We start from the raw sequence: 57,671 nt of genomic DNA on the forward strand, positions 1-57,671 counted from the left end.
ATTGAAAATCAGAAGAAGTAAATTATCACAAGCTGTTTTTTAGAATCTTTGATAATCAATTAATTACAGAGATACTCTAAAAAACAGCTTTTCATAATAATATACTAAGCTAGTCCCTTTAAGAACGATTTCAGTTCTTTGTCATCATTCCAGGAAGCTTCTTTTATATCCATATTAAAAAAGTTTTCCGAAGCTTTTTCTAAAGCCTCCCTTTTAAATCTTGAATCTGCCTTTGCATATATTTCCGTCGTTTGGATGGAAACATGTCCCAATAAATCACGGATATAGACTAAGTTCACACCCGCTTGAAGTAGATGCATGGCTCTTGAGTGTCGAAGACAGTGTGGACTAATTTTCTCATGTATCAGTTCTGGTTCTGTTGTACGCGCCATTACTACATAGGTTCTTAGTATATATGTGATACCCGATCCTGTGAGTTTATGCCCACTACTGTTGAAGAACAAGGGATGTTCTTTCTTTGAAGGAATAAGCAAGTGGTTTTCTTCAATGTAAGTTCTGAGAATTTCAACCATCTGATCTCTTAGTGGTACAATTCGAGATTTGTTCCCTTTACCATGTAACCGGACTATTGCCGGTTTTTCAAGTCTAATGCTGGCAGGTGTAAGATCAATTAGTTCCTGAACCCTAGCTCCTGTTTCGTAAAGTAACGTAAGGATTGTTAGATTGCGACGTCCATGTCTATTCTTTAGTGAAACCTGATCCAAGATGCATCTGATTTCCTCAACGGTTAAATAATTCACTGAAGGTTTCTTTTTCTTTTTTATCCTGATGGAGCGCATTGATTGCCAGGTTGCCAATCTTGTCGGGTCTTTTCTTTCCAAGAATTGACAAAACGAACGTATTGCGGCATAGCGTTGATTTCGTGTGGCAATACTATTGTTTCTTTTTTCTTCCAGCCAATTCAAAAAGGCTAATATAATGTCACGATCAAAATCCTTCATCATAAGCTTATTGACTGATATTCCTTGCACATTGTCCATATAATCGATCAAATGGACAAAAGTATCTCTATAGGAGCGAACAGTATGTTTACTTACATTTATTTCTGCTCCCAGATATTCAATGAAGAATGCCTCCAAATATTCAGCAAAATCAGTTGACCTCTTTTTCATAGTTCTTTTGAAGTTTTAAGTTAAGGTCTGCGAAAATTTGATCCGTAGTGTGCATATCCAGTTTAAGGACTTCGGGATACATTTCCTGAGTCAGTCTAACATAGGATTCTGTACCGATAACGCTCTTGTGTCCCAAAAAGACTGAAAGTAAAGGCAGGGAGCAATATAAATCCTTTCCTGCACCAGTTAACTTAACAAGCGAATGTACCGCTGTTGTATGCCGGATCGAATGCAGTGAAGGGTTATTAGTTCCAAAACTGCCATAGATTTCACATTTTTCAAGAATGCTGACAAAATATTTATATACAGGAATATGGCTGCAAGACTTTCCTAAGGTTGAAACAAACAGATAAGAATCAGGATGATCAATGTCACATATAGGAAGCTTATCCCTATATTCAATATATTGTTTTAGAACTTTTTCCAGAGACTCATTAATTGGTGCAATTCTGCACCTGTTGTTCTTGGTATCATTAATTACAAGAGCGTTCCGTTTAAAATCAATATCCTTATTCATTATAGCAAGGGCTTCACCTATTCTTATTCCAGTACTGTACAACGTTCTGATTAATGCAGGTATGACAAATAGCATACTCTTTGGGCAACGGGTTTTTGTTACCATATTATCACACGCATCGAAAATATTGTGTATTTGACTGTGAGTAAACACTGTAGTGATTGTACTTTCAAAAGATCTTCTGGGGTGAAGAGGAACATAACATTCGTGACCAAGACTACCCATATACCGACAGAAGTTCGATATGATACAGAACCTCGCATAAAGGGTTGTCTTTTTATCATTTATACGTGTATCTGCCCATCTCTTTATATCTTCAGAATTAATTAGAAGATCATTTTTTGCAGTTTTCGACAAAAATCTATCAAAATCCAATAAGAAACTTCTGTATCTTTCTATTTTTAAATCTTGGAGTTCTTTCTCCTTAATATAACTCCTAATATAAGGAGCAAAGATGCTGCTAAATTTATCTGAACTATTCATAAAATCCTCCTTCTTTTTGAATATAAAATTTTTCCTGAACCAAGGGAACCTCAAGTGAACAAGCCAATAATCCTTTAACGTCTATGCCCAGATAGAACATGGTTGATTCACTACTACTATGTCCGAGAGAATCTGATATTACTGCAAGTGTCGTACCTTGTTCCAATAACTGAGAGGCTAAACTATGCCGTAAACTATGCGATCCGTGATGCCTGCTGTTTGTTTCCACTTTGGACTTGCTTATTATTTCATTGATTATGGCAAATATATTGGCAGCCGATACTGGGCCGAAAGGAGCAATGCCACTGAGAAAAATAGTTTTGATTTGTGATTTTGGACGGCCATAACATATGTAATCAATAATCGCCTCGCCAACCACGGGAAGTAATGGCAACTCAATATCTTGCCCTGTTTTGTACTGTTCAAAACGAATGGTGTTGCGATTCCAATCTAAATTGCCAAATTGTAAGGAACAGATATCACTTGCCCGTAATCCTAGACGCGAAGCAAGAAGAAATATTGCATAATTTCTTTTGCCAATGGTCTTTGATCTATTGATAGCATTATCCATTTGACGAATTTCTTCCAAACTATATACTGAAGGGAGTTTTTCTACTGATGATTTCCGTTTTATTTGATTAAGTGGAATGCGCAGATCTATATCTGTTAGTTTTCTTTCATACAGATAATTAAGAAAATGTCGCAAAGAAACACACACATAAAGTTTAGAGTTTTTTAGGGACGAAGTAAATTCTTTAATCGCGATACCATTCAAATTATGCAGATCGATCTGATCGTGGTACATTCTAACAGCAAAATAGCTTAGATTCCGGCTGTGTTTGAAGAAGGTCTTATCTGCAATACGTTCCTTTTCCTTAAATACTTTTAAGAATGAAAGGATTTGTTCTCCTATTTCACCTGGGAATTGATATACTTTCCGATTAATACGCTTCCTTCTCATTGGAATATTATTGAGAACATCGTTTAATAAGTTTACAGAAGATTTAATACTCTTAAACTTATAACCGGATAAAGAATTTGTTTCAAGAAAGGACAACTTGAAACTTTCTCCAATGACCTCTGAATAAAGGTCTTTTGAGTGTATAACCATGAAGCTTTTAAGCAAGGTAAAACGCCTTTTATGCGCCATGGTAACTTCTCTGTTGTAACTAGTCTCATTTAAAGACTGCAAGCATGATTGGATCAGCTCATCGATTGGTTTTGAATTCATATCTAATTGATTTAGTGGCTACAACATTGTAACCACTAATCAATATATGAAGATTATCAAAACAAGATTATCAACAGTTATCCTGTATAGTCAGGATGTTTTGAAATAAAATGTTTATCTACTTGTGATAATCTATTTCTTCTGATTTTCAATAGAAACTTTTCTAAACTCTTTTAAAAGTTTTTCAATTTCTAATGTAGATTTACGAGCTCTGGCTCCGGCTGCTTTAACACCTTTTTCAATAAGAGAATCTGATTCTGTTTTAAAAGTTTCGATTTCTGCATTAATTTTTGCTACTAAATCTTTCATGTTTAAATGTTTGTTAAATTTAGCAAGCAAAAATAAAAGTTTAGTTTTATAATGCAAGTAATTCTAAATATGTTTTATTGCTTAATTTAAAATTCTAAATTTGGATGAAGCAGTTTTTATTGTTTGCAATGTATATCGTAAATAAGTAGGAATTGATTAACTTTGCCTCAGATTATAATATTGTCTAAAATCAATAGAATAAGTTGCTTTAAAAAGGTAATAAAATTGTGGCGGAATCGTGGCAAACGGTTTTTGAAATCATTGAAAATATAGAGTTGGTGCGGGTTTAAACTATAAAGTTCGAATCCTTCTGCGTTCACAGAAGACCCACTCATACCGAGTGGGTCTTTTTGTTTTCTACAATTTTGCAGTTTTTAAAATCGATGAAAAAAGCGTGGCAAAACCGTGGCAAACGGTTTTTGAAATCATGAAAACATAGAATTGATGCGGGTTTGCAGTCTATAGTTGCAATCCTTCTGGGATCACAACTAGCCACTCAATTTGAGTGGCTTTTTTGTTTTGTGTCATTTCCTGGATATAAAATTCTTCCCGTTATCTTTTATAATTCATCTAAATTGAGAGTTACTAAGTTTTGATTTTTTAACAAAGTAACAAAACAGGTATATATACTTAATCATTTTTAAGTTGTGAATGATATTTTTGATATAATTTTTGTGATTATGGTTTTCCGTAATGATTATAAAATCTAAAGCTACATATTTACATTTTACAAAAAAAGGTTCAATAGTATAATAAAATTAAATTTAGGATGTATGGATAATTCTATTATAGACATTACAGGTGAATCTTACAGTCTTTCAAATATTTCAAAACCTTCAAATGTTCCTTATTGGGGACATCAATATGTATATTCGTATTCAGAAATAAATTCGGCGACAAACCAGCAGCGTGTTTTTTATAAAACTTTCAAGTTTAACTTTTTAAACGGTATTTATACAGATCTTGATGGCAATAATAATTATGCATTTGTTTTGCTTTTCGATCTTTTAAAAGAATTTGATACTCATAAAAATATTGCTCTTTTAGAGAAAGAATTAAATGAATTAAAAAGAAACTATCCTAAAACAAAAACGTATAGTGTTTCTCATTTTATTAAAAAATTAGAACAACATGATTTAAAGAAAGATTCAGAGAGAATTCGCCGACAGGAAAATTATTATGATGATTATTCGGGATATGATCAGTTAAAATTGGGATTTCAGTTTAGAGTCAAATTAAATCTAACAGATGAAGATGCTGCGCTTTTAAACAACATTTGGAATCCGGCAAATAATTTCTTTAATATTGAGTTTTGCGCTATCGAAATCATGAAGTTTTATTTGTCTGTCATTAAAAGATTAGATGAAAGATGTGTAAAAGATTCCTCTTCATTACATAAAGAACTTACTGCAGTAGCTGATATTATTGCACAAAAACATTATAACTATAAACCAGAAAGTAATAATTATAAATACTCTATAGAAACTGTTATAAATGAACTTCATTCTAATATTTTCAAATACTGTGAAAATACTGTTCGCGAAATTTTTGGACACAAAAGAAAACTGAATGTAGATCTAACCTATATATCGAATGCTGTAAAAGAAGAATACAACGATCGAATACTAATACGATTAAATAAAATATTACAGATTTATGCGCCAACAATTAATGAGCCAGATGAAAAAACGGATTATGAATTAAATATTCAAAATTCAACTCGTTGGAAAATTAAATTTGATGAATTGACTAGTAATTTTAATAAAGATTCAGACACATTCATAAATCAGATTATCAATCTTGGAAATTTAAATAGAGATAATCCATCGGTTGAAAATATTTTTTATGATGCATCAAAGTTTATCGCAGTTCATAGTAAAGAAGCAGCACTTGCATTGTATGTTTATTATATTCACTATGATTTAAAATCGGTAAAATTTGATCATAAACCGCTAGGTGTAACAGTGCAAAAAACTTTGTTTAAAAGTGGAGATCAATTTGATGATTTTCAAGCTATAATCAATGAGTTTATTCAGGATAAAGATTTAGAAAAGGCACTAAAAGCTGTAAAAAATGTTTACACAGCTAAACGAAAAAAAATTCAATTGGATAGAAATGCCATTCAGCAGGTTCATGAAAAACATTCGGGAACGGTTGAGCTGCTTAATGAATATCTTAGAGATGAAGAGGAACAGGAAGATTTAAAAACAGTGTTGGTAATTAATTCAGAACCAGAGAATCAGACTGTTTCTGAATACAGCACAATAAATACATCTCTTTATGAGAGCTTACTCAATTTTACAAAAATACAGCAAGATGTTCTTGATTCTTTTTCAAAAGCAAATTTTTCTGTTCTTCAGGCTGATTTTGAAACTTTTGCAAAATCAAAAGGAATGTTTAAAAACCAGTTGATAGAAAGTATTAATGAATTATGTTACGAGACATTAGATGATGTTTTAATTGAGGAAGAAGATGATTTTTATATTATTAACGAAAACTACTATAACCGAATTTTAGCAAAATGACAGAAAACATAAAACCTAAAGAAGCTACAGCAATTATTAATTCATTAATTGGAGGTGTAGTCCCTAAAATTGGTGTTCAGCATATTACGGTTGGACGGTCCGAGGAAATTGATGCAGTTGTAAGCGCATTAGAAGATGTGAAAAATGGACATAGTATGGTTAAATTTTGGATCGGAGATTTCGGTTCTGGAAAATCATTCATGTTACACTTACTAAATACTGTAGCATTAAAACAAAAGTTTGTGGTAGCAAATGCAGATTTTACGCCAGATAACAGACTTTACTCAAATGATGGAAAAGGCGTAGCGTTATATGCCGCTATTATGGATAATGTCGCAATTCAGACTAAACCAGAAGGCGGAGCATTGCCAACTTTAATGGAAAAATGGATAGAGCAGGTGGTTATGAAAACGGCAGAATCGAATAATATTCCATTAGAAAATATTAGAGAAGAACAATATTTGAGTCTTATTCAGAATAACATAATGAAAACCATCAACGAAATTACCGAAGTTGGAGGTTTTGATTTTGGAACAGTTGTGATGAAATATTACGAAGGTTATATCAAAGATGATGAGCAATTAAGGAGAAATGCCTTAAAGTGGTTAAAAGGAGAATATAATACCAAAACAGAAGCCAAACAAGATTTAGGAGTTAGAGAAATCATCAACGACTTAAATTATTATGATATGCTTAAAAACTTTACCAAATTGTTTGTTAGCATGGGCTATAGTGGTTTTATGATCAATCTTGATGAGGCTATAAATCTTTACAAAATATCAGTTTCTGCAACCAGAGAAAAAAATTATGAAAAGATTCTGTCAATATATAATGATTGTTTTCAGGGAAAAGTAAGCAATCTTTTTTTCAATTTTGCAGGAACTAAAGAAGTGCTTGAAAATGAAAGAAGAGGTTTGTTTAGCTATCATGCTTTAAAATCACGTTTAGAAACAAACAAGTTTGAAACTGCGGAAATTAGGGATTTTGCCCAGCCTGTAATTAAATTATTACCACTCGATCATAACGAAATTTTTGTGCTTTTAATAAAGCTTAAAGCAATCTTTGATTATAATTATAAAATAGCAACAAATGTTTCTGATGAAGATATACAAAACTTCATGGAGGAAATGTTTAATAAACCAGGAGCTTCAGAGTTTTTAACGCCAAGAGAAGTTATTAGGGATTTTTTAAATATTTTAAACATACTAAGGCAAAATCCTGATTTGGATAAAACGAAACTATTTGGAGAGATTGAAATTTCTGACGAAAGACCAGATGCTGTTTTAATGGATAGTATAGAAGAATTGTAATGTCATTTGAATTATTATCAGAACCCATCCGAAAATATATTCGTGATAAAAGATGGGAACAATTACGTCCTATTCAAAATGCAGCAATTTCAAGAGTTTTAACAACAGATAATCATTATATTTTGGTATCCAGAACTGCTTCGGGAAAAACTGAAGCAGCTTTTCTGCCTATTTTATCTCAAGTAAATTTCAACGAAAAAGGAGTTCAGGTCTTATACATTTCGCCTCTTATTGCATTAATTAATGATCAGTTCTACAGAGTTGAAGAATTGTGCAAAAATTTAGAAGTTAATGTTGTAAAATGGCACGGAGAAGCAAATGCAACTTTAAAAGAGAAATTAATAAAAGATCCATCTGGAGTGGTTTTAATAACGCCCGAATCTTTGGAAGCTATGCTTTCAAACAAACCTTTTAACGTAAAGCATCTTTTTTCGAACCTTAAATTTGTAGTTATTGATGAAATTCATTCTTTTATAGGGTCGGGAAGAGGCGTACAATTAAAGTCTATTTTATCCAGATTACAGGATTTAAATGAAAATCAATTTAGGCTAATTGGACTTTCAGCAACGTTGGGGGATTATGATGAGGTCAAGAAATTTGCCGGTACTACCGTTCCAACAATAGTTTTAAGGGATAGTGCATCAAAAGAAATTGAAGCTAAATTTAAATATTTTAAAAAAGACGGTGATGACTTACCCTTGAGTCTTATTAAAGATTTGTATTTAGAAACTAAGGATAGTAAGGTTTTAATTTTTCCAAATAGCAGAGGACTTGCAGAAGTTGTAGCTGTTAAATTAAAAAAACTTTCTGAAAGACTAAATGGTCATGTAAATTATTTTTCGCATCATTCATCAGTTGATAAAGAAGTGAGGGAATATGTAGAATATTTTGCAAAAAGCAACAACAGACAAAATTTTTGCATTTCCTGTACTTCAACTTTAGAACTCGGAATTGATATTGGTTCTGTTGATCAAGTGGTGCAAATAGATGCAACATACAGTATTGCATCATTAATACAGCGTATAGGTAGAAGCGGAAGAAGAGATAGTGCAAAAAGTTTTCTCCATTTGTATGCAACAGATAAATGGAGCTTGTTGCAGTCAATAGCTTGCTGGGAATTGTATAAAGAAGGTTTTATTGAGCCAAAAGATGCAATGACTTTAGCGTATGATCTTTTACTGCATCAGGCGTTATCAATAACAAAAGGAAATTCAGGCATTAATTTTAATGAATTAGTTAAATCAGTAAAGCAAAATTTCGCATTCAATGATATTGATAGTATTGATATTGAAGAAATTTTAAACCATTTAATTGCTATCGATTTATTCGAAAAATTAAGAGATGAAGTTATTATAGGAATTGAAGGAGAAAAAATCGTCAATAACAGAGATTTTTATAGTGCCTTTACCATTGAAGATAATTTTAAGGTTGTGAGTGCAGGAATAAAAATAGGTGAAATTCCATTAACGCCACAAATTAGAGAAGATGAAAATATTTTATTAGCGGCTAAAATCTGGAAAATTATTGTTATCGATTTCAAAGCAAAAAAAATAGAAGTTAAACCTGCAAATGATGGTAAAAAACCTCTTTTTTTTGGTGGAAGCGGAATGGTACATTCCAGAATTAGAAATAAGATGTTTGAGATACTGTATCAGGATCAAAAAATTAATGAGCTAAATAAAGAAGCTTTAGACGAGTTAGATGAGATGCGAAGTGATTTTTCTGTTTTTGATATCAAGGATATAGAGTTAGAAAGACCATTGTTGGTTTCAGAAAAAAAACTCATATTGTACACTTTTGCAGGTACTAAAATAAATGCAACATTACAATTTCTTTTTAAGTTTTCTGAAATAAAGCACTCATTAGATGATAGTAAAAGTTCATTCGATATTTATGAATCTAAAGATGATTTTCTGGATAAATTCAATTACATAACTTCAAATGTGGATGTTATTGAAGAAATTATAACAGAAGAATTAGAAAAAAATCCAGATTCCTTAATTACATCAAAATGGGGGATTTATTTACCAGTGAAATATCAAATAGAATGGATGAAGAAAAATTATTTTGATATAAAACAGACTCAGGAATTTTTACTTGGAGTTACTGAAATTGTAGATAATATTTAGTGTTTTATTTTATAAATTAGCAGCAAATTTTAATGGTTTTTATATTTATCATAAAGTAAAAAGGTATTTAATTGTAGAATTTTAGCCCAAATCTTTTATAAAAGATATAGTAATTATAAAATTAGTATTACATCACAAAATACGATTAAAAGAGTCGGCTAAAATTTTTAGATCTTCGAGTAAAATGTTAGAATTTACTCCTTCTAAGTTCACTTTTAAGGATGATCATTCTGATCATCCTTTTTTTGTTTTGCGCCTATTTTGTTTATTTTTAGTTTTCATGATAAAAAACTTAGTAATATGAGAATAGCAATACTAGGAACTCATTTGGTTGGAAAAACAACATTGGCAGAAAAACTCCATGAATCTTTTCCTGATTATGAGTTTTATCCGGAACCCTATTTTGAATTGCAGGAAATGGGTTTTGATTTTTCTGAAATACCTACAGCAGATGATTATATGGTGCAGCTGGAACATTCTTTAAAACAGATTGTGAGAAGTAACAGAAATGCTATTTTTGACCGCTGTCCAATTGATATTTTGGGATATGCTTTAGCGGTTGACAATGCATTAAACTTTTCCTCCGTATTTAATAAAATTCAAAATGCGATTAAAGAGATCGATCTCTTTGTATTTGTTCCTATTGAAGAGCCCGATCGGATTTCATGCTCAGAATCTAATTTGCCTGAATTGAGATATCAAGTAAACGATAGTATTAGCGAATTAATTGATGATTTTGATTTGGAAGTAATTCAAGTAAAAGGAAGTTTATCTGAAAGACTAAATCAAATTAAAAATAGGATAGAGCAATTAAAACTTTAAAAGAAATCCAATAAAAACAAATTAGATACTTTTCTAAAATCTCAACAATTCCGGCCTAGTGGAATGGTTTTTCTTAATTATTTTGTGGTAAATTGCATCTTTATTTTTAATTCTAATAACAAATAAAAAAATTACTGCAATCCATGAATGAAGAAATTAAATTATACCGAAACGCTAAGAAAACCAGAAAATTACTTTTGTATGCTAGCGCAATCAGTATTTTAGTAGCGATTATGCTTTTATACGGCATAGGAACTTTTGATGGAATATTTAAAATAAAACTATCAGTTGCTTCTGGTGCGATCCTTTTAATAATGCTTGCTTTAATATTTAAAATGCTAGCAAGTATAAGAGATAAATCTCCATTAATTCATATAGATACCAATGGTTTCTCTGGAAGAACAACCCCAGTAGCCAAAGCGTTTGGAAGACTAGATTGGCAAGATGTTACCGATGCGCAGTTACAAAAAGTGGGAGGAGATACTTTGGTTGCCATTACAATTGACAATGCAGCTAAGTATGAAGGTCGCGCTTCTAAGTTTCTTTGGAAAATGGCTTATGATGAGCAAAATTCGAAATTGAATATTATGTACTCTGCTTCAGAGATTGAAATTAATGCAGAAGAATTATATAAACTGTTTTTAAAATACTGGAAAAAATAGAAAAGTGCCTCTCAAGTGAGAGGCACTTTTATTATACTTTAGATAAAAGAATATCTTTAGTTTCTTTTAGCCGCCCAGAAAATTGAATTTCTCAAAAGAGTAGTGTAAGCTTCATTTTCAAATAATTCTGGCGCATGTCCCATAAAAATATAGATATTTCTTGATTTGAAGTGATTATTTGTCCAAACTACAGGGTGATCTCCCATTTTTATTTTTGAATATGGTTCGTATGAAGATTCATCAACGGAAGCGAGAACATGAACATTTGGTCTCGGGCTTTTGTCATAGGTGTACCATTCTTCTTTTGGGATTATAAAATTAGAAGGAATCCCTTTGGTTACAGGATGTGATTTATCTTCAATAGATACTTTTCCACTTGCAAAATCTTGGATATAATTGGCAAATTGAATGCCACCCATAAAATCTGAAAACCATTTCCACATAGGATATCCATCAAATTCGCCAAGTAAAGTAGCATGATGCAGGCCAACCCATCCGCCTTTTCCGCTATTGATGTATTTCTGAAATGCCAGCATCGATTCTTCGCTCCAAGAATAAGGAGGATAATCTAATTGAATAAAAACTTGATATTGTTTTAAAAGTGCCTCATTGATTGTTTTGGTGCTTTCGATATAATCAATGGTGAAACTGCTATCAATGGCAAGTTTATTGAGCCACGGTTTAGCCGCTTTGGTAAATGGGAGATGATGTCCGCCATTTTCATATAAAACTAAAGCTTTAAAACGTGATTTCTTTTGTTTTCTTTCTAAGCAGCTAACTTGATTTGCAAAGATGATAGTTTTGCTATATGCCGAAATAGTAATGAGTAAAACTATTAGAACACCTCTTAATTGTTTTCTGAGTTTTAGCATGTTTTTTAGTTTTTAGCTAGAAGACAAATTACAAAAAAGATGAAATTTACATGATTTAAATAGTTTTACATTAAAAACAAGAATTTACGACTCAGGCTGATTTTACTGGTGTTGATGCTAAAATTAATATATTAATGATGTGTATTTGATGGGATTTTAATCGGCATGATAATTCTAATTCATTATTTTCTTAATTTTTTCCAATTGATTAAAGCAATGTATATGGATTTCAAGACCTTCTTTGTATTGTTCAATAGTCATTCCGTACAAAAAAGGGGTATTCTCTAAATTGATTTTATTGGAAGATGAAGTTTCAAATTGATTTTGAATTGAATCTGACTGGCTGTTTTCTTTTTTATTGGTGCGGTTAGTCATAAAATTAAAATTTTGATTGAAAAAGGTTTATATGATTTTCTAGGCTTCTGAGGTTAAAAGTTTTATTTTTTCAATTGCTTGTTTGTTTTCGTATGCTACTTCTACTAATGCTAATAAAATGTCATTCCTAAATATTGTTTTGTTTCTCACGTTTCTAATTAATGCTTTGGTTGGAGCGCGCTGTCCTTTTTTAATAATATGAGCAATGGTAAGATCAACATAGGTTACAGGTAAATGCCTATCTATAAATTCGTAAGCTTTTTTATTGTGAGAATTATCTTCTTTAAAATTGCTATTATTGATTAATTTTGACATATATTTGCTAATTATTATTTACATGCTTTTAGGTTATATAAATGTAGGAATATTATTATATTTATTATTCTTTTTAATGTTAAAAAATATATTTAAGCTATATTTTGTTTGAATTTTAATGATGATGTATCACGAGAAACTAAGCAAATTCTTTAAGGATAAAGGATTAAAGCAAAAGGAAGTTGGGGCAATTTTAGGATTTAGCCCAGCAATGATTGGAAGGTATTTACATGGAACGGCTAGTATAGGTTCTGAATTTATTCTTAGCTTAAGTAAAAATTTTCCGGATGTAGATTTGAATGACCTTTTTGCTCCCAATGAGCAAAATATGGTTAATGAAGTTGGAGCAGTTTATGAAAAACAGACTATTTTGAATGATTTGCAAGAAATAGAAGTTAGGATTCATGATATTAGACTGCGTTTGGCCAACAAAAAGTTTGAGGAATAATAAAAAATTTTCCAAAAAAATCTAACAATTCTAATTTTAACAGCACCATTTAACCACTCTTTTAAGAGTGGTTTTTTTGTTATAAAATACTTGATTTTTAATTGAATCTATGCTAATACGTTAAGTTTTTTTTTATTAAATTTGGTTAACAATTTCTAGCAGTAACCAATATGGAAAAATTAAAACGACCGGTTTATGTTAAACCAGGAGCAGATGATTTTTTTAAAAAGATGCGTTTAGAAGTGAATGAAACGGTCTTAAAAAACTCGTCTTTGTATGTATTAAATGTTGTGAAGTCTTTAGGGCTTCTGGCAGTATTTTTTTTATTCTACGCCTGTATTTTACTTTTCGGGAACCAGACCCCGTTGTTATTTCTTTTTTACATTTTGTCTGGTATTACAATGATCGTTTTATTTATAAATGCTTTTCATGATGCTGCACATGGAGCTTTGTTCAAAAAGCCAAAGCATAATGAATGGTTTTTATATGTTTTAGAACTCTTCGGGAGTAATCATTGGCTTTGGATGCGACGCCATATAAGTTTGCATCATGCTTATCCAAACGTGCCAGATTGGGACGTAGATATCAAGCAGAGTGATATTATTAGAATATTCCCAAACAGCCCACTGTTTAATTATCACAAGTATCAACACATTTACATGTGGTTTATTTATCCTCTTTATAGCCTAAACTGGCTTTATATTAGAGATTTTAAAGACTTCTTTGGCAAAAAGGATAATTATGTAAAGAAAGTTGTAGATAAAATCCCGAGGCAGGAAGTTTATAGACTGTTTGCGGCTAAGATTATCAATCTTATTTATTTGCTTTTTATCCCGATGATGCTTTTAAATCAGCCATGGCATATGGTGTTTTTTGCTTGGCTATCTATGCATTTATGCGGTAGTGCAATTGGTGTGGTAGCATTGGTTTCGACACATGTTGATGAAGATGCCCACTTTCCGCATACCGATGAAGATGGAAATCTTTCCGACACCTGGGTAATGCACCAAATGATTGTCACTAAAGATTTTAGTACAGAAAGCAAATTGGCTAATTTTCTTTACGGCGGATTTACACATCACGTAGCACATCATCTTTTTCCTGCCGTTGGTCATACGTATTATCCATATATTACACCAATAATAAAACGTTATGCAGAAGAGTACAATCTGCCATATACTTCATATCCATTTTATCACGCTGTTCGCTCTCATTTTAGAATGCTCAGAGACAAAGGAGTAAAAGAGAATATTTTAGTTACAGGAGAAATATAACTCTAAAAATATTTAATAAAAAAAGCGGTTTTTTAAACCGCTTTTTTTATGATCGCATTATTTTTTAATTTGGGTATTTTCCTTTTTAATATTTAAATCTTTTAAGAGATTGCCTTTAATCTCAATGTCAAAATTATCTTCTTTAAAAATCGTTAGTTTCGATTCTGAAAATTTGTAGACATTAATTTTATTGTTTTTAACATCAATATACAAATCATAAGAATAAGTACTGCAGTCATGCTGTTTGCAGCCCCAAGCGTGAAGTATATTATCTTGTTTTTCAAAAGGAGTTTCGGTGTTCCAATTTTTCACCATTTGATCGTAATCTGCACCTAATAATTTTTTTAATCTTGGAGCTAGGCTGCTTTTGGTTAAAAACTGTGTTCCAATGACGCTTTTATCTACCAAGGCATACAAAGAATCATTTGGGTTTAAAACAATGCTATCTGCCTGTAAAGCTTCAGTTTTTATAGAAGTGGAATCTGTTTTAGGAACTTCTTTTATAATTTCTTTTTTACAAGAAAATAAAAGTAAACTAGTTACAAGTGCTGTTGAAATGTATTTGGCTCTGTAATTCATAAGATAAATGGTTTTTAGAATTAATAGTTTAATTTACAAAGTCGTAAAGAGCTAATTTTCATAAAGATATTAAAAATAATGTTTGGTTTGAAAGGAATTTATGACAAATTAAAGATTTGCAAAAAGTAAATTTTTACTCTAAAAGAGAAATCGTAGAATCGGTTTTTAAGTTTTTTTTGTTTAATTTCAATTTTTAAATCCTTTTACAATGAATCAGATCTTCAAAATATTAGTTTTTTTTCTTTTTGGAATCAGCTGTTTGCATGCGCAAAATGAAGCTTATGCAGCGCCAGCAGAGGCAAAGATTTCTGACACTACATTTGTGAATCTGCGAGATTACAGCAATGATTTTGTTTATGATATGAAATATGCAACAGAAGATAATTTTTTAAAAACTAAAGTTTACGACTGTGCCGAATGCATGCTTCGTTTAAAGACTGTAAAAGCATTAATTGCAGCCAATAAAGATTTTTTAAAGAAAGGATATAGAATTAAATTATATGATTGTTATAGGCCTTTGGACATTCAAAAGAAAATGTGGGAGATTGTATCGAATCCTATTTATGTGGCAGATCCAAAAAAAGGCTCCATCCACAATAGAGGAGGAGCCGTTGATATTTCTTTGGTTGATATAACAGGAAAAGAAGTTGATATGGGAACTTCTTTTGATTTTTTTGGAATTATGGCCAGTCATAATTTTAAACAGCTCTCAAAAGAAATCCTTTCAAAAAGAGCTTATTTAAAGAATACAATGATTAAAAACGGCTTTAATTCATTTGACTCTGAATGGTGGCATTACAATTTAAAAGCTGGTCTAAAAGATAAAGTTTCCAACCAGAAATGGAAATGCAATTAATTACTCAACACACCTGATATTATCCATAAAATAAGTGTTCGGATTGGTAACTTTTCCAGTCAACTCTGAGGTAAGTTCTCTTTTTACGATGTAATCTTCTATATTGGTTAGATATTTTACTCGCATAATCGAGATTGGCGATTTTTTTAATTCTTCATAATTGTCTTTCATAAACAAGAAAATCCCTGTGTTGACACGATTATTAAAACCTTTTTCATCACGAATTAATGTTCCGCAATTTTCTTGATTGATATGCATTAATGTTACAATTTTTCCGTTCTCTAATTGTAAAAAGATTTTTGAATTTTTATCAAAACAATTGGCTTTAATAAAATCTTTGCTTTTTTGAATCGCTTGCAGATTTAAAGTTGGCAATCCGTCGGTTTGGGCTAATGAAAAGAAAATGTAATTAGAGTTTCCTCCAAAATATTTCTCACTCATTAAGTACTCGTTGGTTACTTTGTAGCTTCCAATCGAGTCATTTACATTTACACTGTATTCACATGGTTTTTGGGCAAATGCGGAAAAAGTCAATAAAAAAAGAGTTAGGGTAATTAGTTGTTTCATTGTATTAGTTTATTTTGGTGCAAATTAAAACTATTTTGTTATCTTTTACATCAGTTGTAAAAAAACAATACAAATTACCTCCGTTTTTTATTTTCCACTTTTTTCTAATGTTTTCAACCGTTTCAGGGAAATTACGAGTGGTAATATTTGCCTGTTTATTTGCCAGTTCGTTTTTCATCTCATTTTTGTTGTACGAAAAGGCTTTTTGAATCTCAAATTTTCTTCCAGGAAAATCTATTAAATCCTCAGAAGTATACAAATGAGAATGTTTGTGAAGTTTATCAATTTGAAAAGTAATGCTTACTTCGTCAAAACCGCCAGATTTCATAATTGCAGCATTTGGCTCGTAAAGATATTTCTTTGGAAAATCATAAAGCGGATAGGAGATTTCTTTGCCTAAAACAAACTCAAAAGTTTCTGTTTTTTCTTTTAAAATATTAGCAGTTTTTAAAGTAATTTCGTTTGAATAACCTTTGTGAATTTCAAAAAGCAACTCTTTAACTTCATTTTCGAGCGCTATAATATGAATGTTTTTGACATTTTTTAATTCTGATAATCCTGCCGAAATATCTAATAAAGGTGCTGTTTTAATTAAAATATGATCTGATTTTTCGAAATAGAAATCAAGCAATTCAGGAACGTTTGGAAGGCAGTCTTTCAGCATGAAAACTTTGCCTTTGCTATCGTTTCTTCGTGAAGGATCAATATAAATCCAGTCAAATTTCTGATCGATTTTTTCTAATAAATGGATTGAATCGCCAGCATGGAAAGTGCAATTCTCAACTTGTAATTGTTTAAAATTGTGCGATACTATTGCTGATAATTCTTCATTGATTTCGCAATGCGTTATTGATTTGAATTTTTTAGAAAAATAATAATCATCAACACCAAAACCGCCAGTTAAATCAATCAGAGATTCACCATTTATTAAAGAAGCTTTGTAAGCAGCAGTTTTTTCTGAAGATGTTTGTTCGACAGAGATTTTACTTGGATAAATGATGTTTTCGGCAGCAAACCAAGTAGGGAGTTTTTCCTTTGCTTTTGTTCGGGCTTCAATCTGATTTAAAATCAAAATCCAGTCCAGATCGGGAAATGGATTTTTTTGCAGTGCCAATTTTGTTATATCTGCACCAGTATTTTGAATTATATATTCTTGAATTTCTGGATGCAAAATAGGATTGTTCAAAGCTAAATTCTTTCGGTTAATACGGAGACAATTTTATTATTAGGAAAAAATTCTTTTAAAATTACTTTAATCATTGTAAATGCAGGGATGGCTATAATCATACCCACAATTCCAAACGTAATACCGCTGATTAATATAACCAAGAATATTTCTAACGGGTGCGAATTTACACTTTTTGACGAAATTATTGGCTGGCTAATATTGTTGTCAATTGCCTGCACCAATAAAAAGCCAATAACAACATAAATGGTTGTTGGAAGAATTTCTGATTGAAAATCTTTTCCGATCATGCTTATCATGGTAAGAATTCCAGCTAAGGTGGTTCCTATAATTGGTCCCAAATATGGAATTATGTTTAGGATAGCACATAAAAAGGCAATTACAAAAGCATTTTTATTTCCAAAAATCAGCAATACAGTCAGATAAAGAATAAACACAACAATCAGCTGCAGTAATAAGCCAATGAAATAGCGTGTCAGTAAATGGTTTATTTTAGTGATTGAATTTAAAATTTTGTCTTCATTTGAATCTGGTAATATTCTTCTTGCTTGATCTTTAAAAATATCTTGATCTTTTATAAAAAAGAAAGTGATGAAAAAGACCGATACCAATCCCATGCCCATATCGGCCATGAAGTTGATTATAGTATTGATAAATCCTGTAAAATAGCTGAAATCTAAGAAAGAAGTAATTTTAGAATCTTTAAAAACTTTGTTTAAGTCAATATGCTGAATATTAAAATACTCTTCGAGATGCGTTTCTGTTTCTATAAATTTGGTCTGAAGATGTGCTGTATCAAGAAGTGCAAGATTATTTGCTTGAGAAATAATTAAAGGAACAAATAATAAAATAAAGCCCACAATTAGAAAAATGAAAAATATAATTGTCGTTGTGGCTGCCATCGAATTGCTAAACTTTAGTTTATTCTTTAAGAATAAGACCATCGGATTTGCAATTAGACACAATATTAATGAGATGCACAGATAGACAATCACGGTTTGGATTTCATATAAAAAATATAAAACTATGCTAATTATTAATATGGTTGCTAAAGCTCTTAAGATCCCGTTAGAGATAGTTTTTGACGTTATCATATTTAAATTTTGAGATCATAAATATAGGAAAAAGCTTTTATATTTCTAGTCTTTGGGAGTTCTAAAATAATTGACAAAAAAAAGGCGAGATGATTTCATCTCGCCTTTAATTAAGTTTTTTTTATTATGGTTGTGCAAAAGAAGCTCTAGCACCTCCAGTTGTAAAAATAGCTGAAATTCTGTTTTTTTGACCTGTTGAGAACATGTACATTGCTGCATCATCAACATAATCCATGTAGTTCATTGTCATTTCTACAGGTGTACCTGTACAAGTGCTGTAATGAGGGTAAGCAGGAACTCCGTAGTTTGCTGTGTTATGAGTTGGAGTATCTGAAACAAGATCGCTTCCGCAAGTAGCATCTCCCCAAATGTGGCGTAAGTTCATCCAGTGACCCACTTCGTGAGTAGCTGTTCTTCCTAAGTTAAATGGCGCATTTGCAGAACCAGATAATCCGAAGTAACGAGAATCAATTACTACTCCGTCTGTAGAAGAAGCACCTCCAGGAAATTGTGCGTAACCTAAAATTCCGCCGCCAATAGCACACGACCACATGTTTAATTTTGTAGTTGGAGAAGTAGGTGCAATTCCGCCCTGAGCTGTTTTTTTCATAGCGTCATTTGTTCCCCAAGAAGTTTTAGTAGTAGATTTTCTAATAACCTGGTCTAAAACGAAAGTAATTCCAATGTTTGCTTTCACACCTGAGAATAACGCTGGTACATTATTGTAGTCAGAGTTTAAAGCATTAAAATCTTTGTTTAAAACATCGATTTGCGATTGAATTTGTGCATCTGAGATGTTTTGTGCAGCTGTTTTGTATAAAACATTCACTACAACTGGAATTTCAATTTTTCCATTTACCAGACGGCCTGTAAAATTTGAACCAGCATGTTGTGCAGTAAAAGTTTCAATTTCGTTCATTCTAATCGCCAATGAAGGATCAGCTTTTAGTTGAGCTTCTAAAACTTCTTGTGTTGCACATCCTCTCCTAGAAGCAACACTTGCATCTGCATTAGCAGAATCAGATGACTGGTCATTTTGACAAGCAAACAGCAATAATGCTGCAAATGTGGTAATGATAACTTTTTTCATAATAATTTGGGTTTTTTGTTATAAAAATATTGGTTAATTGAATAATAGCGCAATTTTATAACAAAAAGCTTTTCTCGCAAAATATTAGAACAAAAATTTTGTGAGAATTTTTACGACCCCTTACAAACATTGATTCCTACAAAAAACGAATCAAAAATATTAATAAGTATTTTCTTTCTTTTGTGTTTTTTTAACGCATTTAGTCGTGATTATCTGTAGTTTAACGATAAATGCAATAAATTGAATTGATGTAAAATTGAAATGAAGTTTCAAAAATTGTCTTCAGAATTCAATTTTTTATAAAGAAGTAATCTCGTAAAGTGCAATACTCGCAGCCTGCACAACATTCATACTGCTGTTTTTGCCAAACATGTCGATGTGTACGATTTGGTGAGAAAGTTTTAGAAGTTCTTCAGATATTCCGTTAATCTCACTTCCGATCAAAAGAGCAATTTTTTTATCGAAAGGAATCATAACTTCTTTTAAAGGTTTGCTGTCTGAAGTGATTTCTAAGGCAATAATTTCAAAATTATTATCAGTTAAATAGGAGTGAAGTTCAGTATAATCTTCAATAGTAGAATGTGGCACATGAAGATGTGTGCTGCGCGAAGTTTTATTGATTTTACGAGGTGTCAGCGGAATGTCTTTTCCGAAAAAGATAATATTCTCAACTCCGAAAGCCTCAGAAATTCTAAATAAAGAACCAATATTCTGCTGAAAGTAAATATGATCGCATACCAAAGTAATGGGAAATGTTTTTCTTTCAAATTGATTTTCTTCGTGGGTTAGTTGCATTTTTTGTTAGTGAAAAGTGATTAGTAATTAGTAATAAGTAAATAGTAAATAGTGTTGAGTCCGAATCTAAATAATTTTCTCTTTTAAATTGAAATTACTAGTAACTAATTACTTGGGACTAGTTACTAATTAGTAAAAATATAATTGATAATGTTTGCGCCCATTTTCAAGGCTTTGTCCCTTACATTTGCAGGATCATTATGTACTTCAGCATCTTCCCAGCCGTCGCCTAAATCGCATTCGTAAGTATAAAGTAAAACCAGTTTATTGTCTATAAAAATTCCGAAAGCCTGAGGACGAGTTCCGTCATGTTCGTGAATTTTTGGTAATCCGTTCGGAAAAGGAAATGGCTTCTGAAAAATAGGATGATTTGCCGGAATTTCGACTAAATTATTATTTGGAAATATCTTTTTGATTTCTTTTCGAATAAACTGATCCATTCCGTAATTATCATCAATATGCAGAAAACCTCCAGCGGTCAGATAATTTCTCAAGTTTGTTACGTCTGCATCGCTAAAAACTACATTTCCATGACCTGTCATGTGTACAAACGGATAGGAAAGTAAATCTGGATTGCTTGGTTCTACCGTTGATGGTTTGTTTTTGATGCGAGTATTAATATTGGCATTGCAAAAACTTATTAGATTAGGCAAAGAAGTAGGATTTGCGTACCAATCGCCGCCACCGCTGTATTTAAGCAAAGCAATTTCTTGAGAAAAAGAAACACTTGAAAAGAGTAACAATAAGTAAAATATTTTTTTCATATAATTTTAATTATAAGGCTTTATCGTACTATTTGTCATTTCGAGGAACGAGAAATCTCCACAAGTAGCTCGCCAAAGATTAGTGATTTTCTGTGCGGAGTTACTAGCGAAGATTTGCTTCGCCGATTCGCTAGCGCTCGGGTCTCCTTCGTCGAAATGACAAGATTGTGTTTAATTAGGAACTTCATTAAAAAAAACAACACTATGGCAAGCCACAACGGCAGCTGTTTCTGTTCTTAAACGGGTATTTCCTAAAGCTACGGGTTTGTAATTGTTTTCTAATGCCAATGCAATTTCTTTTTCAGAAAAATCACCTTCTGGACCAATTAAAATCGTAACATCTTCATTTGGTTTTAAAACTTCTTTCAGTGATTTTTTATCGGTTTCTTCACAATGCGCAATTAACTGTAAACCATTCTGCTTTTGTTTGATGAATTCTTTAAACGAAATAGCTTCATTTAATTTTGGAAGAAACGTTTCATTACATTGTTTCATTGCCGAAAGAATGATTTTCTCAAAACGATCACGATTAATTACTTTTCGTTCAGAACGATCGCAAAAAATCGGGGTGATTTCTTGAATTCCAATTTCGGTAGCTTTTTCTAGAAACCATTCGAAACGATCATTCATTTTGGTTGGCGCAACGGCCAAATGCAAATGAAATTTTGGTTTTTCAGCATTCGTAATATGTAGGACTTCAACAATGCATTTATTGTCTGAAGCCAATGTAATTTGAGTTTCAAACAATAATCCTGAACCATTTGTAACATGCAGAATATCTGCGTCTTTTTTTCTAAGGACTTTTATAATATGACGGCTTTCTTCTTTGTCAAAAGAAAAACTTTCGGTTGTCTCGTTTATGTTGGGATTAAAAAATAACTGCATGATTTAAAATTCGATTCTTGCTTTAGAAACCACTGCAGAAGTTTCAAAACGATTAGATAAGTATTTTTGGTATCCTACAATTCCAATCATTGCAGCATTGTCTGTTGTATATTCAAATTTTGGAATAAAAGTTTTCCAGCCGTATTTGCTCTCTGTTTCTTTTAGTGTATTTCTGATTCCTGAATTTGCCGAAACTCCACCGCCAATGGCAATTTGTGTAATTCCGGTTTCTTTAACAGCCAGTTTAATTTTATCCATCAAAATTTCGATAATTGTGTGCTGAATAGAGGCGCAAATATCATTCAGATTTTCTTCGATAAAATTCGGATTCTGCTGTTTGTTTTTTTGAATGAAATATAAAATAGCTGTTTTCAATCCCGAGAAACTAAAATCTAATCCCGGAACTTTTGGTTTGGTAAAAGGAAACGCTTTCGGATTTCCTTCCTTTGCATATTTATCGATCAAAGGTCCGCCAGGGTAAGGAAGTCCAAGAATTTTGGCACTTTTATCAAAAGCTTCTCCGACAGCATCATCTGTAGTTTCTCCGATAATTTCCATATCAAAAAAACTATTCACTTTTACAATCTGAGTATGTCCGCCACTTATGGTTAAAGCTAAAAAAGGAAATTCAGGTTTATCGTAGCCTTCTTCATCGATAAAATGAGCCAATATATGAGCATGCATGTGATTTACAGCAATTAACGGAACATTTAATGCTAATGATAATGATTTACTGAAAGAAGTTCCCACCAATAGAGAGCCCATTAGGCCTGGACCTTGAGTAAATGCGATTGCGCTTAGCTGTTCTTTTTGTACATTTGCTTTACGAAGTGCAGCATCTATCACAGGGACAATATTCTGCTGGTGCGCGCGTGAGGCCAATTCAGGAACAACACCTCCGTATTGATTATGAATTAATTGATTGGCTACAACATTTGACAATACTTTGTCGTTATGTAAAACCGCGGCAGCAGTATCATCGCATGAACTTTCGATGGCTAGAATAAAAACCTCTGGATTTTGCATATAAAGGCACAAATTTTGAATTATATTTGACAAATCAAATTATTAAATTTCTTTGATTTAAGCAGTGCCCCAAAATTAAAGAATTTTTATCAAAAACAGCCGTTCTTTGTCTGTTCAAATAAATTAAAAGAAAAACTAAAATTAAAGAAGCTATCAAAAAAGTAAAGAAAATAATATCTAGAACCCTAATTGGGTTGATTTTACTTTTGTTAGCACTCGCTATCATACTGTCTCTTCCTGTCGTTCAGACACAGATTGCCAATTATGTTACCAACTCATTAAATGAAGACTACAAGGTTAATATTAATGTTGAAAAAACGGCAATCAATATTTTTGGCGGAGTAAAATTGAAAGAAGTAACGATTTTGGATCATCATAAAAAAACGATGATTTATTCGGATATCATTACAACTGATATTGCTAGTTTCAGCAGATTGTTAGATGGGGATTTGATTTTTGGAGATTTACGTCTGACAGGTTTGATTTTTAATTTGAAAACCTACAAAGGCGAAGATGAAAACAATATCAATAAATTTATTGAGGCTTTTGAAGTAAAGGATACTCCTAAGAAAAAATCAACGAAGCATTTTTTGCTAACAGCTAAAAATGCTTATATCGAAAAAGGAAGATTTTCTGTTGTTGATGAAAATAAAACCACTCCTAAATTTCTGGATTTCACAAAATTAAATGCTTATATAAGTGAGTTTAAATTGTACGGTCCAGATGTAAATACAAACATCCACCGATTTTCATTTATGGATCATCGCGGATTGTATGTTTCTAATTTTGCTGGGAAGTTCAGTTATACCAAAAAACAGATTATGGTTCAAAATCTGGCTATTAAAACCAAAAGATCTTCCATTTATGGTGTAGCAATTTTAAATTATAAACCTTCAGATTTTCTTGATTTTACAGATAAAGTTAGATTTGATGTTTTGATAGATTCTTCTTCTATTGCAACAAATGATATTCGCCATTTTTATGATGGTTTGGGTAAAAATCAGCATTTTAAACTGAAAACAAAATTAGACGGTCCGTTGAATAATATGACGCTTACAGGATTGAGGCTAAGCGACACAAATGGATCAAAAATTAATGGAACAATCAATTTCAGAAATCTTTTGGGTAGTAAAACGCAGAAGTTTTCTATGGATGGAAAGTTTAACAAACTGCTTTCTAGCTATGATGATTTGGTAGTTTTGCTTCCTGGGGTTTTAGGAAAAAGACTGCCTAAAGAAATGAAGCGAATAGGTAAATTTAATATTGTCGGAAAAGCCAAAGTTTCGACGACAGCATTAGAAACCGCTTTTAAAATTGCTACAGATGTCGGAAATGGAGAAGTAGATCTTCATTTGAATAATATGGATTTTATTGACAAAGCTTCGTATTCTGGAAATATTGTTTTAAATGGTTTTGATATTGGAGCTGTTTTAAATAGAAAAGATATTGGAAAAACTACATTGAATCTTGATGTTGATGGAGTGGGCTTTACAGAGAAATATTTGAATACGGCTATTAAAGGAGATATTTCGAAATTGGATTACAATAAGTACACCTATAATAATATAGTAGTAAACGGCAATTTTAAGCTTCCTTATTATAAAGGGCAAATTGCGATAAACGATCCGAATTTGAACTTAAGTTTTGATGGACTGCTGGATTTGAGTAAAAGAGAGAATCGTTATGATTTTCATATCAATGTCGAAAATTCAGATTTAAGAAAGCTTAGGTTTGTAAGCGATTCAATCTCACATTTTAAAGGAGATGTCGTAGTTCAGCTGACTGGAAATTCTATTGAAAACCTTCAGGGAGATATTTTTATTAATGATGCCGAATATCAAAACCCAAAAGCAACTTATGCTTTTGATCAAGTGAATTTGAATTCTAGTTTTGATGCAGATCGTTTGAGAACCATTACGATTAGTTCAAATGATGTTGTAGACGGAAAAATTGTGGGTAAATTTAGATTCGATCAATTAGATAAATTGGTTATGAATTCTGTGGGTAGTTTATATACCAATTACAAACCTTATAAAGTTCGAAAAGGACAGTTCCTGCGTTTTAATTTCCGTGTTTACGATAAAGTGGTTGAAATGCTTTATCCGCAAATAAATATTGATTCATCTACGGTTGTACGAGGGAAAATTGATTCAGATTTACAGGAATTTAAATTCCGTTTTAGATCCAAAAAAATTACAGCCGATAAAAATACATTCGATAATATCCGAATTAATATCGATAATAAAAATCCGCTTTACAACGCGTATGTCGAATTAGACAGTATTAAGACTCCTTATTATAAGATACGTGATTTTAATTTGATTAATGTCACAGCTAATGATACTCTTTATGTGCGTTCAGAGTTTAAAGGAGGAAATGAGGGAGAAGATTACTTTAATCTAGATTTGTATCATACAATTGACAAGAGTAAAAATAATATTGTCGGAATCAAGAAATCTGAAATGAAGTTTAAGGATTATATCTGGTACTTAAATGAGGATGCTGAAAAAGACAATCAGATTATTATTGATCAATATTTTAAAAACTTCACGTTCGATAATATCGTTTTATCTCACGAAAATCAGAAAATTGATTTAAATGGAGTTATAAAAGGAGCAGATTATAAAGATCTCGAACTGACTTTTGAAGATGTTGATATTAATAAAATCACACCCGCAAATTCCAAGTTTGTGTTTGACGGTAATTTGAATGGGAGTGTCAATTATAAGCAGAATAAAAATGTTTATCAGCCCACGGCATCCATTAAAATTGATCATCTGGTCATGAATAAAACGGAATTGGGTACGCTTGATTTTGATATTTCTGGAGATGAAAGCTTTAAAAAGTTTACAGTTAATTCGTCCATTCAGAATGGTTTTACCGAATCATTTAGGGCAAATGGAACTTTTGCGATAGAGAATAAAGAAACGATCATGGATATGAGCCTGAAACTGGAAGGTTTCAATTTGGCCACTTTAGGAACTATTGGCGGAGATGTCTTGTCAAATGTTAGAGGTTCTGTTTCTGGAAATGCTGCTGTTGTAGGGAATTTGAAGAAACCAGAAATTAACGGGCGCCTCTATGTGGAAAAAGCAGGAATGACGATTCCGTATCTAAATACAGATTACGAACTTAGTGATCGAACGGTAATTGATTTAACTAATGAGAAATTTCTGTTTAGGAATAATCAGTTAACCGATACTAAATATGGTACAAAAGGTTTGCTGAACGGAAGCATAGAGCATAATAATTTTGGTGATTGGAAATTAGATTTAAATATTACTTCTAAGCGATTAGTTGCGCTTGATACAAAAGATAGTGATGATGCGGCTTATTTTGGAACAGCCTTTATAAATGGAACAGCCAGTATAAAAGGTCCTGTAGAAGGTTTGTTTATTAAGGTAGATGCAAAATCTGAAAAAGGTACAGAAGTTAAGATTCCGATTAATAATGCGCAAAGTGTTGGCGAAAGCAGTTGGATTCATTTTGTAACGCCAAAAGAAAAGTATAATCTTGAGAACGGAATTGTTGAAAAGACAAGAGATTATAATGGACTTGAGTTGGAATTTGATTTTGATATTACGCCAGATGCTGAAGTAGAAGTTATTTTAGATCGAAATTCTGGTCATGGTATGAAAGGAAAAGGGTATGGATCGCTTTTGTTTAAAATTAATACGTTAGGTAAATTTAATATGTGGGGAGATTTCCAGGCATATGAAGGAACTTATAATTTTAAATACGGTGGACTTATCGATAAAAAGTTTACGGTTAAAAAAGGTGGTTCGATTATTTGGGAAGGAAACCCAATGCGTGCACAGCTGAATTTGGAGGCAGTTTATAAAACCCAAGCCAATCCCGCAGTACTTTTAGATAATACGTCTTCATTCAATAAAAAAGTACCTGTAGAAGTTGTTATTGGGTTGAGAGGAGATTTGGCCAGTCCTGAACCTAACTTTGATATTCAGTTTCCATCGGTTAGTAATGTTTTAAAATCGGAGATACAGTATAAATTGGATGATAAAGATATTCGCCAGACGCAAGCGCTTTACTTATTATCAACAGGTTCATTTATGAGTACCGACGGATTCAGTCAGGGAGATTTTTCTGGAACATTAACAGAGACTGCTTCGAGTTTGTTAGGAGGAATTATTAAATCGGATAATGATAAAGTAAATATAGACTTAAATTACATTGCTGCAGACAGAAGAACAGGGCAGGAGGTTGATGGTCAGTTTGTGGCCAATATATCGTCTCAAGTAAATGAACGAATTACGATCAATGGTAAATTAGGAGTTCCAGTTGGAGGTGTAAATGAATCTGCTATTGTTGGAGATATCGAGATCTTGTACCGTGTAAATGAAGATGGTACAATGAATCTTCGTCTGTTTAATAAAGAAAATGACATTAATTATATAGGACAAGGAATTGGTTATACGCAAGGAGTCGGTATTTCTTACGAAGTAGATTTTGATACCTTTAGCGAGCTTGTCAACAAACTGTTTAAAAATCATAAAATTGAAAAAGCAGTAAAAGGTTCTTCTCATGATGATCTTCAAGACTCCTATCTTCCTGAGTACATGAATTTTTCAAGCAAGAAAGATTCAGAAAAAAACAAGAAAAAAGCAAAAGAGGACGAGGAGAAAAGAAAAAAAGAAGAGGAAAAGAAGAAAAAAGACCAGAAGCAAACCGATTCTAATAATAATCAAGGATTAATTCCAGACAACGATTATTAACACTTTGTTAAAAATACACTTTTATAAAATCATTATTCTCATAATGGTTTTTTTTGTGCTAAATTTAAGCCCTCTAATAAAATTTTCCATGTGAGCGGGAAATTCTGATTTTTATAACACTTCATCAGGGTATTGTTAATTTTGACGATTTAATTAAAAAAATACTGTTTTATTATTTTTAATGAAATTTTTTCCTAGAAAAAACTTATTAACGAAAACGTTTGAATTTAACAGATTTTATTAATTTATGATAATCGTAACCCGAAAAGTGCTGAATGTTTGCTAATTTTACACTTTAATACTTAAATAATGCCAAAAACAATAAAAAAAGTAGGTGTTCTTACCTCAGGAGGAGATTCACCTGGAATGAATGCTGCAATACGATCAGTTGTTCGAACTTGCGCATACCATAATATAGAATGCATCGGAATTTATAGAGGGTATCAAGGAATGATTGAAGGAGACTTCAAAGACATGGGACCACGAAGCGTAAATAATATTGTAAACAAAGGTGGAACGATCTTAAAATCGGCTCGTTCAGTTGAGTTTAGAACGCCTGAAGGTAGAAAAAAAGCACACGAGAACCTAGTTAAGGCTGGTGTTGATGCTTTGGTTGTTATTGGTGGTGATGGTAGTTTTACCGGAGGATTAATTTTTAATTCAGAATTTGGCTTTCCAGTAATGGGAATTCCTGGTACAATCGATAATGATATTTATGGTACAAGTTTTACTTTAGGGTACGATACAGCTTTAAATACTGTTGTAGACTGTATAGATAAAATTCGAGACACGGCAAGTTCTCATAACCGTCTTTTCTTTGTAGAGGTTATGGGTAGAGATGCTGGTCACATTGCTCTTAACGCTGGTATTGGTGCAGGAGCAGAAGAAATCCTTATTCCTGAAGAAGATTTAGGATTGGATCGTCTTTTAGATTCACTTCAAAAAAGTAAAGCGTCAGGAAAATCATCTAGTATTGTTGTTATTGCTGAGGGGGATAAAATTGGTAAAAACGTATTCGAATTAAAAGATTATGTTGAAGCAAATCTTCCTGAGTATGACGTAAGAGTTTCTGTTTTAGGACACATGCAGCGTGGTGGTTCTCCATCTTGTTTTGACCGTGTTTTAGCAAGTCGTTTAGGAGTAAAAGCAGTAGAATCTTTAATTGAAGGGAAATCTAACTACATGGTTGGTCTTCGTGAAGATAAAGTGATCTTGACTCCGCTTGAGCAGGCTATTAAAGGAAAATCTGAAATTGATAGAGAATTGTTAAGAGTGTCAGACATTATGTCGACATAACCAATATAAAGTTTAAAAAAGAAAGAGAAGTTTATTGTGAGGAAATTAGACTTTGAATTAGTGTAATAAAAACAAAAGCAAAAAATTTAGTAAAATGTCAAAAGTAAAATTAGGAATAAACGGATTTGGACGTATCGGAAGAATCGTTTTTAGAGAGTCTTTCAATAGAGATAATGTAGAAGTTGTTGCAATCAACGACTTGTTAGACGTAGATCACTTAGCTTATTTATTAAAATATGATTCAGTTCACGGTCGTTTCAACGGAACTGTAGAAGTTAAAGAAGGAAAACTTTATGTAAACGGAAGAAACATCCGTATCACTGCAGAAAGAAATCCTGCTGACTTAAAATGGAACGAAGTTGATGTAGATGTAGTAGCTGAATGTACTGGTATCTTCACAACTATCGAAACTGCAAGTGAGCACTTAAAAGGTGGTGCTAAGAAAGTAATCATTTCTGCTCCTTCTGCTGATGCTCCAATGTTTGTAATGGGAGTGAACCACGAAACTGCAAAAGCTTCTGATTTAGTTGTTTCTAACGCTTCTTGTACTACAAACTGTTTAGCTCCATTAGCTAAAGTTATTCACGATAATTTCGAAATCGTTGAAGGTTTAATGACTACTGTTCACGCAACTACTTCAACTCAAATGACAGCTGACGGACCTTCTAGAAAAGACTGGAGAGGTGGACGTGCTGCTGCTATCAACATCATTCCTTCTTCAACAGGTGCTGCTAAAGCGGTTGGAAAAGTTATCCCATCTTTGAATGGAAAATTAACTGGAATGTCTTTCCGTGTTCCTACTGCTGACGTTTCTGTAGTAGATTTAACTGTAAAAGTGGCTAAAGAAACAACTTACGAAGAAATCTTAGCTGTATTGAAAAAAGCTTCAGAAAACGAAATGAAAGGTATCTTAGGATATACTGAAGATGCAGTTGTTTCTCAAGACTTTATTTCAGATAAAAGAACTTCTATTGTTGATGCTGGTGCAGGAATCGGATTAAACTCTACTTTCTTCAAATTAGTATCTTGGTATGACAATGAGTACGGATACTCAAGCAAATTAATTGATTTATCTGTACATATTGCAGGTTTAAAATAATAATATATATTTTTGCAAAATCCCGTTACTTTACAATAACGGGATTTTCTTATTTTGTTACTTCTATAATTAATGTAAAAACTACACTTTTAAATTAAAAATAGAGAAACCTAATTCCAAAAACTAAACAAATGAAATTAATAGTTGACAGTGGATCTACTAAAGCCGATTGGATTGCGATAGATGATAATGGAAAAGTATTATTCACAACACAAACTTTAGGATTAAATCCTGAAATTCTAGACGAGCCAGAAATCATAGAAAGATTAAACGACCGTTTCGATATTTTACAAAACAAAAAAAATGCTACACATTTATTCTTTTATGGTGCCGGTTGTGGTACAGACAGAATGAAAGAGTGGTTGAAAAGAATTTTTCAAGAATATTTTGCTAACGCAATAGTAGACGTTCAAGAAGATACTTATGCAGCTGTTTATGCTACAACTCCAAAAGGAGAAGAAGCGATTGTTTCTATCTTAGGAACAGGTTCTAACTGCAGTTATTTTGATGGAAAAGTATTGCATCAAAAAGTTCAATCATTAGGTTATATCGTAATGGATGATTGCAGTGGTAACGTTTTTGGAAAAGAATTAATTAGAAAATACTATTTTAATAAAATGCCTAAAGAATTGGCTGTTGAACTTGAAAAAGAGTACGATGTTGATCCTGATTTTATTAAAAACAAATTATACAAAGAACCAAACCCAAATGCTTATTTAGCGACTTATGCTAAATTCTTGATTAAGCATAAAGATACAGAGTTCTGCAGAAAAATCATTTTCAAAGGAATGAAGTCTTTCGTTAAGAATTACATCAAACAGTTTGATAACTGCAAAGAAGTTCCAGTGCATTTTGTTGGTTCTATTGCGTTTTATTTGAAAGATGAATTACAAGAGACATTCAATAAATATGAACTTCAATTAGGTAATGTTTTAAGAAGACCTATTGATGGATTAATTGCTTACCATGTCGCTAATCAATAGTTCTGGTTTTATGGAAATTGCCATTATTGCTCATGATGGAAAAAAAGCAGATTTAATTGATTTCTTAATCAAAAATGAAGCTGTTTTGCACAATGAAAAAATAAGGCTTATTGGTACTGGTACTACGGGAGGAAAAGCAGAAGCAGCGGGGTTTAAAACTCAAAGAATGCTTTCTGGTCCGCTCGGCGGAGATGCGCAAATTGCAGGAAGAGTAGCGGAAGGAATTACGCAGATGGTTTTCTTTTTTAAAGATCCTTTGTCAAGCCATCCGCACGAGGCAGATATTAATATGCTAATTCGTGTTTGCGATGTGCATAATGTGCCGCTCGCAACGAATGAAGCAACGGCACAATTATTATTAGATGCTATTGCACAGCAATTATAGAAATTTCTACATTAACATTTTTTGGCAAACAAGCCACTTGAACCGTTTCACGAGCTGGAGCGGTTTTTTCGTTAAAATACGAACCGTAAACAGTATTTATTGCTCCAAAGTTATTCATGTCCATGATGAAGATAGTTGACTTTACAACGTTTTCAAAAGTCATGTCTGCGGCTTCAAGAATAGCGGCAATGTTTTTCATAACTTGAGTAGTTTCATCATTAATATTGTCTGTAACCAATTCTCCTGACTCAGGATTGATTGCAATTTGTCCAGAAGCATAAAGTGTGTTTCCAGATAATACGGCTTGATTATAAGGTCCGATTGGAGTCGGAGCTTTCTCGGTAAAGATGATTTTTTTCATAATGAAATTATTTTGATTCGAAAGTAGTTTATCTATTAGAAACGCTTCGTTTGTTCCATTTGATATCGCTAAGCATACCAGATTTAATTCCGATGAAGAAGTTCCAGTTAGAATTTGTTCCTAATGGCTGCCAGTTAAAGGCCATTCTCCAGCTTAATAAATCTCTCTCAAAACGGAATTGCGTAAAGGTAACTCCTTTCTGTACAAAATCGTAACCTGTAGAAACTCCTGCTTTCCATTTAGGAGTAAGGTCGGTATTGATAGAAATCATGATAGAGTTTCCAGAAATAGTGTTTTCTCGCTTTATGTTTGAGTATGTTAACGAATAGGCAAGTGTCATATCCCACGGAACCTTAGAGTTGAAGAATTCTGTAATTGCATCATCTCGCTCAGGTTCGTCGGCAAACTGGCTGTTACGGCTGTCATTTAAGTCTGTATTAGTACCAAACAAGTCATCGTTTCGTCCACCGTTTCGCTGGCTCTGAGTATTTTTTTCTTTCTCTTTTCCGGTTCCCTTATTTGAGAATGAATAGTTCACAGTTACGTTTGCACTTGTCATTCTAAATAAACTTCCGCCATTGTCAATGTTGAATTTGTCAATTTTGTTACCACCATTATCAATTGCATAAGGATCTAATGTTGCACCAAAATTCATATTCATTTTATTGTCAAAAAACTGAGTTCCACCACTAACTAATACAGGTTGCCATCCAAATGTTGACTTTCCATCAGCATTGAAATTATAGCTTGTGCTAAAGTTTAAGTTGTTTAACAGCATAATCTTTTTAGGTTCTGTTTTTGTGCTGTCGCGATCTCTTACTTTAGCTTCAAAAGTATTGCTCAAGGCAAAACCAACAATGTTTGAATTGTCTTTTCCTGGTGCTCCGTATAATCCGTTTTCAAATCTTGTATACTCAGAGGTAATTCTTCCAGAAGCATCGACTGCATACGTATCGTAATATTTTTCAAAACTTGGAGTATAGGCATAGGTAATGCTCGGACGCATTACGTGTCTAATAGACTGGATTCTTTTATCGTCACCAAAATTAAAGGTTCCGTAAATAGTCGTACCTAAATTAGTGCTGAAATTGTAAGTTCTAAAAGAGTCAAAACCATTAACATTTATGTTAACTGTTTGCGCAGTGCTAGGGTCGTAAACTTTTTGGATGGTTTTGTTTACCCATGTTTCCTGATAAGTTGTAGATGCTCCTGCACTAAAATATTTGAAAATTTTGAAGTTTGTGCTCAACGGAATTGTATGCTGCATTCCTAATTGGGCATCATCAAACATCTGCGGTTTGAAGAACAAAGAATCTTTTGTTTTAAAATAGTTTTTACCACTTACGTTATATTGTAAGTTGATGTTTTTAATTAATCCTTTCTTTACGCCATTTTTTCCAACAAAAGGATATACACGATCAATACTTCCTTGTAAAGACGGAAGTGTCATGATAATGTCTTCTGTTTGCGTATTCTGACTATGAGTTGCAGATAATGATATGCGCGAACCAGGAATAGTATTAAATGTTTTGTTGTATGAAATAGACGAGCTTAACGTGTTATTTAAGTTCGAACCTATGTTTGCTTGGTTGATAGATTGTTTAAAATACTTACTACTACCCATGTTGACAGAAGCAGAGAAAGTAGAATTTGGATTTGATTTGGTGTCTTTAGAGTGTGACCACTGAATATTGTAAATATTTTGTTTTGAATAATCAGGATAACCACGCTCACTATTAATTAAATTCTCGAAACGAATGTTGACATTTCCTCTATATTTATATCGCTTGGCATACGCCGATTCGAATCGCATGGCATAACTTCCATTGGTGTAATAATCTCCAAGTACGGTCAAATCGTAATTATCGCTTAGTGCAAAGTAATAACCTCCATTTTGCAAAGAAAACCCACGTGTATTAGAATCGTTATAGCTAGGAATAATGATACCAGAAACACTTTTCTCCTTACTTAACGGAAAAAAACCATAAGGCAATGCAAGCGGAGTAGGGACATCAGCAATTACCATTTGTGTTAAACCGGCAACAATTTTTTTACCAGGCACAAATTTAATTCTGCTGGTCTGAAAGTAGTATTCGGGATTGTCGATATCTTGAGCAGTGGTAATACGTGCTCCTTTTAAAAAGTATACAGAGTCGTTTTCTTTTTTAGTGACAGAAGCTTTGATATTTAACTCGCCTTGTTTTGTTCTCGAATTATAAATTAAAGCCTTTTTGGTTTTAAAATTAAAACGGATAGAATCTGGCTGTACCTCACTTGCTCCTTGTTTGAAGTTAGGGTATTGAGTTAAAACGCCAGCAGAATCTTTAATTCTTCCTGCATAAACTTCGTCTTTTTCATAATTAAGAACAATTATACCCGATTTTAATTCTACATCTTTATAGTATAATTCAGCTTCATTATATAAAGTGATCAGCTTTTTTTTCTGGTCAATTTTAGCATAATCTTTTGCTACATATCTTACTTTTCCATCCAAAAAAGTCTTTTTTGGTTTAACGGTATCAAGTTTTATGGTGTCTGTAATCGCAGTGTTTTCTTTATCTGTTTGTTTTACAGCAGGTAAAGGTTTTTTTTTGTTTTTTATTTCTTGCGAATATAAATTACCACAACCTATAGTTAGGAAAAATGATATAAAAACGATATTAAATAAGTTTGTATGCAAAGGTTTAAATGCTATTTTTGTAAAATTATGGCTTGTTTTTTGACATGTCAAACTTACATATAATTTTTTGGCAAAAATAATCAATTCTAAAAATTATAACAGCTGCATTTTATTAAAATTAACTTTTAGATTTATGAATAGAATTAACAAATTTAAAGTAATATTTACTTTATTTCTAATAATATCGTCCTTTTGTGCTCAAAGTCAGTCAAATGTGTTTAAGGTTACGCTAGATGCGGGACATGGAGATCACGACTTTGGAGCTGTTTATAGCGGACGAATTGAAAAGAATATTGCTTTAGCTATTGTTTTGAAAGTTGGGAAGATTTTAGAACTTAATCCTAATGTTAATGTAATTTATACTCGTAAAACAGATGTTTTTATAGATTTGGTTGAAAGAGCCAATATTGCCAACAGAGCAAATTCGAATATTTTTGTTTCTATTCACTGCAATGCCAATAAAAATACAGCTGCCGACGGAACAGAAACTTATGTAATGGGTTTAAGTAAAGTAGCATCAAACCTTGAAGCTGCAAAAAAAGAGAACTCGGTAATTACTTTAGAGAAAGATTATAAACGTAAATATGAAGGTTACGACCCAAATTCTCCAGAATCTATGATTGGTATGACTTTGATGCAGGAAGAATATTTAGATAATAGTATTACGCTTGCTACTAAAATTGAGGAGAATTTCGAGAAACTAGGAAAAAAACTTCGTCATGGAGGAGTAAAGCAAGCTCCTTTTATGGTACTTCATAAAGCTTATATGCCAAGAGTTTTGGTTGAAACTGGATTTGTTTCTAATCCGACGGAAGGAAATATTCTGAATTCTGAAGAAGGTCAGGATGATATTGCAAGAGCAATTGCAGAAGCGATTTTAAGTTATAAACGTGAATATTTTGGGACAGGAGCGGAAGCTGCTGAGAGTCGGCCCGTAAGAGATACTACGCCAGCAAAGCCAAAAACAACTACACCAGTTGCGGTGGCAAAAAATGCTCCAAAAGGAACATTTTTTAAAGTGCAGCTTATTGCAAGTATCAAAAAAACACCTTTAGAGCCTAAAAATTTTAAAGGGTTGAAAAATGTAACGATGGTATACGAAAATAATATTTATAAATATTTCTACGAAGAAACTCCAAGTTACGAAACAGCTCAAAAATATCTGCAAGAAGCTAAAAGTAAAGGATATGGCGCAGCGTTTTTAGTAGCAACTAAAGATGGAGAAAAAATCAGTATTCAGGACGCGATTAAATAATAAGCACAAGTTCGAATATTTATATTAATTTTGTACAAACACTTAGAATTTTGAAACTAACAAGAGAAATTAAAACGGCTATTTTAGTCATCGTATCTATTTTATTATTTATCTGGGGATATAGTTTTTTAAAAGGTAGAGATCTTTTTACTAATTATACTGTATTATATGCTGAATACGATAATGTTGAGGATTTATCACCATCAGCTCCAGTAACATTAAACGGACTTGCAATTGGTAAAGTAAGTAAAATTACAATTGATGCAGTAACTGGTAAATTACTAGTAGAACTTCAACTTAAAACAGATTTTCCAATTTCTAAAAGCAGTTCAGCTGCAATTTATTCTCCAAGTTTAATTGGCGGAAAACAAATTAAAATCGTTCCAAATTTAGCTGATAAAGAATTAGCCGAAGACGGGCAAAAATTAGTGTCTACTGTTGAATTAGGATTGACAGAATCACTAGGAGGGAAAATTGAACCAATTCAGCAAAAGCTTGATAAAATGCTTTTGAATATTGATAATTTGGTTACAGGATTAAATAATACTTTAGATAAAAATACTCAAGAAAATCTAAAGAAAACAATTGCTGAACTTAGCCAGACAATGACACAGTTTCATAAAGCTTCTGGAAGCATTAACACTATCTTGGATACTAATAAAGGACAGATTAATGGAATAGTTACAAACTTCAATAAAATGTCTGGCAATTTCAATAAAATTTCAGATTCATTAAATAAAGCAGATTTAGGAAAAACGGTTCGCAACTTGAACGAAACTTTAGCTAAGGTTGATGTTTTAATGAGCAACCTGAATTCTGGAAAAGGTACAGCAGGAAAAATACTTAACGATGAGGCATTGTATAACAACCTGACTAAAACTTCAAAAGAACTTGAATTGTTATTGCAAGATCTTCGTCTTTATCCAACTCGTTACGTAAACGTTTCTCTTTTCGGAAAGAAAAATAAACCATACGTAGCACCAACTGAAGAAACAAACTCAACTGATAAAAAATAATTGTAAATGAGTTATTTAGATAATATTTTATTCGCGATACTTCTTATAGTAGGTTTCGGTTTTTTTGCAGCGAGCGTAAAAAAAATCATCCGAAATATAAATCTGGGAGTCGATGTAGATCGAAAAGATAATCCTAAAGCTCGTTGGAAAAACATGGCATTGATTGCTCTTGGGCAATCAAAAATGGTGAGACGCCCTGTTGCAGGAATCCTTCATATTTTTGTATATGTTGGTTTTATAATAATTAATATCGAATTATTAGAAATAATCATTGATGGACTTTTTGGAACACATAGAGTTTTTGCGCCTTATTTAGGTGTTGTTTATGATGTTCTAATTGCTTCATTTGAGATATTGGCAATACTTGTAATTATTGCTGTAGTTACTTTCTGGATCAGAAGAAATGTAATTCGCTTAAAGCGTTTTATTAATTCTGACTTGAATGGATTTCCAAAAAGCGATGCCAATTACATTCTGTATTTTGAAACAGTTTTAATGATTCTGTTTTTATTGATGAATGCATCTGATTTGCATTTGCAGAATGTTCCAGGAGGATATTCTCATTTTCATAAAGCAGGAAGTTATCCAATTAGCCAGTTTATAGCGCCAATTTTTAATGGTACATCAAACGAAGTTGTTGGATTATTATTCGAGGTTTTCTGGTGGCTGCATATTATTGGTATTTTAGTTTTTATGAACTATTTGTACTTCTCAAAACATTTGCATATTCTTTTGGCTTTCCCGAATACCTATTTTGCAAACTTAAAACCAGAAGGGCAGTTTGATAATCTAGCTTCAGTTACAAAAGAGGTAAAATTAATGATGGATCCAAATGCAGATCCGTTTGCGGCAGCACCAGCTGACGAAAATGCACATCCGGCTAAATTTGGTGCAAGTGACGTTCAGGATTTAAACTGGGTTCAGTTGTTAAATGCATATACGTGTACAGAATGCGGTCGTTGCACTTCTTCTTGTCCAGCAAATCAAACCGGTAAAAAATTGTCTCCACGTAAAATTATGATGGATACAAGAGATCGTTTGACTGAAGTTGGTAAAAATATTGATGCCAATAAAGGTGTTTTTGTTCCAGATAATAAATCACTTTTAAACGATTATATTACTCCAGAAGAATTATGGGCTTGTACGTCTTGTAATGCATGTGTGGAAGAATGTCCTGTAAATATTAGTCCGTTGTCTATTATTATGGATATGCGTCGTTATTTGGTAATGGAACAAAGTGCTGCTCCAATGTCATTAAACGCAATGATGACTAATATTGAAAATAATGGTGCGCCTTGGCAGTACAGCCAGCAAGACCGTTTAAATTGGAAAAACGAGAATTAAGATTTATTGTTTAATCGGTTAGTTGTTTAACCGTTTAATCGATTTTAAAATAATATTTCGGTTTTTAAGAATTGTAATTTTGCTTTTAGCGATTAAACAATTTCACGACTAACCGATTAAACAAAAGTGAGAGAAATGTCAGAAAATTTAGTAGTACCAACAATGGCAGAGATGCTTGCCGAAGGAAAACAGCCAGAGGTTTTGTTTTGGGTAGGTTGCGCAGGAAGTTTTGATGATAGAGCAAAAAAAATTACCAAAGCGTTTGTGCGTATTTTAAATCGCACTAATGTTTCTTTTGCGGTTTTAGGTACAGAAGAGAGTTGTACTGGCGATCCTGCAAAGAGAGCTGGAAATGAGTTTTTGTTTCAAATGCAAGCCATGATGAATATCGAGGTTTTGAATGCTTATGAAGCAAAAAAAATTGTTACCGCTTGTCCGCATTGTTTTAATACTTTGAAAAATGAATATCCAGAGTTAGGAGGTAACTACGAAGTTATTCATCATACAGAATTTTTGAAGTCATTAATTGATGATGGAAGATTGACCGTTGAAGGCGGACAGTTTAAAGGTAAAAAAATAACTTTCCACGATCCTTGTTATTTAGGAAGAGCAAATAAAGTTTACGAAGCGCCAAGAGATTTAATTCAGAAATTAGACGTTGAGTTAGTAGAAATGAAACGTTCTAAAGCAAATGGTTTATGTTGTGGAGCGGGTGGAGCACAAATGTTTAAAGATGCTGAGCCTGGAAACAAGGAAGTAAATGTTCTTCGTACAGAAGATGCGTTAGAAACCCAGCCTGATATTATTGCAGCAGGTTGTCCGTTTTGTAATACAATGCTAACAGACGGAATTAAGAATAAAGAGAAAGAAGGACAGGTTAAAGTTCTAGATATAGCAGAATTAATTGCCAATGCGCAGGATTTGTAAAAAAGATGCTAAGGTTCTAAGATGCTAAGCTACTAAGTTTTGAAACTTGAAACTTGAAACTTGAAACTTGAAACTTGAAACTTGAAACTTGAAGCCTGAAACAAAAACAAACAAAAAGAAAAAAAATGTATATACCTTTTGAAAACTTGCCAGGTGAATCTAGAGTTTGGATTTACCAATCTAACAGAAAATTTTCTGAGGAAGAGTTTTCTGAAATAGAAACAGACTTAAAGGCTTTCGTAGAGCAATGGGCTGCGCACGGCACTAGTCTAGAAGCTTCATTTTTATTAAAATACAACAGATTTATAATACTAGCAGTAAATCAAGAAGTACAAGCGGCTACAGGTTGTTCTATTGATAGTTCTGTTGAATTTATTCAGAGTTTAGAGAAAAAGTACAATGTTGATTTGTTAGATAAAATGAACGTTACTTTTAAACTTGGAGAACATATTGCTCATAAACCATTAATTGATTTCAAGAAAATGGTAAAAGATAAGTCGGTTTCTGAGAATACGATTGTTTTTAATAACTTGGTAAACAATATAGAAGAATTCAACGAATCTTGGGAAGTTCCTGCTGCGGATAGTTGGCACAGCAGATTTTTCTAAGAGTATTTAAAGTATATTTAAAAGGCACGAAATTTAGATTTTGTGCCTTTTTTTATGGTTTTTAGTTTCAAGTTCCAAGTTCCAAGTTTCAGGTTGGAAACCTAACAGGTTTTTAAAACCTGTTAGGTTTAGTTGGTAAAGAAGTTTGTCAATTTTGGGTGATAGTGTTTGCGAATTAAATCCGACAGGTTTTTAAAACCTGTCGGGTTTCGTTACGGAATCTTTGTAAGTAAGAACTTTGTCAAAGTTTAAAACTTTGACAAAGTTGGGCAACAGGAGAGCTTATGAAAATAAAAAGGTCTAATCTAGCCCCGATGGGAGCGGTATCTCCCGATTTAGAAAAACAAGGCTTTTTCAGCCGTAGTTTTTGTTGATCGGGAATTTAGCGGACAGCGGGACTGCTAGTGGTTTTGAATGATATTGTTCTGCTTCTGAAAAATATTTATCAACTAGAGTTAATCTAATTTTGTCAAAAATCTAACAATTTAAACGGTTAATTAAACGCTATTTTTGAGTATTTTCGTAGAATTAAATTTAATCCATGAAAATAGCAATTGTTTGTTATCCGACTTTTGGAGGTAGTGGGGTAGTAGCCACAGAGTTAGGTCTCGAGTTAGCCAGAAGAGGACACGAAATACATTTTATTACATACAGCCAACCAGTTAGATTGGCACTTTTAAATCCGAATGTTCATTACCACGAAGTTAATGTTCCGGAATATCCTTTGTTTCACTATCAGCCTTACGAATTAGCGCTATCGAGTAAATTGGTCGATATGGTGAAATTATATAAAATTGAGCTCCTGCATGTGCATTATGCCATTCCGCATGCTTATGCAGGCTATATGGCAAAACAGATGCTGAAAAATGAAGGAATTAATCTTCCGATGATTACAACACTTCACGGAACTGATATTACGCTTGTTGGAAATCATCCGTTTTATAAGCCTGCGGTGACTTTTAGTATTAATAAATCAGATTATGTGACTTCGGTTTCTCAGAGTTTGAAAGATGATACATTGAAGTTGTTCAAAATCAAAAATAAAATTAAGGTGATTCCGAATTTTATTGAATTGGACAAAGTTAAAAAAGATCCAAATGCACCATGTCATCGTTATGTAATGGCTAATGAGAATGAACGTATTATTACGCATATTAGTAACTTTAGAAAAGTAAAGCGTATTCCTGATATTATTAAGATTTTCTATAATGTTCAAAAAGAAATTCCGGCTAAGCTGATGATGGTTGGTGACGGACCAGAAAAAGAAAAAGCAGAATTGTTATGTCAGGAATTAGGGATTTTAGATAAAGTGATTTTCTTTGGAAATAGTCATGAGATTGATAAAATCTTATGTATGACCGATTTATTTTTACTCCCTTCTGAAACTGAAAGTTTTGGTTTGGCAGCTTTAGAGGCAATGGCTTGTGGAGTTCCAGTAATTTCGAGTAATTCTGGCGGTTTGCCCGAAGTTAATTTTGATGGTTTTTCTGGTTACTTAAGCAATGTTGGAAATGTTGAAGAAATGGCGCAAAATGCATTGAAGATTTTAAAAGATGATGCCGTTTTAAATCAGTTTAAGGCAAATGCTTTAGAAGTAGCTAGAAAGTTCGATATCAAAAATATTCTTCCTAAATATGAAGCTTTATATCAGAAAGCTATTGACGATTATAAATACGAGAAGCACTAATTTAAAAGGATAAAAATGAAAAAAGTAATTTCTGTTTTAGCGGTTTTTGTTTTGATTTCTTGCGGAGTGAAGAAAGCTGAAAGTTCAAACGCATTGTATGAGGTTTTAACGATACAATCAGATGGTGGGGGAAATATTAAATTTTTCGAGATTTTAACCGAACCAAATGAAATTAAAATGCTTGAAAACGATCCGCTTTTGGCTGATAAGATGAAGAATCCAGATGTTCAAGATTATAATTATGTGATTCTGAATATGGGCGAAAAAAACACAAGTGGTTATACTATCGATGTTGAAAAGGTGGAAGAAACAGATAAAAATATCATTATAACTGTAAAAGAAAACAGTCCTGCAAAAGACGCTATGACTATGCAGGTGATTTCATATCCTTATACGGTTGTAAAAATTCATTCTAAAAAAGCGATTCTCATTAATTAAGAGTTTAATGTTTTGAAGTAATAAAAAAAGCCTGTCGCTATAAAAACGACAGGCCTCTTTTTACAATTATTTTTTAATTTTATTTTAGAATCTAAATTTGACACCAAAACCAACGTCAAATCCAAAATTATCATCGTCGTAATATCCTGAACCAATTTCTGGTCTAGCGTCTAATGATAAAGTAAGCGGTACTTCTTTAAATCTATATTCTATACCGATATCTCCGGCAGCAAAAACATAAGTTCCGCTATCGCTGTATCTGTAGTTGTTGTTGTAGTAATCGTGATCCCAAGCAGCTAGTCCCCCTCCGACACCAGCATACCAGTTAAAACCTCCGTCAATGTTCCAAACCCATTGGTAAAGGGCAACTCCTTTTATTGCGTCTACATCACTGCTGTTTCTCCATCCTAAATCGAATTCAAGTCTGTTTTTTTGATTTAAGCCTAATTGGTATGATATCTCTCCTCCAAATCCGTTATTGTCTCCCAGACGTAATCCTAAAGCGTGTTTCGAAATTTCTTGTGATTGAGCCGTAAATGCTAAACCAAGAAGCATAAGGGCAGATAAAAGTATCTTTTTCATAAAAATGGTAATTAATTTTCTTCAAATGTATTATTACAGTTAGATACAGAACGTATAATATTTTTGAAAATTGTTATATAATTTACATTTTTAGGATTTTGGAGCGTTAAAATTCTTAAAAACCTGTTTTTAAGGCTCTTATTTAAGTATTATTGAAGAAATCAGCTGTGAAGTAAGAAGGTCTTCCATTTCTAAAAGGTTTTCTTCTTCTGCAAAATTGCTGGCTTTGTAAGAAAACAATTTCCAACGTTTTTTGTGATATTCTAAAGCAGTTAAGTTTTCTACCCAATCACCTGAATTTAGGTATAGAGTAGAGCCATGTTTGTTTTCTTTAGTCATGATTTTTGGTTCATGAATATGGCCGCAGATAACGTAATCGTATTTTTTTTCAATAGCCAGATCGGTTGCAGTAGTTTCAAAATCAGAAATGAATTTTACAGCTTTTTTTACGCTTGCTTTTATTTTTTTAGAAAAAGAGTAAGGTTCGCGTCCTAATTTAGCCAGACACCAGTTGGCAAATCGATTCGTTAAAATTAGGTAATCGTAGCCTAATCCGCCTAGTTTGGCTATCCATTTTGAATGCTGAACAGAAGCATCAAAAACGTCTCCATGAAAAATCCAGGCTTTTTTATCGTCTAATTCTAAAACTAATTTATCGACTAGAGCAAAATTTCCCATATTCATATCGCTGAATTTTCGGAGTATTTCATCGTGATTTCCAGTGATATAATAAACTTTGGTTCCTTTAGAGGCCATCCCAATAATGCGCTGAATAACGCGTAAATGTGCTTTGGGAAAATAGGATTTGCGAAACTGCCAGGCATCAATTATATCGCCGTTTAAAACTAGGATTTTGGGTTTAATGCTTGAAAGATAGTTGTTTAATTCTTTAGCGTGACTTCCGTAAGTTCCTAAATGAACATCAGAAAGAATAACCAATTCGACATTTCTTTTTTTCAATTTTTCTTGATTTGAAGTTTTACAAATGAATAAAAAAATGTGAAATTTGATTTTATTAAAAGGTTATCAAAAAGAGATTAATTTTACCAAATCGTGATTTTTATCCCATTTAATGTTTCGTTAATAATACCAGTTTTAAATTTTTTAATTTAATTCATAAAACTTACATTTGCTCAAAACAAAACACAATGGCAGGAAACAGCTTCGGCACACTATATAAAGTAACTACATTTGGAGAATCTCACGGTGAAGCTTTAGGCGGAATTATTGATGGATGTCCTCCAGGAATACAATTAGATTTTGACGCAATTGAAGTAGATATGGCTCGTAGAAAGCCTGGGCAATCGGCAATTGTTACACAGAGAAAAGAACCAGACAGCGTTCAATTCTTATCAGGAATATTTGAAGGAAAAACAACTGGAACTCCAATTGGGTTCATTATTCCAAATACCAATCAAAAATCAGACGATTACTCTCATATAAAAGATAACTACAGACCAAGCCATGCTGATTATGTTTACGATCAGAAATATGGTTTTCGTGATTATCGCGGTGGCGGAAGAAGTTCTGCAAGAGAAACAGCAAGTAGAGTAGTAGCAGGTGCCATTGCAAAACAAATGCTGCCTGAAATTAAAATCAATGCTTATGTATCTTCTGTGGGGCCAATTCACTTAGAAACACCTTATCAAGAATTAGATTTTTCTAAAATTGAAAGCAATCCTGTTCGTTGTCCAGATGAGAAATCTGCTGCGATTATGGAAGAATATATTCGTGACATCCGCAAACAGGGAGACACTGTTGGAGGTGTTGTGAGTTGTGTGATTCAGAATGTTCCAGTTGGTTTAGGAGAACCAGTATTTGATAAACTTCACGCAGAATTAGGAAAAGCAATGCTTTCTATTAATGCAGTAAAAGGTTTTGAATATGGAAGTGGTTTTTCTGGATCAGAAATGAAAGGAAGCGAACATAACGATTTGTATAATCCTGACGGAACAACAAAAACAAATCTTTCTGGCGGAATCCAAGGTGGTATCAGCAACGGAATGGATATCTATTTTAGAGTTGCGTTTAAACCTGTTGCAACTATCATGCAGACTCAGGATTCTTTAGATAATAAAGGAAACATTACACCAATGACAGGAAAAGGACGTCATGATCCGTGTGTAGTGCCTCGCGCAGTGCCAATCGTAGAAGCGATGGCCGCTATTGTTTTGGCAGATTTCTATTTAATCAACAAAACATATTAATAAAAGGTAAGACAGTGAGGGTCTTATTATTTTAATAATTAAAAATTAATTTAATGCAAGAAGTTACAGAAACTAAAAAACAATCATTTCTTTCGGGATTAACAGGGCAGATTATAATTGCGATGGTTCTAGGAGCTATTTTAGGAATTATACTGCACAATAGCATTTCGCCCGAAGCAGCGCAGACATTTAGCAGTAAAATAAAAATGCTGGCAACCATTTTTATCCGTTTGGTGCAAATGATTATTTCTCCATTGGTTTTTACGACTTTGGTGGTTGGAATTGCGAAATTGGGTGATATTAAAACTGTTGGAAGAATTGGAGGAAAAGCTATTGGATGGTTTTTTACAGCGTCATTTATTTCGCTTCTAATTGGATTGTTTTATGTAAATATTTTACAGCCAGGTGTTGGTCTAAAACTTGATCACGTTGACATGGCGGCAGCTTCTGAAGTTACTGGAAAAACACAAAATTTATCGTTTGATAATTTTGTTGAGCATATCGTGCCAAAAAGTATTGTTGAAGCAATGGCAACTAATGAAATTCTGCAGATTGTAGTTTTCTCGATCTTCTTCGGATTGGCAGCTGCTTCGTTAGGAGATACAGTAAAGCCAATTATTGGTGCTTTTGATAAATTATCGCATGTCGTTTTGAAAATGGTAAACTATGTAATGAAATTTGCGCCAATTGGAGTTTTTGGAGCAATTGCAGGTGTATTTGCCATAAGAGATGCAGAAGAATTGGTTATTACGTACTTTAAATTTTTCGGTTCGTTTTTAATAGGTATCAGTACTTTATGGGTTATTTTAATTGCTGTCGGATATATTTTCCTTAAAGGAAGAATGACTGAATTGCTTAGACGTATTACAGGACCTTTGGCAATTGCTTTTGGAACAACAAGTAGTGAAGCTGTATTTCCAAAATTAACAGAAGAATTGGAAGGTTTTGGAGTAAAAGATAAAATTGTTTCTTTTATGTTGCCGCTTGGGTACTCGTTTAACCTTGACGGAAGTATGATGTACATGACTTTTGCAAGTATTTTTATTGCTCAGTTTTATAATGTGCATTTAGATTTAGGAACACAAATGGCAATGCTTTTAGTTTTAATGCTTACTAGTAAAGGTATCGCTGGTGTGCCAAGAGCAAGTTTGGTTGTAGTGGCAGCAACATGCGGTATGTTTGATATTCCGATTGAAGGAATTGCTTTAATTCTTCCAATTGACCACTTCTGCGATATGTTTAGAAGTGCTACTAATGTATTAGGAAATGCATTAGCTACTTCTGTAGTAGGACAATGGGAAAACAATAAAGAATAATAAAAGAACTGAGATTTTAATTTTTTTATCTTAGTTATCGAAATAATATTTGAAAAGCTGTATTTTTTTGTGAAATACAGCTTTTTTTTATTTTAAAGTGTATATTTGATCAAACTAGCCGATTGATGCCCCAAAAACGGATTTTTTTACTTTTACTTTTGGTTCTGAATTGCTTTGCCAATTCAGCAATCGCGCAATCTAATTGTAACCTCGATCCTAAAATTGATAAGACCGTAAAGAAAGCGCTTTTAAATTTTAGAGAATCTAATTTCGAGAAATCACTAATCTATTCGAGAGCTGCCTTAAGTGCTGCAACAGCTATAAAAGACAATTGTCTTATTGCTCGCTCTTATAATATTATAGCTGCAAATTATAACGAATTGACAGAGTATGATAAAGCTATTTTTTTCTATAAAAAAGGTTTGTATTATGCCAATAAAACCAATAACGATTCTTTAAAATGTAACCTTTATAATAATTTGGGAAACATGTATTGTTTTGGTAAAGAACAATTTGATGAGGGAATCCGTAGTTATAAAAAAGCAGTAGCTTATGCTTTGAAAATAAATGATTTAAAAGAGGTTTATTTTACAAACGTAAATATTGCATGGGCTTATTTTGATATTGGAAATTACAATCAGGGGTATCTCTTTTTAAAGTATGTAAACAGTACTAAAATAAAATACAATGACGAATCAACAGAGGTTGTTGTTGCTATGTTGAATGGTATTTACTCTAGCTATAAAAATGATAATAAGGCAGCCAATGCTTATTTTTTGAGCGCCATTGAAGCAGGTAAAAAATGTCAGGAGAAAATAGATCTGTCGCATGCTTATTTGGAATATTCGCATTTTTTGAATAAAACAAACAGGCATAAAGAAGCGTACGATGCACTTGTTAAGCATGATGATCTTTCAGATAATCTATATGATGTTAAGAAAATTAAAAAGGCATCGCAAGCTGGTTTAAGTCTTGAGCTGGATGAGTATAAGAGGCAAATTGACAAGGTCGAAGGAGAAAAAGTAGAGCAATCGCAGAGCTTAAGAAAATCGAAAATCATTGTAATCCTTTTTATCCTGATTTCGCTGATTCTTTTAATTTTAATTATCACGCTGATAAAGAATATCAGATACAAGAAAAAACACAATTTAGAGCTCCTTAAAGCGAAAGAAATTGCAGAAGAAGCCTCGTTGCTCAAAACACAATTTATATCAACTATAAGCCATGAATTGCGTACACCGCTTTATGGGGTTGTTGGAATCACCAATATGCTGCTCGAAGAACATAAAGAAATTTCGAGAAGCCAGCATTTAAGTTCTCTTAAGTTTTCTGCCAGATATTTACTGTCTCTTGTAAATGATATTTTGCAGATTAACAAAATTGAAGAAAATAAAATTGTCCTTGAAAACCTGACTTTTAATATTTCTGACGAGATTACAGTAATCAAAAACTCGCTTTCTTTCCTTTCGCAGAAAAATAATAATAGAATTTCTACCAATATTGACTCAAATATTCCTGAGTACTTAATTGGAGATAAACTTCGTCTTGCTCAGATTTTAATGAATTTGGTAAGTAATGCTTTAAAGTTCACCAAAGACGGACAAGTCGAAATTAATGTAAAGCTAAATAAAATAGAGGGTAAACTGTACTATTTAGATTTCTTGATTAAAGATAACGGAATCGGAATTGCAGTTGCAGATCAGAATAAAATTTTTGAGAAGTTTGTACAAGTAGGCAGGAGAGATGAGGATTACCAAGGTACAGGTTTAGGGCTTAGCATTGTAAAAAGACTGCTTGGGCTTTTTGGAAGTACAATTGCACTTGACAGTGATTTAGGAAAAGGAACAGCATTTTCTTTTACAATTGCTTTTGAGCACGATTTAGCTAAAACAAAAAGCATTATTGATGAAATCGAAGTTGATTTGACTTCTAGCGAAATTTATAAAATTTTGGTGGTAGAAGATAATTTGATTAATCAGCTTGTGACGAAAAAGATTATTGAAAAGAATAATTATTCTTGCAAAGTAGTAGATGATGGTTTTGCTGCGCTTAAAGCTTTAGAAAATGAAACTTTCGATCTGATTTTAATGGATATTAATATGCCTTTAATGAATGGATTTGAAACCACAAAAAGAATACGTCTTCAAGGAATTGAAACTCCAATTGTAGCTTTGACAGCCTTTGATAAAGATGAAATTACAGATGAAGCGATTTCGTCTGGAATGAATGATATTATAATTAAACCTTTTGAACCGGTTAAATTATTTAAAATAATCAATTTCCTTATAAACGAAAAAAACGCTGTTTAGTACCAGCGTTTTTTGTTTTTCTTAGCGTTTGTTGATTTTCTCGATTTATGAGCGCCACCGCTTCTGTTTGAGCTTTTAGGCTTTTCTCCAGCTTCTGGACTTCCAGAATGCCATTGATACGGATGGTCTGCAATTGTTTTCACATCAACTTTAATTAGTTTCTGAATGTCTTTCCAATAAGGAAGTTCATCTTTTCCGCAGAAAGAAATTGCAATTCCGCCGTTTCCTGCACGACCTGTACGGCCAATTCGGTGAACGTAAGTTTCTGGAATATTCGGCAAATCAAAATTGATTACGTAAGGGAGTTGTTCTATATCAATTCCTCGCGCTGCAATGTCGGTTGCAACCAAAACACCAACTTCTTTATTTTTAAATGCATCTAAGACGCGTTGCCTTGCATTTTGCGACTTATCTCCATGAATAGCTTCTGCAGGAATATCTTTCTTACGAAGTGCTTTTACAACATTGTCTGCACCGTGTTTTGTTCTCGAGAAAACAAGGACATTTGATAAATTCTCTTCTTTAATCAAATTATACAGTAAGTTTCTTTTTTCAGTTTTGTCAACAAAATATATGCGTTGTTCCACATTTTCTGCTGTAGAAGAGACTGGAGAAACTTCAACTTTTTCTGGATCTTGAAGGAACATTTCGGCAAGTTCTCTAATTGCAATTGGCATTGTTGCAGAGAAAAGTAAAGTTTGTCTGTTTTTGGGAGTTAGTTTTACAATTTTTTTGACATCGTTTATAAATCCCATATCTAACATCTGATCTGCTTCATCTAGTACTAAAGTGTGCAGATGATTTAAATCTAGAAATCCTTGCTTGTGAAGATCAAGTAAACGTCCTGGGGTTGCAATTAAAATGTCGACTCCGTTTTTTAAAGCGTCTACTTGCGGATTCTGAGAAACTCCTCCAAAAATAGTCAGTTGTGTTAAATTGGTATATTTTGCATAAGTGTCAAAACTTTGCCCGATCTGCACTGCCAGTTCACGAGTAGGCGTAACCACAAGAGCACGAATTTGTTTTGCTTTTTTAGATGAACCGACAATTCGGTGTAATTGATGTATGATTGGAATAGCAAAAGCTGCCGTTTTTCCTGTTCCTGTCTGCGCACAACCAATTAAATCACGGCCTTCTAGAACAATAGGAATTGATTTTTCCTGAATTGGGGTCGGATTTAAATAGCCTTCTTCAAATACGGCCTTTTGTATACTTTTTGAAAGTGATAGATCTTCGAATAACATATCTTTGGTATTTAGTATTTTAGTTTTAAGTACTAAAATGCTGTGCAAAGATATGTTTATTCGTTCAATCGTTTGTTTGAATTTGCTTTTATTTGGCAAACAGCCCTTACAGTATAATCAAATAGGGTATTTAAAATCAGGCAGGTTCGATATTGGCTTTGATAAAATCGGTAACCAAATAGCCAATCAATTTACCTATTAAGTTATTGTTTGGAGAATTGTCCAAATCTGGAGCTCCTTCGCAGATGTGCAGATACGCAGCATGTTTATGTTCTCCAAAGAAAGAAACAAACTGCCTTAATTCTTCGACAGAAAATCCGCTAATTGTCATGGCGCTGCTGGCAATATTAGGAATTGCATCAAGATCGATTTCGATTCCAAAAGCATCATTTTTAATAAAATCCAAAGCAGTAATCATTTCACGATTAAAATCTTTTTCTTTTCTAATGTTGACACTGTCGTAAGTATTATATCGAACGCGGTCTTCCAATTTTTTGATAATATCTAAAACACTTTTTGAAGTGTAGTTTTCATGAAGTCCAAAAATGAAATATTTCTTTAAAAAACCTTCTTCATAAGCATATGAAAAACCATTTCCGCTATGACGGCCTTCTAAGATTCTAAAATCAGAATGTGCATCAAAATTGATCGCATTTATTGGTTTTCCTTTAGCAAGAGCGGCACCTTTAATATTTCCGTAGGCATTGTTGTGACCTCCGCCAATAATGATTGGTGTTTTTCCTGCTTTAATTATGGTAAAAATAATATGAGATACTTCTTTATCTATTTTTTCAACCAGCTGGCTTAATTTTGAACGATCATCAATGTCATTAAAATCAAGATTCTCTACTTCACGCATTTCCGTAGCAACATTAATTTGTCCTAAAACAATGATATTACTTCCTTTAGAAAATCTATTATGCTGAATGTTTGCAATGCTTTTTATAGCGCATTTCCATGCAGAAGCAGCTCCAGGCCGTCCGTAATTGGCCCGTACGCCAATATCTTCAGGAATTCCTAAAAGCACATATTTAGCTTCGCTTTCTTTAAGAAAATTAACAATGTCAGCCCCTGAAGGAATGACAATCATTTTTTCTCCGAATTTTATTTCACCACTTCTATGATTTGTGATTTTTGCTAAATCATTTATAGTGAATGGGATTAATTTTTCCATGAAAAAAATTTATTTTCCAAAAATAATATAATTGTAGAAACTTACGTTATTACCTTATATTAATTCTTAAATTTGTTATTAAAGAAAATTATTTAAATATGGAAAACCCAAAGAACAACAATTCAAGTCTAAAGGCGGTAATCGCAGTTTTAGCAGTCCTACTGATCGGTAGCTTAGTGTATATTTTTAAATTATCTTCTGATACAGAGGTGGTTAAAACTGAACTTACAACAACCTTGACTGAAAAAGAATCTGTAATGAAAGATTTACAGGAATTAAAAGCGACTTATGATGCTGCTATTGCTGAAAACACTTCTATGTCTGACGAATTAATCCAAGAAAGAGATAAAGTTGTGGCTTTAATGGATGATTTGAACAAATCTAAAGGAGATGTTTCTAAATACAGATCTCAAGTTCAAGCAATGCAGAGCAAAATGAAAACTTTAGTTGCTGAAAACGATGAGTTGAAAAAACAAAATGGTGTTTTAACTACTCAAAGAGATAGTACTATTGTAGTTTTAGGAGAATCTAAAAAATATAACGAAGTATTAGTTGGTCAAAATGAAGAACTAGCTAAAACTGTAGAAAAAGGTTCTAAATTATCTGTATTGAATACTAAAACTTCAGCTTACAAATTGAAAAGCTCTGGTAAACAAATCGAAACTGATAAAGCAAGCCGTGCTGATGTTTTGAAAGTAAGCTTTACAATTGCTGAAAATCAAATTGCAAAATCTGGTGACAAAACATATTATGTTCAAGTTATCGATGCTAAAAACAATGTTTTAGGCGAAAAGAAAACAGAAAGCTTTGGTGATAACACTTTAACTTACAGCTTCAAAACTACAGTGAAATATGAGAATAAAACTGTTCAAGTAAGTGAAGATTTGCCAGGAAAAGATTTTGCTAAAGGAACTTACTTTATCAATGTTTTTGATAATGACGAATTGGTTTCTAAAACTAGTTTCAGCTTAAGATAATTCAGCCGAAGGGATAAAATACCACTTAGATATTAAAGGTCTGTGATTTTCACAGACCTTTTTTTATGCAATAAGGCTTTATTTTAGTTCTAAATTTGTTTGGTATTGATTTAATCTTAAATGCTTTTTTAAAATTAATCTATGGATATCTGCTTAAATCTGTCTAAATCTGTGTGAAAAAAAAACTATGAACACAAGTTTCACGCAGATTTTGACAGATTTTGGCAGATTCGATTAGATTTTAATCATTGAATCGAATTGTTTTGTTCTATTTCTGAAAGCGTTTTATTCTAAAATTTTACCTTCAACAAAAACAGATTCAATAAGATTGCTTCCAAAAGCGTAAGGAATTTGGTAGTAAGAAGAAATTGGTTTTGTTAGAATCAGATTGGCTTTTTTGCCTTTTGTAATGCTTCCGTGAGTTTCTGAAAGTCCCATTGCGTACGCTCCGTTTATTGTTGCGGCATTTATAGCTTCTTCTGGTGTCATTTTCATTTTGATGCAAGCCGTTGCCACTACAAAATTCATATTTCCCGATGGAGTAGAGCCAGGATTAAAATCTGTGGCTAATGCCAAAGGTAAACCAGCTTTTATCATTTCGCGTGCAGGAGTGTACGGAATGCTTAAGAAATAAGAACAAGAAGGCAAAGCAACAGGCATTGTTTCAGTCCCTTTTAATGCTTCAATATCTTCTGAGTTCATTATTTCTAAATGATCCACAGAAAGGGCGTTAAATTTAACTCCAGCCTGAATTCCGCCAATCGAATTGAATTGGTTTACGTGAATTTTTGGCTTTAAGCCAAATGCTAGACCAGCTTCCATTATTTTTTCGGTTTCTTCTACAGAAAAATAGCCGCTTTCGCAGAAAACATCTACGTAATCTGCAAGTTTGTTTTTTGAAATTTCTGGCAGCATTTCGTTGATAATTTCGTCCAGATAACCTGCTTTATCGTCTTTGTAATGTAAAGGAAAAGCATGTGCGCCTAAAAATGTTGCTTTGATTGCGATAGGGTAGTTTTCGGCCAGTTTTTTGATTACGCGAAGCATTTTTAATTCTCCGTCAACTGTCAAACCATAACCTGATTTAATTTCTACGGCTCCAGTTCCTAAATGCATTACTTCTTCTAAGCGAATTTTAGATTGCTCGTAAATTTCCTCTTCAGAAGTTTCATTTAACTTTTTAGCCGAATTAAGAATTCCGCCGCCACGATTAGCGATTTCTTCATAAGAAAGTCCGTTGATGCGGTCCACAAATTCCTGCTCGCGATTTCCTGCATATACAATATGTGTATGACTGTCACACCAAGATGGAAGCACAACTTTTCCTGTTGCGTCAATTGTTTTGTCAGCATTTATTTTTGGAAGATTATCCATTGAGCCGAAGTCTTCAATTAAATTGTCTTTTAAAACTAAAAAAGCATTTTTAATTGTTGGAAGATTAGCCATTTCAGCACCTGAAACTTTAGCAATTGAAGTTTCGCGAACCTGTAGTAACTCTTGTATGTTTGTGATTAAAGTGATCATTAGTAAGAATTGTTATAAAACACAAATTTCACAAATTTTCACGGATTAATATGTGAAAACTTGTGAAATTCGTAAAATTGTTTTGTCTTGAGTTTATTCTGAAATTGTAATTTCAAACATTTTGCTCCAATTTTTTCCAGTAACAAAAATGGTTTTAGTTTTAGGATTGTACGCAATACCGTTTAAAACATCATCTTTAGTAATGTCATTCATAGATTTTCTTAAACCAGATAAGTCTAAAATTCCTTCAACAGCTCCAGATTCTGGATTTACAACAGCAATAGCATCTTTAAACCATACGTTGGCATAAATTTTCCCGTCGATCCATTCAATCTCATTAACGGCTTTAATTTTCGATTCTCCTGAATAAACGTTGACATAATCAATCATTTTTTGAGTAGCAGGATCAACTTTCCAAATTTTTTCAGTTCCATCTGTTTGGTAGATATGCTTTCCGTCATTTGTCATTCCCCAACCTTCAATATCTTTTTCATAATCAAAAGTTTTTTCAAGTTTTAGGGTTTTGGCATTGTAGATAAAACCTTTTTTGTTTTTATAAGTTAATTGGAATAATTTATCATTGATAAATGTAATTCCTTCTCCAAAATATTGCTGGTCAAGATCAATTTGTTTGTAAACTTTTCCTGTTTTGTAATCGTATTTTTTTATAAATGAAGCACCTTCTTGTCCGGTACTTTCATATAAAGTGTCTTTGTAAAATTCTAAACCTTCTGTAAAGGCTTTTTTGTCATGAGCAAAAGTGTTTACTACTTTATACTTTAACAATTTTGGCTGAATATCTGAAACCACCTCAATTCTTTTAGTGGCATCAGAAGTATCTCCGCCAAAATATACAGTCGCTTTTAGGTATTGATATCCTAATTTTTGATCTATTAATTCAAATCTAAAATTTTCTTTGCCTTTTGTTCCTCCAACTCTTTGGTCGTTTATGAAGTAAGCAACGCTGTCGATTTCTTTCGAATTTGGGTTTAAAATTCCGATATTAAGCACTTCTTTTTGCGTAAAATGAGCCGGAAAAGCAGAATCATCGATAGTAAATAAAGAATTTTCAACTTTATTTTTTTCTTTACACCCAATTAATGTGATTCCTAATAAAATGACAGCTAGGAAGTTATATTTTTTCATAGTTTAAAATTTCAATAAGCCAATATACGATGTTATTTTTATAGCAGCAAAGCTCTTGCAAAAATATAAAAAGATTGTATATTTGCACCGGCAAGTCCTACACGACCAGCTCCTGCAGACTCCCCCAGGATGGGAACATAGCAAGGGTACGTGGTTGAGCGGTGCGATGTAGGTCGCTTGCCATTTTTTTTTAGAATTTAATTAGTTTGTAATCTTCCTTTCAGGAGGATTTTTTTATTTTTACCCAATCTGAAGTTAGGTGTTATTGGTTAAAAGTTAAACGTTGAGCATTTTATATACTGTTCAAAATAAAGCGATTCTCCAAAACTCATAATTCATAACTTATAACTTATAACTAAAAAAAATGAGTAAAGTCGTTTTAATTACCGGAGGATCATCAGGAATTGGAAAATCTATTGGTGAATTTTTACATCAAAAGGGGTTTGTTGTATACGGAACAAGCAGAAATCCGGAGAAAGTTTTAAATTCAGTTTTTCCTTTGGTGGCTTTAGATGTTCGAAATGCTGATTCGATTAAAACTGCTGTCGATAAAATTATTTCAACTTCTGGAAGGTTAGATATTGTAATCAATAATGCTGGAGTTGGAATTACTGGACCTTTAGAAGAAATTCCAACGGAAGAAATTCGAAATAATTTTGAAACGAACTTTTTTGGACCAATTGAAGTTATGAAGGCGGCGTTACCACAAATGCGTAAACAAAATTCTGGGCTTATCATTAATATTACTTCGATTGCTGGTTATATGGGATTGCCGTATAGAAGTGTTTATTCGGCTTCAAAAGGAGCTTTAGAATTGATTACAGAAGCTTTAAGAATGGAAGTAAAGTCTTTTGGGGTCGAAATTACGAATGTTGCGCCTGGAGATTTTGCAACCAATATTGCAGCCGGACGTTATCATGCGCCAGTTATTAAAGACTCTGCTTATGAAAAAGTGTATGGTGATGTTCTAGCGACTATGAACGATCATGTTGATGCGGGAAGTAATCCAAATGAAATGGCAGAAGCGGTTTACAGAATCATTCAGACTAAAAAACCAAATGTACATTATAAGGTTGGCGCTTTTATGCAGAAGTTTTCAATTGTGTTAAAACGAGCGCTCCCAGATAAAATGTATGAGAAAATGCTTATGAATCATTATAAGTTGTAGAAAAATGTAAAAACTACACTTATTTTTAACAATTAAATCCAAAATGGTTTTGATTTTAAAAACGTTATTGATATTGATTTTGTAATTTTGCAGCTAGATTTTCTTTGAATGCTTATTTGGAGAATTTTGCAAACATATAAATACGAACAAACCATTTTTAATTAAACAAATTATGAAATTTTTTATAGACACAGCTAATTTAGCTCAAATTAAAGAAGCGCAAGCTTTAGGAGTTTTGGATGGTGTAACGACTAATCCGTCATTAATGGCAAAAGAAGGAATCACTGGAAAAAACAATATCCTTAAGCATTATGTTGACATTTGCAATCTTGTTGATGGTGATGTAAGTGCTGAAGTTAACGCTCTTGACTTTGAAGGTATGGTTAAAGAGGGTGAGGAGCTTGCTGAACTACATGAGCAAATTGTTGTAAAACTTCCTATGACTAAGGAAGGTGTTATGGCAGCTAAATATTTTTCTGATAAAGGAATTAAAACTAACGTGACTCTTGTTTTCTCTGTAGGACAAGCGCTTTTGGCTGCAAAAGCTGGAGCTACTTATGTTTCTCCATTCGTTGGACGTTTAGATGATATTTCTACTGACGGATTAAACTTGATTCAAGAAATTAGAGAAGTTTATGATAACTACGGTTACGAAACTCAAATTTTGGCAGCTTCTGTGCGTCATACAATGCATATTGTAAACTGTGCTAAAATTGGTGCTGATGTTATGACTGGACCTCTTTCTGCAATTTATGGTTTATTGAAACACCCATTAACAGATATCGGTTTAGCTCAATTCGTAGCTGACTTTGAAAAAGGAAATAAATAATCCTTAAATATTTATAAAATTAAAGTCGTCTTTTTTCTAACGAGAAAAGACGATTTTTTTTACTTTTATATTGAATCTTAAATAGTTAAATATGAAAGTTGTCTTATTTATGTTGTCATTTTTTGTAGCGAGTTTTTCTATAAACGCCCAAGCCGCTAAAGTTATTACTTCGGTAAATGAAGCGGGAGATGTTGCTACTTACGAGCTGGATTGTTCGGTTAAATTTCAAACGCTCGCAAAAGGTCTTAGGTATAATATTACGAGGCATGAATTTAAAGGGCCAGAATTAAAAAATAATTATCGTCTTTTATTAGTTATGGACGGATTTTATTCGAAAACATTAAATAGTGAAATGAAGATCTCGGCAGTTTTAAGTGACGGGACAGTTATTGAGGCTAGAAAAACTATCGAAGATGATGGCTTTTTTGATGGAGCGTGTACCTTAAAAATAAAAGACCCACAAGCGCTTTTAAATGCTGATATTGACAAAGTAATTGTTCATGCGGACAAAGATGTGGTTTATCCTTTATCGGCGCAAAATAAAGCTGTTTTTAAGAAGAATTTGAGTAATATTATTAATGCTAAATGAGTTTCTAAGCTTCTAAGATGCTAAGCTTCTAAGGTTTTCTCTTCTTTGTAAATAAAAAAAAAACTAAATTCTGATTGGTAAAATTTGAATTTGGATTTTTATTATAGATGCTAAATGAGTTTCTAAGCTTCTAAGTTTTTTCTTTTTTTGAAAAAAAAATCCAAATTCCAGTTTTTAGATTGGAATTTGGATTTTTTTATATTGGATTTTTTTAATTTTTAGTGTCCTCCACCAGCACTTTCGATGTGGCTGATTCCTTGTCTTTTTAAGATTTTAGGGCAATAGAAACCGTAGAATCCTAAATAAGCGAAACCGATAAGCGGTACAATGTACGAGAAGTGGGTATATGTGATGCCGAAAATTCCGTTTGGATTTGTAGCATCTAAATCACAGATACTTCCTTGTAACAATGGAATTACTCCTCCACCAAGAATCATCATAATTAAGAAAGATGATGCTTTTCCTGTGTTTTTTCCTAATCCAGCGATCGCTAAATCGAAAATTGAAGGCCACATGATAGATAAGAATAATCCGCCAGAAATAAAGA

At 32.7% G+C, this 57,671-nt stretch carries 52 protein-coding genes and 1 other RNA gene (1 of these 53 running past the window's edge); 28 read left to right on the top strand and 25 right to left on the bottom strand.

Annotated features, from left to right (window positions below):
• Positions 1 to 104 precede the first annotated feature (104 nt).
• The 4 genes from RB618_RS13030 to RB618_RS13045 all read right to left on the bottom strand — a co-directional run bounded on the left by RB618_RS13030 (position 105) and on the right by RB618_RS13045 (position 3,673).
• Positions 105 to 1,133, bottom strand: a complete 1,029-nt coding sequence (locus RB618_RS13030) for a site-specific integrase (protein WP_308069124.1) — start codon at positions 1,131 to 1,133, stop codon at positions 105 to 107.
• Positions 1,114 to 2,133 carry a tyrosine-type recombinase/integrase gene (locus RB618_RS13035; RefSeq protein WP_308069125.1) on the bottom strand — a complete coding sequence of 340 codons (1,020 nt, stop codon included), beginning with the start codon at positions 2,131 to 2,133 and terminating at the stop codon, positions 1,114 to 1,116. Before RB618_RS13035 ends, RB618_RS13030 begins: the two co-directional genes overlap by 20 nt.
• A complete protein-coding gene (locus RB618_RS13040; RefSeq protein ID WP_308069126.1) occupies positions 2,126 to 3,364 on the bottom strand; it encodes a tyrosine-type recombinase/integrase in 1,239 nt (412 codons plus the stop codon). Before RB618_RS13040 ends, RB618_RS13035 begins: the two co-directional genes overlap by 8 nt.
• Positions 3,365 to 3,496: 132 nt before the next feature.
• Positions 3,497 to 3,673, bottom strand: a complete 177-nt coding sequence (locus tag RB618_RS13045) for a histone H1 (RefSeq protein WP_308069127.1) — start codon at positions 3,671 to 3,673, stop codon at positions 3,497 to 3,499.
• 773 nt (positions 3,674 to 4,446) lie between these two features.
• Here RB618_RS13045 and RB618_RS13050 point away from each other — a divergent pair.
• The 5 genes from RB618_RS13050 to RB618_RS13070 all read left to right on the top strand — a co-directional run bounded on the left by RB618_RS13050 (position 4,447) and on the right by RB618_RS13070 (position 11,121).
• Positions 4,447 to 6,198 carry a tellurite resistance TerB C-terminal domain-containing protein gene (locus RB618_RS13050; RefSeq protein ID WP_308069128.1) on the top strand — a complete coding sequence of 584 codons (1,752 nt, stop codon included), beginning with the start codon at positions 4,447 to 4,449 and terminating at the stop codon, positions 6,196 to 6,198.
• On the top strand, positions 6,195 to 7,508 hold the full coding sequence (locus RB618_RS13055) for an ATP-binding protein (protein WP_308069129.1): 1,314 nt from the start codon (positions 6,195 to 6,197) through the stop codon (positions 7,506 to 7,508). The genes RB618_RS13050 and RB618_RS13055 overlap by 4 nt, the downstream gene beginning before the upstream one ends.
• Positions 7,508 to 9,637 carry a DEAD/DEAH box helicase gene (locus RB618_RS13060; protein ID WP_308069130.1) on the top strand — a complete coding sequence of 710 codons (2,130 nt, stop codon included), beginning with the start codon at positions 7,508 to 7,510 and terminating at the stop codon, positions 9,635 to 9,637. The genes RB618_RS13055 and RB618_RS13060 overlap by 1 nt, the downstream gene beginning before the upstream one ends.
• 300 nt (positions 9,638 to 9,937) lie before the next feature.
• Positions 9,938 to 10,459, top strand: a complete 522-nt coding sequence (locus RB618_RS13065; RefSeq protein ID WP_308069131.1) for an ATP-binding protein — start codon at positions 9,938 to 9,940, stop codon at positions 10,457 to 10,459.
• Between the two features lie 143 nt (positions 10,460 to 10,602).
• Positions 10,603 to 11,121, top strand: a complete 519-nt coding sequence (locus RB618_RS13070) for an STM3941 family protein (RefSeq protein WP_308069132.1) — start codon at positions 10,603 to 10,605, stop codon at positions 11,119 to 11,121.
• Positions 11,122 to 11,177: 56 nt separating this feature from the next.
• Here the strand turns inward: RB618_RS13070 and RB618_RS13075 are convergent, their stop codons facing one another.
• The 3 genes from RB618_RS13075 to RB618_RS13085 all read right to left on the bottom strand — a co-directional run bounded on the left by RB618_RS13075 (position 11,178) and on the right by RB618_RS13085 (position 12,683).
• Positions 11,178 to 11,993, bottom strand: a complete 816-nt coding sequence (locus RB618_RS13075; RefSeq protein WP_308069133.1) for a ThuA domain-containing protein — start codon at positions 11,991 to 11,993, stop codon at positions 11,178 to 11,180.
• Between the two features lie 174 nt (positions 11,994 to 12,167).
• Complete coding sequence (locus RB618_RS13080) at positions 12,168 to 12,368, bottom strand: hypothetical protein (RefSeq protein ID WP_308069134.1); 201 nt, start codon at positions 12,366 to 12,368, stop codon at positions 12,168 to 12,170.
• A 39-nt stretch (positions 12,369 to 12,407) separates the two neighbouring features.
• Positions 12,408 to 12,683: a hypothetical protein gene (locus RB618_RS13085; RefSeq protein ID WP_308069135.1), complete on the bottom strand. Its 276-nt coding sequence runs from the start codon at positions 12,681 to 12,683 to the stop codon at positions 12,408 to 12,410.
• Between the two features lie 118 nt (positions 12,684 to 12,801).
• On the opposite strand from RB618_RS13085, the gene RB618_RS13090 reads away from it, so the two are divergent.
• A complete protein-coding gene (locus RB618_RS13090; protein ID WP_308069136.1) occupies positions 12,802 to 13,131 on the top strand; it encodes a helix-turn-helix transcriptional regulator in 330 nt (109 codons plus the stop codon).
• Between the two features lie 170 nt (positions 13,132 to 13,301).
• On the top strand, positions 13,302 to 14,405 hold the full coding sequence (locus RB618_RS13095) for a fatty acid desaturase (RefSeq protein WP_308069137.1): 1,104 nt from the start codon (positions 13,302 to 13,304) through the stop codon (positions 14,403 to 14,405).
• A gap of 57 nt (positions 14,406 to 14,462) precedes the next feature.
• Here the strand turns inward: RB618_RS13095 and RB618_RS13100 are convergent, their stop codons facing one another.
• The gene (locus RB618_RS13100; RefSeq protein ID WP_308069138.1) at positions 14,463 to 14,984 is read right to left on the bottom strand and encodes a hypothetical protein; all 522 of its coding nucleotides are present in this window, start codon (positions 14,982 to 14,984) and stop codon (positions 14,463 to 14,465) included.
• 208 nt (positions 14,985 to 15,192) lie between these two features.
• On the opposite strand from RB618_RS13100, the gene RB618_RS13105 reads away from it, so the two are divergent.
• On the top strand, positions 15,193 to 15,840 hold the full coding sequence (locus RB618_RS13105) for a M15 family metallopeptidase (RefSeq protein ID WP_308069139.1): 648 nt from the start codon (positions 15,193 to 15,195) through the stop codon (positions 15,838 to 15,840).
• Here RB618_RS13105 and RB618_RS13110 read toward each other — a convergent pair whose 3' ends face one another.
• The 8 genes from RB618_RS13110 to tsaD form a co-directional block, all read right to left on the bottom strand.
• On the bottom strand, positions 15,841 to 16,407 hold the full coding sequence (locus RB618_RS13110) for a hypothetical protein (RefSeq protein WP_308069140.1): 567 nt from the start codon (positions 16,405 to 16,407) through the stop codon (positions 15,841 to 15,843).
• A 4-nt stretch (positions 16,408 to 16,411) separates the two neighbouring features.
• Positions 16,412 to 17,593: a class I SAM-dependent methyltransferase gene (locus RB618_RS13115; protein ID WP_308069141.1), complete on the bottom strand. Its 1,182-nt coding sequence runs from the start codon at positions 17,591 to 17,593 to the stop codon at positions 16,412 to 16,414.
• 2 nt (positions 17,594 to 17,595) lie between these two features.
• Positions 17,596 to 18,687 carry an AI-2E family transporter gene (locus RB618_RS13120; RefSeq protein WP_308069142.1) on the bottom strand — a complete coding sequence of 364 codons (1,092 nt, stop codon included), beginning with the start codon at positions 18,685 to 18,687 and terminating at the stop codon, positions 17,596 to 17,598.
• 124 nt (positions 18,688 to 18,811) lie between these two features.
• Positions 18,812 to 19,777, bottom strand: coding sequence for a zinc metalloprotease (locus RB618_RS13125; protein WP_308069143.1), 966 nt, complete (start codon positions 19,775 to 19,777; stop codon positions 18,812 to 18,814).
• Positions 19,778 to 20,074: 297 nt separating this feature from the next.
• Positions 20,075 to 20,572, bottom strand: coding sequence for a TrmH family RNA methyltransferase (locus RB618_RS13130; RefSeq protein WP_308069144.1), 498 nt, complete (start codon positions 20,570 to 20,572; stop codon positions 20,075 to 20,077).
• Positions 20,573 to 20,697: 125 nt separating this feature from the next.
• The gene (locus RB618_RS13135; RefSeq protein WP_308069145.1) at positions 20,698 to 21,336 is read right to left on the bottom strand and encodes a DUF4159 domain-containing protein; all 639 of its coding nucleotides are present in this window, start codon (positions 21,334 to 21,336) and stop codon (positions 20,698 to 20,700) included.
• 171 nt (positions 21,337 to 21,507) lie between these two features.
• Entirely contained in the window at positions 21,508 to 22,221 is a 714-nt protein-coding gene (locus RB618_RS13140; protein ID WP_308069146.1) for a 16S rRNA (uracil(1498)-N(3))-methyltransferase, read from the bottom strand.
• A gap of 3 nt (positions 22,222 to 22,224) precedes the next feature.
• Positions 22,225 to 23,247, bottom strand: a complete 1,023-nt coding sequence (tsaD, locus tag RB618_RS13145; protein WP_129745714.1) for a tRNA (adenosine(37)-N6)-threonylcarbamoyltransferase complex transferase subunit TsaD — start codon at positions 23,245 to 23,247, stop codon at positions 22,225 to 22,227.
• A 194-nt stretch (positions 23,248 to 23,441) separates the two neighbouring features.
• Here tsaD and RB618_RS13150 point away from each other — a divergent pair, with 194 nt between their 5' ends.
• The 5 genes from RB618_RS13150 to RB618_RS13170 all read left to right on the top strand — a co-directional run bounded on the left by RB618_RS13150 (position 23,442) and on the right by RB618_RS13170 (position 31,743).
• Positions 23,442 to 27,980, top strand: a complete 4,539-nt coding sequence (locus tag RB618_RS13150) for a translocation/assembly module TamB domain-containing protein (RefSeq protein WP_308069147.1) — start codon at positions 23,442 to 23,444, stop codon at positions 27,978 to 27,980.
• A 309-nt stretch (positions 27,981 to 28,289) separates the two neighbouring features.
• Entirely contained in the window at positions 28,290 to 29,276 is a 987-nt protein-coding gene (gene pfkA / locus RB618_RS13155; protein ID WP_202003945.1) for a 6-phosphofructokinase, read from the top strand.
• A 94-nt stretch (positions 29,277 to 29,370) separates the two neighbouring features.
• A complete protein-coding gene (gene gap, locus RB618_RS13160) occupies positions 29,371 to 30,375 on the top strand; it encodes a type I glyceraldehyde-3-phosphate dehydrogenase (RefSeq protein ID WP_012026555.1) in 1,005 nt (334 codons plus the stop codon).
• Between the two features lie 131 nt (positions 30,376 to 30,506).
• Positions 30,507 to 31,358, top strand: coding sequence for an N-acetylglucosamine kinase (locus RB618_RS13165; protein WP_308069148.1), 852 nt, complete (start codon positions 30,507 to 30,509; stop codon positions 31,356 to 31,358).
• Positions 31,359 to 31,368: 10 nt separating this feature from the next.
• Positions 31,369 to 31,743: a methylglyoxal synthase gene (locus RB618_RS13170; protein ID WP_044048067.1), complete on the top strand. Its 375-nt coding sequence runs from the start codon at positions 31,369 to 31,371 to the stop codon at positions 31,741 to 31,743.
• Here the strand turns inward: RB618_RS13170 and RB618_RS13175 are convergent.
• Together RB618_RS13175 and RB618_RS13180 are read right to left on the bottom strand one after the other, a co-directional pair.
• Positions 31,724 to 32,104, bottom strand: coding sequence for a Rid family detoxifying hydrolase (locus RB618_RS13175; RefSeq protein ID WP_308069149.1), 381 nt, complete (start codon positions 32,102 to 32,104; stop codon positions 31,724 to 31,726). The genes RB618_RS13170 and RB618_RS13175 overlap by 20 nt on opposite strands.
• A gap of 28 nt (positions 32,105 to 32,132) precedes the next feature.
• Complete coding sequence (locus RB618_RS13180) at positions 32,133 to 34,835, bottom strand: putative LPS assembly protein LptD (RefSeq protein ID WP_308069150.1); 2,703 nt, start codon at positions 34,833 to 34,835, stop codon at positions 32,133 to 32,135.
• Positions 34,836 to 34,917: 82 nt separating this feature from the next.
• On the opposite strand from RB618_RS13180, the gene RB618_RS13185 reads away from it, so the two are divergent.
• The 7 genes from RB618_RS13185 to RB618_RS13215 all read left to right on the top strand — a co-directional run bounded on the left by RB618_RS13185 (position 34,918) and on the right by RB618_RS13215 (position 42,059).
• Positions 34,918 to 36,039 (top strand): N-acetylmuramoyl-L-alanine amidase, encoded by a 1,122-nt coding sequence (locus RB618_RS13185; RefSeq protein ID WP_308069151.1) that lies wholly within the window; start codon positions 34,918 to 34,920, stop codon positions 36,037 to 36,039.
• A gap of 50 nt (positions 36,040 to 36,089) precedes the next feature.
• The gene (locus RB618_RS13190; protein WP_308069152.1) at positions 36,090 to 37,055 is read left to right on the top strand and encodes an MlaD family protein; all 966 of its coding nucleotides are present in this window, start codon (positions 36,090 to 36,092) and stop codon (positions 37,053 to 37,055) included.
• Between the two features lie 6 nt (positions 37,056 to 37,061).
• Positions 37,062 to 38,399 carry a (Fe-S)-binding protein gene (locus RB618_RS13195; RefSeq protein WP_308069153.1) on the top strand — a complete coding sequence of 446 codons (1,338 nt, stop codon included), beginning with the start codon at positions 37,062 to 37,064 and terminating at the stop codon, positions 38,397 to 38,399.
• Positions 38,400 to 38,534: 135 nt separating this feature from the next.
• Positions 38,535 to 39,326 (top strand): (Fe-S)-binding protein, encoded by a 792-nt coding sequence (locus tag RB618_RS13200; RefSeq protein WP_308069154.1) that lies wholly within the window; start codon positions 38,535 to 38,537, stop codon positions 39,324 to 39,326.
• Positions 39,327 to 39,451: 125 nt separating this feature from the next.
• Positions 39,452 to 39,934 (top strand): hypothetical protein, encoded by a 483-nt coding sequence (locus RB618_RS13205; protein WP_026730146.1) that lies wholly within the window; start codon positions 39,452 to 39,454, stop codon positions 39,932 to 39,934.
• 541 nt (positions 39,935 to 40,475) lie between these two features.
• Positions 40,476 to 41,621: an N-acetyl-alpha-D-glucosaminyl L-malate synthase BshA gene (bshA, locus tag RB618_RS13210; RefSeq protein ID WP_308069155.1), complete on the top strand. Its 1,146-nt coding sequence runs from the start codon at positions 40,476 to 40,478 to the stop codon at positions 41,619 to 41,621.
• Between the two features lie 15 nt (positions 41,622 to 41,636).
• Positions 41,637 to 42,059, top strand: a complete 423-nt coding sequence (locus RB618_RS13215) for a protease complex subunit PrcB family protein (protein WP_308069156.1) — start codon at positions 41,637 to 41,639, stop codon at positions 42,057 to 42,059.
• Between the two features lie 84 nt (positions 42,060 to 42,143).
• On the opposite strand, the gene RB618_RS13220 is transcribed toward RB618_RS13215, so the two are convergent.
• Both RB618_RS13220 and RB618_RS13225 read right to left on the bottom strand, forming a co-directional pair.
• Positions 42,144 to 42,641, bottom strand: a complete 498-nt coding sequence (locus RB618_RS13220; RefSeq protein ID WP_274257760.1) for a hypothetical protein — start codon at positions 42,639 to 42,641, stop codon at positions 42,144 to 42,146.
• A 138-nt stretch (positions 42,642 to 42,779) separates the two neighbouring features.
• The gene (locus RB618_RS13225) at positions 42,780 to 43,601 is read right to left on the bottom strand and encodes a UDP-2,3-diacylglucosamine diphosphatase (RefSeq protein WP_308069157.1); all 822 of its coding nucleotides are present in this window, start codon (positions 43,599 to 43,601) and stop codon (positions 42,780 to 42,782) included.
• Positions 43,602 to 43,789: 188 nt separating this feature from the next.
• Between RB618_RS13225 and aroC the strand changes: the two genes are divergently transcribed.
• From aroC to RB618_RS13240, 3 genes are all read left to right on the top strand, one after another.
• Entirely contained in the window at positions 43,790 to 44,848 is a 1,059-nt protein-coding gene (aroC, locus tag RB618_RS13230) for a chorismate synthase (RefSeq protein ID WP_308069158.1), read from the top strand.
• Between the two features lie 53 nt (positions 44,849 to 44,901).
• Positions 44,902 to 46,164 (top strand): cation:dicarboxylate symporter family transporter, encoded by a 1,263-nt coding sequence (locus tag RB618_RS13235; RefSeq protein WP_308069159.1) that lies wholly within the window; start codon positions 44,902 to 44,904, stop codon positions 46,162 to 46,164.
• A 125-nt stretch (positions 46,165 to 46,289) separates the two neighbouring features.
• Positions 46,290 to 48,473: a response regulator gene (locus RB618_RS13240; RefSeq protein ID WP_308069160.1), complete on the top strand. Its 2,184-nt coding sequence runs from the start codon at positions 46,290 to 46,292 to the stop codon at positions 48,471 to 48,473.
• Here the strand turns inward: RB618_RS13240 and RB618_RS13245 are convergent.
• Positions 48,470 to 49,717 carry a DEAD/DEAH box helicase gene (locus RB618_RS13245; protein ID WP_308069161.1) on the bottom strand — a complete coding sequence of 416 codons (1,248 nt, stop codon included), beginning with the start codon at positions 49,715 to 49,717 and terminating at the stop codon, positions 48,470 to 48,472. The two genes, RB618_RS13240 and RB618_RS13245, sit on opposite strands and share 4 nt — an antisense overlap.
• Before the next feature lie 136 nt (positions 49,718 to 49,853).
• On the bottom strand, positions 49,854 to 50,891 hold the full coding sequence (locus RB618_RS13250) for a formimidoylglutamase (RefSeq protein ID WP_308069162.1): 1,038 nt from the start codon (positions 50,889 to 50,891) through the stop codon (positions 49,854 to 49,856).
• 98 nt (positions 50,892 to 50,989) lie between these two features.
• On the opposite strand from RB618_RS13250, the gene RB618_RS13255 reads away from it, so the two are divergent.
• A complete protein-coding gene (locus RB618_RS13255) occupies positions 50,990 to 51,868 on the top strand; it encodes a hypothetical protein (RefSeq protein WP_202004001.1) in 879 nt (292 codons plus the stop codon).
• Positions 51,869 to 52,153: 285 nt separating this feature from the next.
• Here RB618_RS13255 and hutI read toward each other — a convergent pair whose 3' ends face one another.
• Positions 52,154 to 53,392, bottom strand: a complete 1,239-nt coding sequence (hutI, locus tag RB618_RS13260; RefSeq protein WP_308069163.1) for an imidazolonepropionase — start codon at positions 53,390 to 53,392, stop codon at positions 52,154 to 52,156.
• Positions 53,393 to 53,485: 93 nt separating this feature from the next.
• Positions 53,486 to 54,538, bottom strand: coding sequence for a glutaminyl-peptide cyclotransferase (locus tag RB618_RS13265; protein WP_308069164.1), 1,053 nt, complete (start codon positions 54,536 to 54,538; stop codon positions 53,486 to 53,488).
• An 88-nt stretch (positions 54,539 to 54,626) separates the two neighbouring features.
• Between RB618_RS13265 and ffs the strand changes: the two genes are divergently transcribed.
• From ffs to RB618_RS13285, 4 genes are all read left to right on the top strand, one after another.
• Positions 54,627 to 54,724, top strand: an RNA gene (gene ffs / locus RB618_RS13270) — signal recognition particle sRNA small type.
• A 178-nt stretch (positions 54,725 to 54,902) separates the two neighbouring features.
• Positions 54,903 to 55,706: an SDR family oxidoreductase gene (locus RB618_RS13275; RefSeq protein WP_308069165.1), complete on the top strand. Its 804-nt coding sequence runs from the start codon at positions 54,903 to 54,905 to the stop codon at positions 55,704 to 55,706.
• A 172-nt stretch (positions 55,707 to 55,878) separates the two neighbouring features.
• Positions 55,879 to 56,535, top strand: a complete 657-nt coding sequence (gene fsa / locus RB618_RS13280; RefSeq protein WP_308069166.1) for a fructose-6-phosphate aldolase — start codon at positions 55,879 to 55,881, stop codon at positions 56,533 to 56,535.
• A 91-nt stretch (positions 56,536 to 56,626) separates the two neighbouring features.
• Entirely contained in the window at positions 56,627 to 57,124 is a 498-nt protein-coding gene (locus RB618_RS13285; RefSeq protein WP_308069167.1) for a hypothetical protein, read from the top strand.
• 218 nt (positions 57,125 to 57,342) lie between these two features.
• On the opposite strand, the gene RB618_RS13290 is transcribed toward RB618_RS13285, so the two are convergent.
• Positions 57,343 to 57,671, bottom strand: partial view of an MFS transporter gene (locus tag RB618_RS13290; protein ID WP_308069168.1) — the end only. The gene runs 1,141 nt beyond the window's last position; the window shows 329 of its 1,470 coding nt (coding positions 1,142–1,470); the start codon falls outside the window, past its right edge — the gene reads right to left on this strand; the stop codon is at positions 57,343 to 57,345.

Origin of the sequence: Flavobacterium sp. LHD-85 (assembly GCF_030929595.1) — a bacterium.
In the GTDB taxonomy this organism is placed as follows: domain Bacteria; phylum Bacteroidota; class Bacteroidia; order Flavobacteriales; family Flavobacteriaceae; genus Flavobacterium.

Excerpts from the sequence above, each read along its gene's own strand:
- RB618_RS13265 (WP_308069164.1), bottom strand. The coding sequence starts at position 54,538 with ATGAAAAAATATAACTTCCTAGCTGTCATTTTATTAGGAATCACATTA.
- RB618_RS13205 (WP_026730146.1), top strand. The coding sequence starts at position 39,452 with ATGTATATACCTTTTGAAAACTTGCCAGGTGAATCTAGAGTTTGGATT.
- RB618_RS13030 (WP_308069124.1), bottom strand. The coding sequence starts at position 1,133 with ATGAAAAAGAGGTCAACTGATTTTGCTGAATATTTGGAGGCATTCTTC.
- RB618_RS13085 (WP_308069135.1), bottom strand. The coding sequence starts at position 12,683 with ATGTCAAAATTAATCAATAATAGCAATTTTAAAGAAGATAATTCTCAC.
- hutI (WP_308069163.1), bottom strand. The coding sequence starts at position 53,392 with ATGATCACTTTAATCACAAACATACAAGAGTTACTACAGGTTCGCGAA.
- RB618_RS13275 (WP_308069165.1), top strand. The coding sequence starts at position 54,903 with ATGAGTAAAGTCGTTTTAATTACCGGAGGATCATCAGGAATTGGAAAA.
- RB618_RS13165 (WP_308069148.1), top strand. The coding sequence starts at position 30,507 with ATGAAATTAATAGTTGACAGTGGATCTACTAAAGCCGATTGGATTGCG.
- RB618_RS13090 (WP_308069136.1), top strand. The coding sequence starts at position 12,802 with ATGATGATGTATCACGAGAAACTAAGCAAATTCTTTAAGGATAAAGGA.
- fsa (WP_308069166.1), top strand. The coding sequence starts at position 55,879 with ATGAAATTTTTTATAGACACAGCTAATTTAGCTCAAATTAAAGAAGCG.
- RB618_RS13055 (WP_308069129.1), top strand. The coding sequence starts at position 6,195 with ATGACAGAAAACATAAAACCTAAAGAAGCTACAGCAATTATTAATTCA.
- pfkA (WP_202003945.1), top strand. The coding sequence starts at position 28,290 with ATGCCAAAAACAATAAAAAAAGTAGGTGTTCTTACCTCAGGAGGAGAT.
- RB618_RS13200 (WP_308069154.1), top strand. The coding sequence starts at position 38,535 with ATGTCAGAAAATTTAGTAGTACCAACAATGGCAGAGATGCTTGCCGAA.
- RB618_RS13255 (WP_202004001.1), top strand. The coding sequence starts at position 50,990 with ATGGAAAACCCAAAGAACAACAATTCAAGTCTAAAGGCGGTAATCGCA.
- RB618_RS13100 (WP_308069138.1), bottom strand. The coding sequence starts at position 14,984 with ATGAATTACAGAGCCAAATACATTTCAACAGCACTTGTAACTAGTTTA.
- RB618_RS13060 (WP_308069130.1), top strand. The coding sequence starts at position 7,508 with ATGTCATTTGAATTATTATCAGAACCCATCCGAAAATATATTCGTGAT.
- RB618_RS13125 (WP_308069143.1), bottom strand. The coding sequence starts at position 19,777 with ATGAAAAAAGTTATCATTACCACATTTGCAGCATTATTGCTGTTTGCT.
- RB618_RS13065 (WP_308069131.1), top strand. The coding sequence starts at position 9,938 with ATGAGAATAGCAATACTAGGAACTCATTTGGTTGGAAAAACAACATTG.
- RB618_RS13245 (WP_308069161.1), bottom strand. The coding sequence starts at position 49,717 with ATGTTATTCGAAGATCTATCACTTTCAAAAAGTATACAAAAGGCCGTA.
- RB618_RS13240 (WP_308069160.1), top strand. The coding sequence starts at position 46,290 with ATGCCCCAAAAACGGATTTTTTTACTTTTACTTTTGGTTCTGAATTGC.
- RB618_RS13070 (WP_308069132.1), top strand. The coding sequence starts at position 10,603 with ATGAATGAAGAAATTAAATTATACCGAAACGCTAAGAAAACCAGAAAA.
- RB618_RS13050 (WP_308069128.1), top strand. The coding sequence starts at position 4,447 with ATGGATAATTCTATTATAGACATTACAGGTGAATCTTACAGTCTTTCA.
- RB618_RS13110 (WP_308069140.1), bottom strand. The coding sequence starts at position 16,407 with ATGAAACAACTAATTACCCTAACTCTTTTTTTATTGACTTTTTCCGCA.
- RB618_RS13175 (WP_308069149.1), bottom strand. The coding sequence starts at position 32,104 with ATGAAAAAAATCATCTTTACCGAGAAAGCTCCGACTCCAATCGGACCT.
- RB618_RS13250 (WP_308069162.1), bottom strand. The coding sequence starts at position 50,891 with ATGGAAAAATTAATCCCATTCACTATAAATGATTTAGCAAAAATCACA.
- RB618_RS13215 (WP_308069156.1), top strand. The coding sequence starts at position 41,637 with ATGAAAAAAGTAATTTCTGTTTTAGCGGTTTTTGTTTTGATTTCTTGC.
- RB618_RS13035 (WP_308069125.1), bottom strand. The coding sequence starts at position 2,133 with ATGAATAGTTCAGATAAATTTAGCAGCATCTTTGCTCCTTATATTAGG.
- RB618_RS13220 (WP_274257760.1), bottom strand. The coding sequence starts at position 42,641 with ATGAAAAAGATACTTTTATCTGCCCTTATGCTTCTTGGTTTAGCATTT.
- RB618_RS13130 (WP_308069144.1), bottom strand. The coding sequence starts at position 20,572 with ATGCAACTAACCCACGAAGAAAATCAATTTGAAAGAAAAACATTTCCC.
- RB618_RS13040 (WP_308069126.1), bottom strand. The coding sequence starts at position 3,364 with ATGAATTCAAAACCAATCGATGAGCTGATCCAATCATGCTTGCAGTCT.
- RB618_RS13185 (WP_308069151.1), top strand. The coding sequence starts at position 34,918 with ATGAATAGAATTAACAAATTTAAAGTAATATTTACTTTATTTCTAATA.
- bshA (WP_308069155.1), top strand. The coding sequence starts at position 40,476 with ATGAAAATAGCAATTGTTTGTTATCCGACTTTTGGAGGTAGTGGGGTA.
- RB618_RS13075 (WP_308069133.1), bottom strand. The coding sequence starts at position 11,993 with ATGCTAAAACTCAGAAAACAATTAAGAGGTGTTCTAATAGTTTTACTC.
- RB618_RS13080 (WP_308069134.1), bottom strand. The coding sequence starts at position 12,368 with ATGACTAACCGCACCAATAAAAAAGAAAACAGCCAGTCAGATTCAATT.
- gap (WP_012026555.1), top strand. The coding sequence starts at position 29,371 with ATGTCAAAAGTAAAATTAGGAATAAACGGATTTGGACGTATCGGAAGA.
- RB618_RS13120 (WP_308069142.1), bottom strand. The coding sequence starts at position 18,687 with ATGATAACGTCAAAAACTATCTCTAACGGGATCTTAAGAGCTTTAGCA.
- RB618_RS13140 (WP_308069146.1), bottom strand. The coding sequence starts at position 22,221 with ATGCAGTTATTTTTTAATCCCAACATAAACGAGACAACCGAAAGTTTT.
- RB618_RS13195 (WP_308069153.1), top strand. The coding sequence starts at position 37,062 with ATGAGTTATTTAGATAATATTTTATTCGCGATACTTCTTATAGTAGGT.
- RB618_RS13105 (WP_308069139.1), top strand. The coding sequence starts at position 15,193 with ATGAATCAGATCTTCAAAATATTAGTTTTTTTTCTTTTTGGAATCAGC.
- RB618_RS13095 (WP_308069137.1), top strand. The coding sequence starts at position 13,302 with ATGGAAAAATTAAAACGACCGGTTTATGTTAAACCAGGAGCAGATGAT.
- aroC (WP_308069158.1), top strand. The coding sequence starts at position 43,790 with ATGGCAGGAAACAGCTTCGGCACACTATATAAAGTAACTACATTTGGA.
- RB618_RS13235 (WP_308069159.1), top strand. The coding sequence starts at position 44,902 with ATGCAAGAAGTTACAGAAACTAAAAAACAATCATTTCTTTCGGGATTA.
- RB618_RS13170 (WP_044048067.1), top strand. The coding sequence starts at position 31,369 with ATGGAAATTGCCATTATTGCTCATGATGGAAAAAAAGCAGATTTAATT.
- tsaD (WP_129745714.1), bottom strand. The coding sequence starts at position 23,247 with ATGCAAAATCCAGAGGTTTTTATTCTAGCCATCGAAAGTTCATGCGAT.
- RB618_RS13135 (WP_308069145.1), bottom strand. The coding sequence starts at position 21,336 with ATGAAAAAAATATTTTACTTATTGTTACTCTTTTCAAGTGTTTCTTTT.
- RB618_RS13285 (WP_308069167.1), top strand. The coding sequence starts at position 56,627 with ATGAAAGTTGTCTTATTTATGTTGTCATTTTTTGTAGCGAGTTTTTCT.
- RB618_RS13045 (WP_308069127.1), bottom strand. The coding sequence starts at position 3,673 with ATGAAAGATTTAGTAGCAAAAATTAATGCAGAAATCGAAACTTTTAAA.